This window comes from Luteimonas sp. 9C (genome assembly GCF_902506295.1).
Lineage (GTDB): Bacteria > Pseudomonadota > Gammaproteobacteria > Xanthomonadales > Xanthomonadaceae > Luteimonas.
This window is the reverse complement of record NZ_LR733313.1, coordinates 1-55,677: the sequence shown is the minus strand read 5'-3', so window position 1 is coordinate 55,677 and position 55,677 is coordinate 1. Positions and strand designations below refer to the sequence as shown.

Annotated in this window: 53 protein-coding genes, 1 tRNA gene and 1 pseudogene (1 of these 55 only partly in view); 30 read left to right on the top strand and 25 right to left on the bottom strand. The window is 69.3% G+C overall.

Annotated features, from left to right (window positions below):
* Both rnd and CURTO8I2_RS13290 read left to right on the top strand, forming a co-directional pair.
* Positions 1-1,088 carry the 3' portion of a ribonuclease D gene (rnd, locus tag CURTO8I2_RS13295; protein ID WP_159681744.1) on the top strand. The gene continues 40 nt to the left of window position 1, outside the view, so 1,088 of the gene's 1,128 nt are visible here — the last part of the coding sequence; its start codon lies beyond the left edge, outside the window; it ends in the stop codon at positions 1,086-1,088.
* Between the two features lie 16 nt (positions 1,089-1,104).
* Positions 1,105-1,180: transfer RNA gene (locus CURTO8I2_RS13290), tRNA-Ala, on the top strand.
* Positions 1,181-1,452: 272 nt separating this feature from the next.
* On the opposite strand, the gene CURTO8I2_RS13285 is transcribed toward CURTO8I2_RS13290, so the two are convergent.
* Positions 1,453-1,836, bottom strand: a complete 384-nt coding sequence (locus CURTO8I2_RS13285; protein WP_159681743.1) for a DUF6165 family protein — start codon at positions 1,834-1,836, stop codon at positions 1,453-1,455.
* A 160-nt stretch (positions 1,837-1,996) separates the two neighbouring features.
* Between CURTO8I2_RS13285 and CURTO8I2_RS13280 the strand changes: the two genes are divergently transcribed.
* On the top strand, positions 1,997-2,605 hold the full coding sequence (locus CURTO8I2_RS13280) for a mechanosensitive ion channel domain-containing protein (protein ID WP_159681742.1): 609 nt from the start codon (positions 1,997-1,999) through the stop codon (positions 2,603-2,605).
* A gap of 13 nt (positions 2,606-2,618) precedes the next feature.
* Here CURTO8I2_RS13280 and CURTO8I2_RS13275 read toward each other — a convergent pair whose 3' ends face one another.
* From CURTO8I2_RS13275 to CURTO8I2_RS13265, 3 genes are all read right to left on the bottom strand, one after another.
* Positions 2,619-2,966: a RidA family protein gene (locus CURTO8I2_RS13275; RefSeq protein ID WP_159681741.1), complete on the bottom strand. Its 348-nt coding sequence runs from the start codon at positions 2,964-2,966 to the stop codon at positions 2,619-2,621.
* Positions 2,967-3,040: 74 nt separating this feature from the next.
* A complete protein-coding gene (locus tag CURTO8I2_RS13270) occupies positions 3,041-4,081 on the bottom strand; it encodes an AI-2E family transporter (RefSeq protein WP_159681740.1) in 1,041 nt (346 codons plus the stop codon).
* Between the two features lie 79 nt (positions 4,082-4,160).
* The gene (locus tag CURTO8I2_RS13265; protein ID WP_159682117.1) at positions 4,161-4,424 is read right to left on the bottom strand and encodes a DksA/TraR family C4-type zinc finger protein; all 264 of its coding nucleotides are present in this window, start codon (positions 4,422-4,424) and stop codon (positions 4,161-4,163) included.
* A 115-nt stretch (positions 4,425-4,539) separates the two neighbouring features.
* Between CURTO8I2_RS13265 and CURTO8I2_RS13260 the strand changes: the two genes are divergently transcribed.
* Both CURTO8I2_RS13260 and CURTO8I2_RS13255 read left to right on the top strand, forming a co-directional pair.
* On the top strand, positions 4,540-4,878 hold the full coding sequence (locus tag CURTO8I2_RS13260) for a VOC family protein (RefSeq protein ID WP_159681739.1): 339 nt from the start codon (positions 4,540-4,542) through the stop codon (positions 4,876-4,878).
* Between the two features lies 1 nt (position 4,879).
* Complete coding sequence (locus CURTO8I2_RS13255) at positions 4,880-6,130, top strand: TIGR03862 family flavoprotein (RefSeq protein ID WP_159681738.1); 1,251 nt, start codon at positions 4,880-4,882, stop codon at positions 6,128-6,130.
* A gap of 178 nt (positions 6,131-6,308) precedes the next feature.
* On the opposite strand, the gene CURTO8I2_RS13250 is transcribed toward CURTO8I2_RS13255, so the two are convergent.
* The 4 genes from CURTO8I2_RS13250 to CURTO8I2_RS13235 form a co-directional block, all read right to left on the bottom strand.
* Positions 6,309-7,211: a pseudouridine synthase gene (locus CURTO8I2_RS13250; RefSeq protein WP_159681737.1), complete on the bottom strand. Its 903-nt coding sequence runs from the start codon at positions 7,209-7,211 to the stop codon at positions 6,309-6,311.
* Between the two features lie 15 nt (positions 7,212-7,226).
* Entirely contained in the window at positions 7,227-8,084 is an 858-nt protein-coding gene (locus tag CURTO8I2_RS13245; protein ID WP_159681736.1) for a PA4780 family RIO1-like protein kinase, read from the bottom strand.
* Positions 8,085-8,169: 85 nt separating this feature from the next.
* On the bottom strand, positions 8,170-10,323 hold the full coding sequence (locus CURTO8I2_RS13240) for a S46 family peptidase (RefSeq protein ID WP_159681735.1): 2,154 nt from the start codon (positions 10,321-10,323) through the stop codon (positions 8,170-8,172).
* A gap of 86 nt (positions 10,324-10,409) precedes the next feature.
* Positions 10,410-10,958: a YaeQ family protein gene (locus tag CURTO8I2_RS13235; protein ID WP_159681734.1), complete on the bottom strand. Its 549-nt coding sequence runs from the start codon at positions 10,956-10,958 to the stop codon at positions 10,410-10,412.
* A 170-nt stretch (positions 10,959-11,128) separates the two neighbouring features.
* On the opposite strand from CURTO8I2_RS13235, the gene CURTO8I2_RS13230 reads away from it, so the two are divergent.
* From CURTO8I2_RS13230 to CURTO8I2_RS13220, 3 genes are read left to right on the top strand one after another with little or no spacing between them, the layout of a single operon-like run.
* Positions 11,129-11,917, top strand: a complete 789-nt coding sequence (locus CURTO8I2_RS13230) for an N-formylglutamate amidohydrolase (protein ID WP_159681733.1) — start codon at positions 11,129-11,131, stop codon at positions 11,915-11,917.
* The gene (locus CURTO8I2_RS13225) at positions 11,914-13,128 is read left to right on the top strand and encodes a tyrosine/phenylalanine carboxypeptidase domain-containing protein (RefSeq protein WP_159681732.1); all 1,215 of its coding nucleotides are present in this window, start codon (positions 11,914-11,916) and stop codon (positions 13,126-13,128) included. Before CURTO8I2_RS13230 ends, CURTO8I2_RS13225 begins: the two co-directional genes overlap by 4 nt.
* Positions 13,125-14,189 (top strand): hypothetical protein, encoded by a 1,065-nt coding sequence (locus tag CURTO8I2_RS13220; protein ID WP_201295556.1) that lies wholly within the window; start codon positions 13,125-13,127, stop codon positions 14,187-14,189. Before CURTO8I2_RS13225 ends, CURTO8I2_RS13220 begins: the two co-directional genes overlap by 4 nt.
* 199 nt (positions 14,190-14,388) lie before the next feature.
* On the opposite strand, the gene CURTO8I2_RS13215 is transcribed toward CURTO8I2_RS13220, so the two are convergent.
* Positions 14,389-16,719, bottom strand: a complete 2,331-nt coding sequence (locus tag CURTO8I2_RS13215) for an FdhF/YdeP family oxidoreductase (RefSeq protein ID WP_159681731.1) — start codon at positions 16,717-16,719, stop codon at positions 14,389-14,391.
* A 114-nt stretch (positions 16,720-16,833) separates the two neighbouring features.
* Here CURTO8I2_RS13215 and CURTO8I2_RS13210 point away from each other — a divergent pair, with 114 nt between their 5' ends.
* Positions 16,834-17,013 carry a CPXCG motif-containing cysteine-rich protein gene (locus CURTO8I2_RS13210; RefSeq protein WP_159681730.1) on the top strand — a complete coding sequence of 60 codons (180 nt, stop codon included), beginning with the start codon at positions 16,834-16,836 and terminating at the stop codon, positions 17,011-17,013.
* Between the two features lie 4 nt (positions 17,014-17,017).
* On the opposite strand, the gene CURTO8I2_RS13205 is transcribed toward CURTO8I2_RS13210, so the two are convergent.
* Positions 17,018-17,224, bottom strand: a complete 207-nt coding sequence (locus tag CURTO8I2_RS13205; RefSeq protein WP_159681729.1) for a hypothetical protein — start codon at positions 17,222-17,224, stop codon at positions 17,018-17,020.
* Between the two features lie 179 nt (positions 17,225-17,403).
* Here CURTO8I2_RS13205 and CURTO8I2_RS13200 point away from each other — a divergent pair, with 179 nt between their 5' ends.
* Positions 17,404-18,144, top strand: coding sequence for a Crp/Fnr family transcriptional regulator (locus tag CURTO8I2_RS13200; protein ID WP_236551157.1), 741 nt, complete (start codon positions 17,404-17,406; stop codon positions 18,142-18,144).
* A gap of 99 nt (positions 18,145-18,243) precedes the next feature.
* Positions 18,244-18,522 (top strand): DUF3247 family protein, encoded by a 279-nt coding sequence (locus CURTO8I2_RS13195; protein ID WP_236551156.1) that lies wholly within the window; start codon positions 18,244-18,246, stop codon positions 18,520-18,522.
* A 15-nt stretch (positions 18,523-18,537) separates the two neighbouring features.
* Here CURTO8I2_RS13195 and CURTO8I2_RS13190 read toward each other — a convergent pair whose 3' ends face one another.
* Positions 18,538-19,344 (bottom strand): hypothetical protein, encoded by an 807-nt coding sequence (locus CURTO8I2_RS13190; protein WP_159681727.1) that lies wholly within the window; start codon positions 19,342-19,344, stop codon positions 18,538-18,540.
* A gap of 212 nt (positions 19,345-19,556) precedes the next feature.
* Here CURTO8I2_RS13190 and CURTO8I2_RS13185 point away from each other — a divergent pair, with 212 nt between their 5' ends.
* The 4 genes from CURTO8I2_RS13185 to CURTO8I2_RS13170 all read left to right on the top strand — a co-directional run bounded on the left by CURTO8I2_RS13185 (position 19,557) and on the right by CURTO8I2_RS13170 (position 25,310).
* Complete coding sequence (locus CURTO8I2_RS13185; protein ID WP_255475835.1) at positions 19,557-20,825, top strand: MFS transporter; 1,269 nt, start codon at positions 19,557-19,559, stop codon at positions 20,823-20,825.
* Complete coding sequence (gene ggpS, locus CURTO8I2_RS13180) at positions 20,822-23,164, top strand: glucosylglycerol-phosphate synthase (protein ID WP_236551155.1); 2,343 nt, start codon at positions 20,822-20,824, stop codon at positions 23,162-23,164. The genes CURTO8I2_RS13185 and ggpS overlap by 4 nt, the downstream gene beginning before the upstream one ends.
* A gap of 304 nt (positions 23,165-23,468) precedes the next feature.
* Positions 23,469-23,885: an MliC family protein gene (locus CURTO8I2_RS13175; protein ID WP_159681725.1), complete on the top strand. Its 417-nt coding sequence runs from the start codon at positions 23,469-23,471 to the stop codon at positions 23,883-23,885.
* 120 nt (positions 23,886-24,005) lie between these two features.
* Complete coding sequence (locus CURTO8I2_RS13170; RefSeq protein WP_159681724.1) at positions 24,006-25,310, top strand: TIGR00366 family protein; 1,305 nt, start codon at positions 24,006-24,008, stop codon at positions 25,308-25,310.
* 46 nt (positions 25,311-25,356) lie between these two features.
* Here the strand turns inward: CURTO8I2_RS13170 and CURTO8I2_RS13165 are convergent, their stop codons facing one another.
* The 4 genes from CURTO8I2_RS13165 to CURTO8I2_RS13150 form a co-directional block, all read right to left on the bottom strand.
* Positions 25,357-26,730, bottom strand: coding sequence for an amidohydrolase family protein (locus CURTO8I2_RS13165; protein ID WP_159681723.1), 1,374 nt, complete (start codon positions 26,728-26,730; stop codon positions 25,357-25,359).
* On the bottom strand, positions 26,727-26,972 hold the full coding sequence (locus CURTO8I2_RS13160; RefSeq protein ID WP_159681722.1) for a DUF2789 domain-containing protein: 246 nt from the start codon (positions 26,970-26,972) through the stop codon (positions 26,727-26,729). The genes CURTO8I2_RS13165 and CURTO8I2_RS13160 overlap by 4 nt, the downstream gene beginning before the upstream one ends.
* A 141-nt stretch (positions 26,973-27,113) precedes the next feature.
* The gene (locus CURTO8I2_RS13155) at positions 27,114-27,290 is read right to left on the bottom strand and encodes a DUF1328 domain-containing protein (protein WP_159681721.1); all 177 of its coding nucleotides are present in this window, start codon (positions 27,288-27,290) and stop codon (positions 27,114-27,116) included.
* 100 nt (positions 27,291-27,390) lie between these two features.
* Positions 27,391-28,017 carry a DUF998 domain-containing protein gene (locus CURTO8I2_RS13150; protein WP_159681720.1) on the bottom strand — a complete coding sequence of 209 codons (627 nt, stop codon included), beginning with the start codon at positions 28,015-28,017 and terminating at the stop codon, positions 27,391-27,393.
* Between the two features lie 340 nt (positions 28,018-28,357).
* Between CURTO8I2_RS13150 and CURTO8I2_RS13145 the strand changes: the two genes are divergently transcribed.
* The 5 genes from CURTO8I2_RS13145 (at position 28,358) to CURTO8I2_RS13125 (ending at position 30,950) form a co-directional block, all read left to right on the top strand.
* On the top strand, positions 28,358-29,026 hold the full coding sequence (locus CURTO8I2_RS13145; protein ID WP_159681719.1) for a methyltransferase domain-containing protein: 669 nt from the start codon (positions 28,358-28,360) through the stop codon (positions 29,024-29,026).
* Complete coding sequence (locus CURTO8I2_RS13140; RefSeq protein ID WP_159681718.1) at positions 29,023-29,325, top strand: YkgJ family cysteine cluster protein; 303 nt, start codon at positions 29,023-29,025, stop codon at positions 29,323-29,325. The genes CURTO8I2_RS13145 and CURTO8I2_RS13140 overlap by 4 nt, the downstream gene beginning before the upstream one ends.
* A gap of 13 nt (positions 29,326-29,338) precedes the next feature.
* The gene (locus CURTO8I2_RS13135; RefSeq protein ID WP_236551154.1) at positions 29,339-29,584 is read left to right on the top strand and encodes a hypothetical protein; all 246 of its coding nucleotides are present in this window, start codon (positions 29,339-29,341) and stop codon (positions 29,582-29,584) included.
* Between the two features lie 80 nt (positions 29,585-29,664).
* The gene (locus CURTO8I2_RS13130; RefSeq protein ID WP_159681717.1) at positions 29,665-30,465 is read left to right on the top strand and encodes an SDR family oxidoreductase; all 801 of its coding nucleotides are present in this window, start codon (positions 29,665-29,667) and stop codon (positions 30,463-30,465) included.
* Between the two features lie 119 nt (positions 30,466-30,584).
* Positions 30,585-30,950: a glycine zipper 2TM domain-containing protein gene (locus CURTO8I2_RS13125; RefSeq protein ID WP_159681716.1), complete on the top strand. Its 366-nt coding sequence runs from the start codon at positions 30,585-30,587 to the stop codon at positions 30,948-30,950.
* An 81-nt stretch (positions 30,951-31,031) separates the two neighbouring features.
* Here CURTO8I2_RS13125 and CURTO8I2_RS13120 read toward each other — a convergent pair whose 3' ends face one another.
* Positions 31,032-31,568, bottom strand: coding sequence for a DUF2058 family protein (locus CURTO8I2_RS13120; protein ID WP_159681715.1), 537 nt, complete (start codon positions 31,566-31,568; stop codon positions 31,032-31,034).
* 29 nt (positions 31,569-31,597) lie between these two features.
* Between CURTO8I2_RS13120 and CURTO8I2_RS13115 the strand changes: the two genes are divergently transcribed.
* The 5 genes from CURTO8I2_RS13115 to CURTO8I2_RS13095 all read left to right on the top strand — a co-directional run bounded on the left by CURTO8I2_RS13115 (position 31,598) and on the right by CURTO8I2_RS13095 (position 36,965).
* Entirely contained in the window at positions 31,598-32,173 is a 576-nt protein-coding gene (locus CURTO8I2_RS13115) for a M48 family metallopeptidase (protein WP_343161358.1), read from the top strand.
* A 114-nt stretch (positions 32,174-32,287) separates the two neighbouring features.
* Positions 32,288-32,887: a nitroreductase family protein gene (locus tag CURTO8I2_RS13110; protein WP_159681713.1), complete on the top strand. Its 600-nt coding sequence runs from the start codon at positions 32,288-32,290 to the stop codon at positions 32,885-32,887.
* A 72-nt stretch (positions 32,888-32,959) separates the two neighbouring features.
* Positions 32,960-34,780, top strand: a complete 1,821-nt coding sequence (locus tag CURTO8I2_RS13105) for a DUF885 domain-containing protein (RefSeq protein WP_159681712.1) — start codon at positions 32,960-32,962, stop codon at positions 34,778-34,780.
* A gap of 84 nt (positions 34,781-34,864) precedes the next feature.
* The gene (locus tag CURTO8I2_RS13100) at positions 34,865-36,466 is read left to right on the top strand and encodes an AbgT family transporter (protein WP_159681711.1); all 1,602 of its coding nucleotides are present in this window, start codon (positions 34,865-34,867) and stop codon (positions 36,464-36,466) included.
* Between the two features lie 88 nt (positions 36,467-36,554).
* The gene (locus CURTO8I2_RS13095) at positions 36,555-36,965 is read left to right on the top strand and encodes an OsmC family protein (RefSeq protein ID WP_159681710.1); all 411 of its coding nucleotides are present in this window, start codon (positions 36,555-36,557) and stop codon (positions 36,963-36,965) included.
* An 82-nt stretch (positions 36,966-37,047) separates the two neighbouring features.
* Here CURTO8I2_RS13095 and CURTO8I2_RS13090 read toward each other — a convergent pair whose 3' ends face one another.
* The 3 genes from CURTO8I2_RS13090 to CURTO8I2_RS13080 all read right to left on the bottom strand — a co-directional run bounded on the left by CURTO8I2_RS13090 (position 37,048) and on the right by CURTO8I2_RS13080 (position 41,455).
* Complete coding sequence (locus CURTO8I2_RS13090; protein WP_236551153.1) at positions 37,048-39,177, bottom strand: M13-type metalloendopeptidase; 2,130 nt, start codon at positions 39,175-39,177, stop codon at positions 37,048-37,050.
* Between the two features lie 182 nt (positions 39,178-39,359).
* Positions 39,360-40,427, bottom strand: a complete 1,068-nt coding sequence (locus CURTO8I2_RS13085) for a D-hexose-6-phosphate mutarotase (RefSeq protein WP_236551152.1) — start codon at positions 40,425-40,427, stop codon at positions 39,360-39,362.
* A gap of 113 nt (positions 40,428-40,540) precedes the next feature.
* Entirely contained in the window at positions 40,541-41,455 is a 915-nt protein-coding gene (locus CURTO8I2_RS13080) for a LysR family transcriptional regulator (protein WP_159681709.1), read from the bottom strand.
* A 100-nt stretch (positions 41,456-41,555) separates the two neighbouring features.
* Between CURTO8I2_RS13080 and CURTO8I2_RS13075 the strand changes: the two genes are divergently transcribed.
* Positions 41,556-42,257, top strand: coding sequence for a pirin family protein (locus CURTO8I2_RS13075; RefSeq protein ID WP_159681708.1), 702 nt, complete (start codon positions 41,556-41,558; stop codon positions 42,255-42,257).
* Positions 42,258-42,502: 245 nt separating this feature from the next.
* Positions 42,503-43,864 carry a glycoside hydrolase family 16 protein gene (locus CURTO8I2_RS13070; RefSeq protein WP_159681707.1) on the top strand — a complete coding sequence of 454 codons (1,362 nt, stop codon included), beginning with the start codon at positions 42,503-42,505 and terminating at the stop codon, positions 43,862-43,864.
* Positions 43,865-43,898: 34 nt separating this feature from the next.
* On the opposite strand, the gene CURTO8I2_RS13065 is transcribed toward CURTO8I2_RS13070, so the two are convergent.
* Together CURTO8I2_RS13065 and CURTO8I2_RS13060 are read right to left on the bottom strand one after the other, a co-directional pair.
* Entirely contained in the window at positions 43,899-44,858 is a 960-nt protein-coding gene (locus tag CURTO8I2_RS13065; RefSeq protein ID WP_159681706.1) for a glutaminase, read from the bottom strand.
* A gap of 74 nt (positions 44,859-44,932) precedes the next feature.
* Complete coding sequence (locus CURTO8I2_RS13060) at positions 44,933-48,052, bottom strand: discoidin domain-containing protein (protein WP_159681705.1); 3,120 nt, start codon at positions 48,050-48,052, stop codon at positions 44,933-44,935.
* Between the two features lie 234 nt (positions 48,053-48,286).
* On the opposite strand from CURTO8I2_RS13060, the gene CURTO8I2_RS13055 reads away from it, so the two are divergent.
* Positions 48,287-49,249, top strand: a complete 963-nt coding sequence (locus CURTO8I2_RS13055; protein ID WP_159681704.1) for a glutathione S-transferase family protein — start codon at positions 48,287-48,289, stop codon at positions 49,247-49,249.
* 19 nt (positions 49,250-49,268) lie between these two features.
* Here the strand turns inward: CURTO8I2_RS13055 and CURTO8I2_RS13050 are convergent, their stop codons facing one another.
* The 4 genes from CURTO8I2_RS13050 to CURTO8I2_RS13035 form a co-directional block, all read right to left on the bottom strand.
* Entirely contained in the window at positions 49,269-49,664 is a 396-nt protein-coding gene (locus CURTO8I2_RS13050; protein ID WP_159681703.1) for a VOC family protein, read from the bottom strand.
* A 2-nt stretch (positions 49,665-49,666) separates the two neighbouring features.
* Positions 49,667-50,569 (bottom strand): dienelactone hydrolase family protein, encoded by a 903-nt coding sequence (locus tag CURTO8I2_RS13045; RefSeq protein WP_159681702.1) that lies wholly within the window; start codon positions 50,567-50,569, stop codon positions 49,667-49,669.
* A 136-nt stretch (positions 50,570-50,705) separates the two neighbouring features.
* A complete protein-coding gene (locus CURTO8I2_RS13040; protein ID WP_159681701.1) occupies positions 50,706-51,626 on the bottom strand; it encodes a DUF2817 domain-containing protein in 921 nt (306 codons plus the stop codon).
* A gap of 62 nt (positions 51,627-51,688) precedes the next feature.
* A complete protein-coding gene (locus tag CURTO8I2_RS13035; RefSeq protein ID WP_236551151.1) occupies positions 51,689-54,544 on the bottom strand; it encodes an EAL domain-containing protein in 2,856 nt (951 codons plus the stop codon).
* 176 nt (positions 54,545-54,720) lie between these two features.
* Here CURTO8I2_RS13035 and CURTO8I2_RS13030 point away from each other — a divergent pair, with 176 nt between their 5' ends.
* Positions 54,721-55,287, top strand: coding sequence for an RNA polymerase sigma factor (locus CURTO8I2_RS13030; protein ID WP_159681700.1), 567 nt, complete (start codon positions 54,721-54,723; stop codon positions 55,285-55,287).
* Positions 55,284-55,677, top strand: a pseudogene (locus CURTO8I2_RS13025) (hypothetical protein); the annotation flags it as partial. The gene CURTO8I2_RS13030 and the pseudogene CURTO8I2_RS13025, both read left to right, overlap by 4 nt.

The following is a 55,677-nucleotide window of genomic DNA, read 5'->3' as shown; positions in this document are numbered from 1 at the left end:
CCCTGCGGGCCCGTCTGCCCGGCGCCCCCTGCCGTATCGGTCTGGACACCGAGTTCATTCGCGAACGCACCTTCTGGCCGCAGCTCGCGCTGGTGCAGATCGCGATCGAAGGCGCCGACGGCATCGAAGTGCTGCTGGTCGATCCGCTGGCCCCGGGCATCGCCGAGGCGCTGCGCCCGATGCTCGCCGACCCGGCGATCCTCAAGATCATGCACAGCGCCAGCGAGGATCTGGTGGCGTTCGGACACGCCTGTGGCGCGGTCCCGGCCCCGCTGTTCGACACCCAGATCGCGGCCGCGCTGTCGGGTACCGGCGCCGGGATGGGCTACCAGCGGCTGGTGCAGGACGCGCTGCGCATCGCGCTGGCCAAGGGCGAGACGCGATCCGACTGGCTGCGGCGCCCGCTGTCGGCGACCCAGCTCGAATACGCGGTCGACGATGTCGCGCATCTGTTCGCACTCCACGACGTGCTCTCCGGCAAGCTCGACGCGCTGGATCGTGCGGACTGGCTGGTCGAGGACTGCGCGCGCCTCGTCGCCACCGCCGGCAACATGGACGGCGATCGCTGGCCGCAGCTCGGCGGACGCGCGGGCCTGTTTCTCGATGCCGACGCCCAGCGTCGTCTGGCCCGCCTGCTGCGCTGGCGCGAAGCCTACGCGCGCACCACCGATCGCCCGCGCAGCTGGATCCTCGACAACGAGCTCGCCACCCTGCTCGCCCGCGATCCACCCGCCGACATGACGGCGCTGCAACAGCGGCTGGACACCCATCCCAAGGCGCCGCGCAAACTCGCGGGCGTCGTCTGGCAGGCGCTGACCACCGAGCTGCCGGACGAAGCCGAGATGCCGCTGTCGCGCGGCGAAGAACCCGACCGCAAGCAGCTCAAGCGACTGCAACAGGCGGTGGCCGCGCGCAGCGCCGAGATCGGTCTGCCCGACGGCGTGCTCGCGTCGCGCAAGTGGCTCGAAGCGCTGGTCGAAGGTGCGGACTGGCCCGGCGCGCTGTCGGGCTGGCGTCGCGGTCAGCTCGAGCCTTCGCTGGCGCCGTTGCTCGACAGGGCTGGCGAGCCCGCGACGGGAACCGTATAATCGCCACGCACCATATGGGGCCATAGCTCAGCTGGGAGAGCGCGTCGTTCGCATCGACGAGGTCAGGAGTTCGATCCTCCTTGGCTCCACCATATTTCGAAAGCCCGCCTCACAGCGGGCTTTCTGTTTTCCGGCATGTGTCGATCTGGCCCGTGGCGCACCGACGCGTCATCGCGTGCGCCGCGTCGGCGTCACTTCACCGCTCGCGCGATCCGCTGCACCGTCGCCGGGGCGACGCTCGACATCCAGATGAAGGCGAAACACGCGCGTCGTGCAGTCGATCACCGTCCCGCCCCACGCACCAGCCGGCCAGCTGCTCGATCCGGCCCAGCGCCAGACCCTGTCTCGGGTGGTGGGCGGCGTGTCAGCGGTACTGCTTCTCTTCGACGAAGCGGGAACCGGCCAGCCGGTTGATGCGGTTCTTGACCTCGACCCGGTCGCCGTTGTGCCGCGCGACCGCGCGCGCGAGCTCGATGAACTCGTCGCCGAAATCCTGCGCCGCTTCCTTCGCGCGCAGGGCGTCCTGCACGTCCCACATCCGCGTATTGGCCGCGCGCAGCGCGGTCTTCAGGTCCGACATTTCGGGCTGCGACTGCGCGAGTGGCGCCCACAGCGGCAGCAGGCCGTCGAGTTCGGTGCGGACGTTGGCCAGCTTCTGTGCATCGCCGATGCGCTCGGCCTTGATCTCGAGGATGGTGATCTTGTCGGCGAGTTCGCCGATCGACACTGGGGCCAGAATCGTGCTCACGGGATGTCCTCTTGTTCGCGTGGGTCGTGGGCCGGTGATGGTAACGCGGCGCTGAAGGCGCTTCGTTCGAAACGCGCCCGGACGCGCGCGCGGTGGGGCGTGTGCTGCATCGCCGCGTAAACTGTGCGGCGGCGCGAATGGCGCCGTGCGTGGAGCTGCCGTGCGTCTCAAGGATCGCCTGCCCGTGTGGCTGCACGACTGGCTCGACATCGTCGTGCCGGTCGGCCAGATCCTGCTAATCCTGCTCGTGGCCTGGCTGCTGCGGCTGCTGGTGCGCCGCGTGATCGAACGCATCGGACACCGCTACACGCTGCCACCCGAGGCCGTCGTCGGTGGCCGGCGCGTGACCTCGTTCCTGATCTATGCGGCGGCGCTGCTGCTGATCCTCGAACGCATGGGCGTGTCCGGCACGGTGCTGTGGACGGCCTTCACCGGTTTCGCCGCGGTGGCGGCGGTGGCGTTCTTCGCCGCATGGAGCGTGCTGTCGAACATCTTCTGCACGATGCTCATCCTCACCACGCGCCCGTTCCGGCTCTACGACCATGTCGAGCTGCTGGAGAACGGCGAGAAACCCGGCCTGCGCGGCCAGGTGGTCGACATCAACCTCGTCTACACCACCCTGCGCGAGACCGACGACGGCGATGGCGCGGGCACCTGCCTGCAGATTCCCAACAGCCTGTTCTTCCAGCGTGCGCTGCGCCGCTGGCGCGGTGGCGCCCTGCCCGCCGCGCGGCAGGGCAACGGCGCGTACGATCCGCTGGACGTCTGACCCGCGCGCCCCGTCAGATGCGCGCGGCGGTCACGATGATCTCGATGCGCCAGCCCGGATCGGCGAGCCTGCCTTCGATCGTCGCGCGTGCCGGCGCCTGGCCCGGCACCACCCAGCGGTCCCACTCGGCGTTCATGCCGGCGAAATCGCCGATGTCGGCGAGCACGACCTGCGCCTGCAAGATCCGGGTCTTGTCCGTGCCGGCCTGTGCGAGCAGCGCGTCGATGGCCGCGAGCACCTCGCGTGTCTGCGTGCCGATGTCCGCCCCCGGGGTTTCGGGCACCTGCCCGGCGCAGTAGACGGTGTCGGCGTGGATCGTGGCCTCCGACATGCGGGGGCCGGCATCGATGCGCTGGATCATGGAAGTGCCTGGACGTGCGGGGGCCCATGCTGGCCGGCGCGCGCCGCCACGGCAAGCCGCATGCGCGTCCGGTCTTAGCCGTGCTCGCCGGGCACCGCGGTCTCGCCGCCCAGCAGCTCGCGCACGTAGAGCCGCTTGACCAGCACGTAGACCACCACGGTCAGCGGCGCGGCGAGCAGCAGCCCGGCGGCGCCCTGCAGGCTGCCGAAGATCACCAGCGAGAACAGCAGCAGCGCGGGCGGCAGTTCGACGGCGCGCTGCTGGATCAGCGGCTGCAGCACGTTGCTCTCGAGCTGCTGCAGCACGACGTAGAGCGCGATCGTCGCGAAGCCCACCTGCGGGCTGACGGTGAACGCCAGCAGGATGCCGGGAATGGCCGCGGCGATCGGCCCGATGATCGGCACGAAGTCGAGCAGGAATGCGATCAGGGCGAGCGCGAATGCCGCCGGCACCCCAAGCATCCACAGGCCCAGGCCGGTCAGGATGCCCACCGCGACCATCGCGACGAGCTGCCCGCCCAGCCACAGGCGCAGCGCACGGCCGCTGGCGTCGAGTGCATCGGTGGCGGCGGCTTTCGCCGATGGCGGCACCAGATGCAGCAGCCCGTTGCGGTACATCTCCGGCTGCGCCGCGATGTAGATCGCGCCGACCAGTACGAGGAACAGGTCGATCGTGCCGCTGGAGACCGTCATCGCGATCGCGCCTGCGCTGCTGGCGATGCGCCCCATGTTGTCGCCGATGGTGGCGAGCTGCTCCTGCACCAGGCTGCCGACGCTGGTCTGGCCCAGCCACTGCTGGAACTGCGCGTAGGCGGCCGGCAGGGAGTCGGTGAGCGTCGCCAGTTCGCGCGTGGCCTGCGCGCCGAACATCCACAGCAGCAGGCACAGACCGCCGGTCGACACGACGAGCACGATCGCCAGCGCGATGCCGTGCGGCATCGGCACGGCATGACGCAGCAGACCCGACAGCGACAGCAGCAGCGCGGCGACGACGATCGCGCCGAACACCAGCATCAGGACCGGCGTGAGCGCCCAGAACAGCACCAGCACCGTCAGCAACGCGAGGACGATCAGAACTTGACGGGTGAAGTACGCGAGGTCCTGCTGCGCGGGCATGGAGGCTCCGGTGGAAGGGGGGCGCGTCGCAACGCGGCGCCCGTTGTCCCATACCGCCCGTGCAAGTCCGGTGGAGCGCTCAGCGCAACTGGCTGTCCTTGCTTCCGCGACGGTTGAAGCCGCCCTGGGTGTCTTCGGCATCGTGCGCAGCCTGACACGCGACGCACAGCCGCACGCCGGGGACCGCCTGGCGGCGGGCCTCCGGAATCGGTGCATCGCATTCTTCGCAATGCGTCAGTCCCGGTCCGCTGCGCAACTGCCGGCGGGCGCGTTCGATCGCATCTTTCACCGTGGCGTCGATCTGGTCCTGCACCGCGCCATCGCCTGCCCAACCCGTGGCCATGACGGCCTCCTGCATGTCGCGTCTGGACGAGAGGCCGACGCTATCAGGCACCACGTTGACTCGGGATGAGCAGTGCCCCCGGTCATAATGGCCTCGTACCCGATGGAGGACCGTCATGGCCCTGACCCTGCTGCTGCGCTGTACCGATCTCGAACGCACCCGCGCGTTCTACACCGCCCTGCCCGGCTTCGCCGCCGCGCCGTCGACCGGTGACACATTGACCATCACCGGACACGGCGCGCGTCTGGTGTTCACCGCCGCCGATCTCTGGCATCGCGCACCGACACTGACCGGTACGCTGTACTTCACCGTGGACGATGTCGACGCCAGCTTCGCCCAGGTGCAGGGCCGCGCGCAGCTCGCCTGGACGCTGCAGGACATGCCCTACGGTGCCCGGGAGTTCGGCATCGTCGACTGCAACGGTTACATCCTGGCCTTCCAGCAAGGCGCCTGAAATGTCTGATGTGCGCACGCCGCGGCTCGCCGTCATCGGTGGCGGTCCGGCCGGCCTGTTCGCGGCCGAGCGCGCGCGCGCGGCGGGTCTGGACGTCGATCTGTTCGAGGCCAAGGGCTCGGTCGGACGCAAGTTCCTGATCGCCGGCAAGGGCGGCCTGAATCTCACCCACTCCGAGCCGCGACCGGCGTTCGATGGGCGCTACGGCGCACGCGACGCGGCAGTGGGCGGCTGGCTCGACCGCTTCGATGCGCAGGCGCTGCGCGACTGGGCGGCGGCGCGCGGCGTGCCGACCTTCGTCGGCAGCTCCGGGCGCGTATTCCCCGAGGACCTGAAGGCCGCGCCGCTGCTGCGCGGCTGGGTCCGGCAGTTGCGCGAGGATGGCGTGCGTTTCCATGTCCAGCATCGCTGGACCGGCTGGGACGACAGCTGCGCGCTGGTGTTCGAGACGCCGGATGGCCACGTGCACCACGTCGCCGATGCCACGCTGCTGGCGATGGGTGGCGCCAGCTGGCCGGAACTGGGGTCCGACGGGCGCTGGCAGCCGGTGCTGTCGGCGCGCGGGATCGACGTGGCGCCACTGGTGCCGACGAACTGCGGATTCGACATCGGCTGGAGCGCGCATCTGGCCGAGCGCCATGCCGGCGCGCCGCTCAAGCCGGTGGTGCTGCACTGGACGGACCTCGACGGCACGCCGCATGCGCTGCAGGGCGAGTGCGTGCTGACGGCGACCGGTCTCGAAGGCAGCGCGATCTATGCGGTCTCCGGCACCTTGCGCGACACGATCGCGCGCGACGGCAGTGCGGTGCTCGAACTGGACCTGGCCCCGGGGCGCGATCTCGCGCGCCTGCAGGCCGACCTGTCGCGCGCGCGGGGCCGTCGCAGCATCGGCGAGCACCTGCGCCGCGCGACCGGACTCGATGCCGCGAAGACGGCGCTGCTGTTCGAACTGCTCGATCGCGCCGCGCTCGACGATCCCGCGCGCGTGGCGGCCGCGATCAAACGTCTGCCAGTGCGCCTGCGGGCGCCACGCCCGATCGCCGAAGCGATCAGCAGTGCCGGCGGCGTGCGTCTGGAGGCGACCGGCGACACGCTGATGCTCGATGCCCTGCCCGGCGTGTTCGTCGCCGGCGAAATGCTCGACTGGGAAGCGCCGACCGGCGGCTATCTGCTGACCGCGTGCTGGGCGAGCGCCGCGGTCGCGGTGGACGGGGTGCTGGCGTGGGTGGGGCGCAACGCCGGCACTGCATGAGTGGCGTCCGGCGTGCGGCCGGTGTCGGGGGCCGCGTGCGACGCCCGCTCGCGCACGAGCGCGCGCCTGCAAACGCAGGCACAGGCCTTTCTTGCAGGAGCGGCCCTGGCCGCGAAACCTCGGGCACACGCGAGCGATCTGCGGAACGACCCAATGCCGACGCAGCGGACGCAGCGCGCTACTCGTCCAGCGAGTCCGAAAGCTTGAACTCCGATTCGAAAACGCGTGGACGCCCATCGAGCGGATCGTCGAAGGCGACCGCGCGGGCCAGCAACTGCAGCGGGGGTCGCATCGCATCAGCGTCGTCCCGCAGCGCCGGATACCAGGGATCGTGCAGGATCGGCGCGCCGAGCGCGGCCATATGCACGCGGAGCTGATGTTTGCGTCCACTGACCGGTGACAGCGCGTAGCGCCAGAGCCTGGCGCCGCGTTCGTACACATCGATGCGAGTCTCGCTGTTCGGCGTGCCGTCGGTTTCGCACATGCGGAAGAACGGGTCGCCGCGTTCGATGCGGCTGCGGCGCGTCAGCGGAAACACGAGGTCGGGCAACGGGGACGCCAGCGCTTCGTAGGTCTTGCGGATGCGCGACTCGCGGAACAGCGCCTGGTAGCGCGCGCGGCTCGCGGGATCGGCCGAGAACAGCACGAGCCCGGCCGTGCCGCGATCGATCCGGTGCAGCGGGACGAGATCCGGATTGCCGAGCGTCGCCGCCAGCCGCGTGAGCAGGGTCTGGGTGACGAAGGCGCCGGTGGGCGTGACCGGCAGACCGTGCGGCTTGTCCGCGACCACGAGGTGATCATCGATGTGGAGGATGCGCTCGGCCGCATCGATCACCGGCTCATCGACGACTTCCCGGTAATAGCCGATCTCGGCGCCGACGCGATGCGGCGTCTCCAGCGTGATCGGTTCGCCCTGCGCATCGAGCACCCGGCCCCGTTCGATCCGGTCCCGCCACGTCGCGGCATCGACCTGCGGAAAGCGTGCGACCAGCGCATCGACCACGGTGGCCCAGTCACCCGCCGGCAGCTGCAACCGGCTTGCCGGCACGCCGCCCTGCGGCGGAAACCGCGGACGGCTCATGCCCGCGGCGCGCCGTCAGTCGGCCGCATCGGCCTCTTCGCGACCCTGCTGGCGGATCACCGCTTCCTGGCGCGCATCCTCGATCGACCACAGGATCGCGCCGGTGTCGGCCTTGCGCGTGTCGAACACGAACCGGCCGGTCAGCGGCGAATCGGCCTGCAGGTCGCCGGCCTCGTACAGCGCCCACATCTCTTCGCCGTAATGGGTGTCGGCGAGTTCGGGGGCGAAGCGCGCAAGCGTGTCGCGGACGTTGTGCACGTCGCGCAGCAGCATGTCGCGCGCGGCATTGTTGCCGGCCGCGCTGACGACCTGCGGGAAATCGATCAGCACCGGACCGTCGGGCGTGGCCAGCACGTTGTACTCGGACAGATCGCCGTGGACCATGCCCAGCACCAGCATCCGCACGATGTCGCGCACCAGCATCAGGTGCCACTCGCGGGCCTGGTCGGGTTCGAGATCCACTTCGGCCAGACGCGGCGCGCTGAAGCCGTCGGCATCGGTGACCAGGTCCATCAGCAGCACGCCGTGAAAGAACCCGTAGGGCTGCGGCACGCGCACGCCGGCATCGGCCAGGGCGTACAGCGCATCGACCTCGGTGGTCTTCCACGCGGCTTCCTGCTCGCGGCGGCCGAACTTGGTCGCCTTGCCCATCGCCCGCTGCTCGCGGCTGCCGCGGACCTTGCGCCCTTCCTGGTACTGCACGCGCGCTTGGAAACTGCGCTGCGCCATGTCCTTGTAGACCTTCGCGCACCGCACCTCGTCGCCGACCTGGACGACGTACACCGACGCCTCCTTGCCGCTCTTGAGCGGTCGCAGCACGGCATCGATGATGCCGTCCTCGATCAGTGGCTGCAGTCCCTGCGGGATCTTCATGGTGCGATGGGCGTTCGGGTTCGGCCTGCCATTGTGCGGCCTGCGCCGGCCGTGCGCCCGAACCGCACCCGACCGGCGACACGCATCAACGCGCCGGCAATCCCATTTCCTCGAGCAGCGCCGGCGCCGGATACACCTTGTCCATCAGCCAGCGCATGTAGCGCATGTCGACGTGGATCGCGCGCTTGGTGCGCGGGTCGAACCACCAGCTCGCGCTGACCGACTCCCAGTTGCTGTCGAAGTTCAGGCCGACCAGCTCGCCGCGTGCGTTGAGTACCGGCGAGCCGGAGTTGCCGCCGGTGGTGTCGAGGTTGGTCAGGAAGTTGACCGGCTGGGTGCCCAGCGAGGCTTCGGCCGTGCCTTCGAAATCGCCTTTGGCGATCGCATCGAGCAGCGGCTGCGGCGCGTCGAACGGCACCTGCCCGGTGTTCTTCTCGACGATGCCGGCGACCGTGGTCACCGGCGCGAACGCCACCGCGTCGCGCGGCGCCAGCGCTTCGACCCTGCCGTAGCTCACGCGCAGCGTGCCGTTGGCATCCGGATAGACCGCGCGGCCCTGCTGCGCGCGCCATGCGAACAGGGCGCGCATGTAGGCCGGGCGCAGCCGCAGCTGTTCGCCTTCGCGGGCCTTGCGCGCGTCCTCGGCGTCCAGCTGCGCGGCCACGATCTGCGAGGCCAGTGCCAGCAGCGGGTCCGCCGCCAGCGGCCGGCCGGCGCGCGCATCGGCGAAGCGCGACAGGCGCTCGCCCTCAGTGCCGAGTGCCGTCCCGGCGTACACCTTGTCCAGTGCGGTCTTCAGCGATGCCGGCGTACGGCCGAAGGCCGCGTCGAATGCCGGCAGGCGTTGCGCGTCCGACAGCTGCTGGTACCGGCCGACCAGCACGCCGAGCAGCGCTTTCTCGGCGGCCGGTGCATAGCGGCGCTGCACCTGTTTCAGCACCCCTTCGATCAGCGCATGGTCGCGTTGCTGGTAGCCGGTTTCGCGCGCGGCGTCGTCCGGCTTCGCCGATTCGATGCGCAGGCGCTCGAGCAGCAACGCCGCGCGCAGCAGCTGGGTCTGGCTGGCGACGAGGCCCATCAGCAGGTCGCGCGCGCCGGCGGCGTCGGCCTCGCCCAGGATGGTCTGCAGTGCGGCGATATCGGCCGCGTCCGGCCCCGTCGTCGCGGCCAGCATCGCCGCCTCGTCCTCGCCGCGCAGGCGCACCGCGTCGCTGCGCTGCAGGCCCTCGAGCTCGCCGGCGGCGCGTTTGCGGTTGTTCTTCAGCGACTGCAGCTGCGAGGCGTAACGCGTGCGGATGTCCGCGTCGTCGGCGCCCGCGGACTCGACCGCATCGATCAGGGCATCGAACACCCCCACGCGCTGCGGCAGGACGCGCGCGACCTGGGCGTCGAACTCGGCCGCGGTGCGGTGGCGGAAGGTGGTGCCCGGATAGCCGGCGAGCATCGCGTAATCACCGGCGTGCAGGCCGCCCCGCGCGATCTGCAGGTGCGCCGGCGGGACGTAGGGCACGTTGTCGGCATGATAGTCGGCCGGCTTGCCGTCGCGGCCGACATAGGCGCGCAGCAGGGTGAAATCGCCGGTGTGGCGCGGCCACATGAAGTTGTCGATCTCGTCGCCGTAGTTGCCGATCGCGCGCGGCGGCGCATAGACCAGGCGCACGTCGCGCAGCTCCAGCTGGCGGATGCGATAGAAATCGGTGCCGTAATACATGTTGGCGACGCTGCAGCGCACTTCGCCCGACTGCTCGCACTCGGCCACGATGCGCTTGCCGGCGGCGTCCACGGCGTCGAAATACGCACGGCCGCTCTTGCCGCGGGCATCGGCCAGCACCGCGTCGGTCACCTTGTCGAAGCCCACCGTCACCAGCACGCGGAAATCGGGATTCGAGGGGCGCTCGTCGGCGCGGCCGTCGGCGATGAAGCCGCCATCGATGATGTTGCGCTCGGCGCTGCTGTTGTACTGGATCACGCCGTAGGCGACGTGGTGGTTGGTCAGCAGCAGGCCTGCATCGGAGACGAAGGCGCCGGTGCCGCCGCCGACCTTGACCACCGCGCTGAGCGGCGGCGCGGTGACATCCGCCAACGCGTCGGCGCGACCGCGGAAACCGGCCTCGCGCATCGGCTTGGCGATGTCGGGCAGCTGCGTCGGCATCCACATGCCTTCATCGGCGTGTGCGGTCACGGCGGACAGCGCGAGGCCGGCGGCGAGCGCGGCGGTGACGGGACGGCGGAGCGACATGCGGGACTTCCGGTAAGAACGTGGCGAGCCGCGACCTTAATCAGCGCCCGCGTCCACGGCAACGGCTGGAGGTCACGCGTGGCCGTTCAGCTGGCCGGACGCACCCGCCAGACCGGAGTCATCGTGACGGTCTCCGACTCGCTCATCAGCTGCAGTTCGCCGTCCTGGATCATCGCGGTCAGGCGCATGCTCCGCTGCAGCAGGCCGACCGCCTCTTCGATCTTCGCCGGATCGAGATCGACCACGGTGAGGTTCTTCAGGCGCGTGAGCGAATTCGCGATCCGGTCCCACCAGATCTGCGCGGCGTTGCCGCTGTAGTTCACCACCACCACCTGGCGCGCGCGCCCGCTGGCCTTGCGGATGCGGCTTTCGTCCGGCTGGCCGAGGTCGATCCACTGCTCGATGTCGCCGGTGTAGTCGCGGCGCCACAGGTCCGGTTCTTCCTCGTTGCTGAGGCCGCGACCGAACTCCAGGCGTTCGTCGGCGAACAGCGCGAAGGTGATCAACCGCACCATCAGCCGCGCTTCGGTCTCCGATGGATGCTGCGCCAGCACGAGGTCGCGCGAGGCGTAGTAATGCCGGTCCATGTCGGTGACCTGGAGTTCGGCTTTGTAAACGGTGGCCTTGGGAGACATCGGAAGAGCGCCAGGCGCGGAGAAGGCGCGATTGTAGGTTAAACGGCCGTCAAGGCCGGGTACCGATGTGGTCACGACCGCATCATTCGTGGATTGCGAGCATGCGCGCCATGCCTGATCAACGCCGTATCGCCCCCGCCCCCCTTTTCTCCGATACCACCCCGCCCGCTTTGCTCGAGCGTGTCGACGCCTGGGATCTCGCCGTCGCCGACGGTCCGGTCATCGCGACCGCGATCCACGATGGCCATGCGCTGCGCCCGTCGCTGCGTGCATGCGTCGCGCTCGACGACGATGTGCGCTGGCGCGAGGAGGATCCGCTCACCAGTCTGCTGACCCAAGTCGGCGACACCCGCCTGCGCGTGCGCCAGTCGCGGTTCGAGGTCGATCTGAACCGCGCGCGCGCCGAAGCCGTCTACACCGGGCCCGACGCCGCGTGGGGTCTCGATGTGTGGAAAGCGCCGCTCGAGCAGCGCGAGCTCGACACTTCGCTCGCCTTGCACGACCGCTTCTACGACATGATCGGCGAGCTGATCGACCGCACCGTGGCCCGTTGGGGCAGCGCGTTGCTGATCGACATCCACAGCTACAACCACCGCCGCGACGGACCCGACGCCGCGCCTGCCGCGCAGGACGCCAATCCCGACATCGAGCTGGGCATCACCACGCTCGATCCCGTGCGCTGGGGCGAGACCGCGAAGCGCTTCGCCAACGTGCTGCGGCGCCACCCCGTCCGCGGGGCGCTGCCGGATGTGCGCTGCAACGTGCGTTTCCCGACCGGCGGCCATTTCCCCGAGTGGGTCTACGCGCACTGGGACGATCGCGTGTGCACGATCTCGCCCGAATACAAGAAGATCTTCATGGACGAATGGACCGGTCAGGCCGACATTCCGGCGCTGTACGCGTTGCGCGACGGTCTGTCGCACGCAGTCGATGCCGTGCGCCCGGAGTTCCTCAAGTGAGCGCCGGCGTCGCCCGGCGGCCGGTCGCACGACCGTTGCCGCCGGTGGCCGCGCATGTCGACGAGGCCCTGGCTGCGCTGGATGCACGCCTCGACTGGTTGCTGGCGCTGTCACCGCTGGACGGCGTGGGCCTGTGGAACGACTTCGAGACCTCCGGTCGCAGCGTCGAACCGCGGCTGCGCTACGTGGACCTCGACACCGATCTCGTCGAAACACGCCGGGCGCTCGAGGCCCTGCCCGTGGCCGGCATCGAATCACCGGCGCTGCAGGCGCTGCTGGCGGAGAAACAGGCCGAGCTCGGCCGCATGATCGATCTGGTCGAGCAGCGCGACCGGCCCGGTTTCGTCGACGCCAGCGTGGCCCTGTTCGGCGCGGTGGAACCCGAATTGCTGGCACTGGCCGAGCGCATCCTGGGACATGTCGGCAGCGGCGAGCCGCTGGCGGCCGATTGCGGCATCGACGAGGTGCGCAGCCAGGTGGACGCGGAAATCGCCTGGTACCGCGCACAGTCGCCGGATTTCCACATCGACGTCGTCGTGGACACCGACATCAGTTCGATGCTGATGGTCTCGCACGGCACGTTCTACATCGACGGCAACATCCGTCTGCCGCGGGCGCGCGTGCAGCCACTGATCCAGCATGAGATCGGCACGCATGTCGTAACCCGCCACAACGGCCGGCGGCAGGCGCTGCGCCAGCTGGAAGTGGGTCTGGCGCACTACGATCCGATGCAAGAAGGCCTCGGCGTGCTGGGTGAGTTCCTCGCGGGTTATCTGCCCGGCGAGCGCCTGCGCATCCTCGCCGCGCGCGTGGTGGCGACCTCGATGGCGGCACAAGGCGCGCAGCTGCCGGCGATCTTCGCCTGCCTCCATGAAACCCACGACATGCCCACCGACGATGCCTTCGACGTCGCCGTGCGGGCCCGGCGTGGCGGCGGTCTGACCAAGGACGCGGTATACCTGCGCGGGCTGCGCGATCTGCTCGCCTATCTGGATGCCGGCGGCGACTTCGAGGCGCTGTTCCTGGGCAAGTTCGCGCTGCCCCAGCTCGGGTTGCTGGACACGCTGCTCGACGACGGCTGGATCGTGCCGCCCGAGCTGCTGCCCCGCTACACCACGCACGACGATTTCCACGACCGCCTCGACACCTGCCGGCGCACGCCGGTCGAGCATCTCTTCCATACACACCGCACCCCGGAGCACGCTGCATGACAGACGGACACCCCCTGCGTTTCGGCTTTGTCGTCAACGATGTCGACACCGAGCAGGACAACTACACGACGATCCGTCTTGCCCGCCGCGCCCTGTCGCGCGGCCATGAGATCGCCCTCATCGGTCTCGCCGATTTCACCTACGACGCCGACGGCACCGTGCGTGCCTGCGCGCACATGCCCTGCGGTCAGGACTACGCCGACGATGCGGCGCTGCTCGCCGACCTGCAGTCGGATGCGTGCCCGACCGACCGTATCTCCGTCGACGATCTCGATGTGCTGATGCTGCGCAGCGATCCCGCGGACGAGATGGTCGAGCGTCCCTGGGCGCCGGGCAGCGGCCTGCTGTTCGCCCAGCTCAGCGCACTCAAGCACGCCCTCGTGGTCAACGACCCGATGCATCTGACCGACGCCTCGAACAAGACCTACTTCCAGCATTTCCCCGAGGAAGTGCGTCCGGTGACCTGCATCAGCTGCGACGTGGAAGAGATCAAGGCCTTCATCGAAGCGCGCGAAGGCTATGGCGTCATCAAGCCGTTGCAGGGCTCGGGTGGCCAGAGCGTCTTCGTCGTGACGCCCGAAAGCGGCGGCAACCTCAACCAGATGATCGATGCGGTCCTGCGCGACGGTTATGCGATCGCCCAGGAATACCTGCCCCGGGCGAAGGACGGCGACCTGCGCCTGCTGATGCTCAACGGCCGCCCGCTCGAAGTGGACGGCACCTACGCCTGCATCCGCCGCTACAACGACAGTGGCGATGCGCGCAGCAACATCAGCGCCGGCGGCAAGTACGAGATGGCCAAGCCCGACGCGGACGCCCTGCGCCTGGCCGAGCTGGTCGCGCCGAAGCTGATCCGCGACGGCATGTACTTCGTCGGCCTCGACATCGTCGGCGACAAGCTGATGGAGGTGAACGTCGACACGCCCGGCGGCATCAACATGCTCGAGGAGCTCACCGGACTCGACTTCTCCGGCCGCATTCTCGAAGACCTCGAGCGCAAGCTGCGTCTGCGCAAGCACTACGGCAAGACGCTCAGCAACGTCGAACTGGCGATGCTCTGAGCGACGCCCGCCGCGGCAGCACCGGATGGCGATCCGTCAGGATCCGCCTTCCGGTGCTGCCGTCCGGTGATACGGTCGGGAGCTTGGTGTCCCCGCGGTACCCGTTCGACACCAGGCGACGCGCGAGCCGGGACACCTCGGCCGTGTGACCGCGCGGGACCTGATCTCAGGCACGCGGCCGACCGGATCGCCGCCGCGCTCAGTCCGGCGCCGGCCCCGCGGGAATCGGCGCCGTGCCACCCCGCACCACCCGCACCGGCACCGACTTGCCCGCCGGCACGTGGCTGTCGATCGCATGGTGCGAGACCGGGATCAGCGGATTGCACTCGGGGTAGTACGCCGCGATACACCCGCGCGGAATAAGGTATGGAATGACGCGCAGGCCGCCCACCTCGCGGACCTCCGGGTCGTCGTCGAAATCGGTCGCGAGGGTGATCTGCTCGCCCTCGTCCAGACCCAGATCGGCGATATCATCGGCATGCATCAGCACCACGCGGCGCGTGCCGTCGATGCCGCGGAAGCGGTCGTGGTAGCCGTAGACCGTGGTGTTGAACTGGTCGTTGGTGCGCACCGTCATGAGGCGATAGCGCCCCGCCTTGTCGGCGAACCCGGTTGCGCAGAGCACGTCCGGCACGTGGAACTCCGCCTTGCCGCTTTCGGTGGACCAGCGGCGTTCGCGCGCCGCCACCGGACGCGGAAAGCCCCCCGGCGTATGCAGGCGCGCGTTGAAATCGCGGAACTGCTCGGGATAGGTCGCTTCGATCGCGTCGCGCACCCGCGCGTAATCGCGGGTCCAGTCCTGCCACGGCACGCACGCGGCGCGCTCGGGCGGCAGGATCGCCTGGGCGAGCGCCGCGACGATCGCCGGCTCCGAACGCAGCATCGGTCCTGCCGGCGGACTGTTGCCGAACGAGGCATGCACGCAGGTGGTGCTGTCCTCGATGCTCACGCGCTGCGCGACGCCGTCCTGCACATCCTCTTCGATGCGCCCCAGGCATGGCAGCAGCAATGTCTCGCGTCCGCACAGCAGATGGTTGCGGTTGAGATGCGTGGCGATCTGCAGACTCAGCGCAAGTCCGCGCCAGGCCGGCTCCAGCCGTCCGGTATCGGGCGCGGCACGCGAGAAGTTGCCGCCCAGCCCGATGAAGGCCTCGACGCTGCCGTCGAGAATGCCCGCCACCGTGCCGACCGTATCGAGTCCCTTCGTGCGCGGCGGCTCGAACCCGTACTGCGACGCGAGCCGGTCCAGCGGCACCAGTTCGGGCTTTTCGGAAATGCCGACGGTGCGCTGGCCCTGCACGTTCGAATGCCCGCGTACCGGACAGATACCGGCCCCTGGCCGCCCGACATTGCCCCGCATCAGCGCGAGGTTGCAGACCATGCGCACGTTGTCGACGCCGTGGCGGTGCTGGGTCAGCCCCATGCCGTAGATGAGGATCGTCGATTCCGCGCGTGCGTAGATGCCGGCGACGCCTTCGATGTCGGCGCGGGACAGGCCGCTCTCGCGTTCGATGTCGGCCCACTGCGCCGCGCGCAGCCAGGCTTCGAATGCGTCGAAACCATGGGTGTGGGTCTCGATGAACGCCACGTCGAGCACGCGGGGCCGACCCTCGGCTTGGGCGGCGTCGTCCAGGTCCAGCAGTGCGCGCGCCAGGCCCTGCATCAGCGCGATGTCACCCCCCGCGCGGACCGGAAAGTAGGCGTTGCTGATCCGGGTCGACGCACGCGTCGCCATCGCCAGCGGTTCCTGCGGATTGGTGAAGCGCTCCCAGCCGCGTTCGTAGAGTGGATTGAAGGTGACGATCTCGGCGCCGCGCCGCGCGGCTTCCTGCAATGGATGCAGCATGCGCGGGCTGTTGACGCCGACGTTCTGGCCGAACGACAGGATGCAGTCGCAATGATCGAAATCCTCGAGCAGCACCGTGCCGACCGGCACGCCGATGCTGCGCGGCAGGCCGACCGAGGTGCTCTCGTGGCACATGTTGGAGCTGTCGGGCAGGTTGTTGTTGCCGTACAGCCGCGCCATCAGGCCGTACATGTAGGACGTCTCCAGCGAGGCGCGACCCGAGGCGTAGAACACCGCGCGCTCGGGCGCCATGCCGCGCAGCACGCCGCCGGCGAGCTCGAAGGCCTGCTCCCAGGACACCGGCACGTAGCGGTCGCTGGCCGCGTCGTAGCGCACGGGCTCGACCAGCCGGCCGGCGGCTTCGAGATCGTGGTCGGCCCAGGTCAGCAGTTCGGTCACGGTGTGCTGCGCGAAGAACGCGGCATCGGCGCGGCGGGTGTCCAGTTCCCACATCGTGGCCTTGGCGCCGTTCTCGCAGAATTCGAACGCGTGCGGTTCGGCCGGTTTCGCCCAGGAACAGCTGACGCAGGCGAAGCCGTCGATCTTGTTCTGCCGCTGCAGCTGCCGCGTGCCTTCGACACCCTGCGCGCCGTCGCCGGTCACATACCGCATCAGCGATTTCACCGAGCCCCAACCGCCCGCCGGCGCGTCATAGGGTTCGAACGAAGGGGGCGACTCGCGCATGACAGACTCCTGCTTCGGGGCTCCAACTCCCGGTCACCGTCTCCCAGCGCGCCTGCCCCCGACGTGAAATCGCCGCTCACGATGCGCGAACGCGGGCGTCGGCATGCTTGACGCATGCAGGATGTCGCCAAATTGCGCTGCCCGTGGTGCGGCGAACGCTTCGAGACGCTGGTCGATGCCAGCGTCGGCGATGCGGACTACGTCGAGGACTGCCCCGTCTGCTGCAGGCCGATCGAAATGCACCTGGCCGTCGACGACGACGGCATCCGGCTCGATGCCGGGCGGGAAGACTGAAATCTCAGCCGGGCGCGTCGCCGGCTGGCGTGAGGTCCCAGAACGTCCGCACCAGCGGCGCCGCATCTTCCCAGCGCACGCCGGGATCGCGCCGCAGCCGGTGCCAGCCGTCGCGCAACTGCGCTTCGCACTCGCTCCAGGCGCGATCGCCCAGATATTCCCGGGACATCTGTCCGTAGACCCGGCACAACTCGACGTCGTCTGCGTTCAAGCCGGCCTCCCTGTTGAAAAACCCGTCGCGCCACCGCTGACAAGGCGCACCGCGTCGACAGCATGTGAACGGACCGCATACAGGTCTGTTCGGTAACGCACGTAATGCATTCAGCTGTATGCGCGTTGCCGTACATACGGGGCCGCATTCAGTCGAGAAAATCCATACTTGTTCATCCGATGGACCTTTCGCTGCGCATGAAGAAGAAAGCGCCCTGGGCACCGCTCAATGGATTGCTGCAGGACCTCCCCGACGACGTCTGCGACCGCGTCGGCGATGAGCTCCAGCTGGTCGACATGCCGGCCGGCAAGGTGCTGCACGAAGCCAACGTGGCCCAGTCGACGATCTACTTCCCGCGGGAGGGCATCGTCTCGCTGATGTACGCGCTCGAAAGCGGCGACACCAGCGAGTTCGCGATGGTGGGCAACGAGGGCATGGTCGGCGTGGGCCTGCTGACCGGCGCGCGCAGTGTGCCGACGCGCGCGGTGGTCAAGGTCGGCGGCGAAGCGCTGGCGATGCGTGGCGAATTCGCGATCCGCGAGTTCCAGCGTGGTGGCGCGCTGCAGGAGATCCTGCTGCGGTATTTCCAGGCCCTGATCACCCAGACCGCGATGACCGGCGTCTGCAACCGCCACCACACCGTCGACAAGCAGCTCTCGCGCTGGCTGCTGCTGGTCAACGACCGCGTCGGCTCGGTCGAGATCAAGATGACCCAGGAACAGATCGCGCATCTGCTGGGCGTACGCCGCGAAGGCATCACGGAAGCGGCGCGGCGGCTGCAGGAAGAAGGCTGCATCCGCTACAGCCGCGGCGTGATTCAGGTGCTGGATCGCGAATGCCTGGTGGCACGTACCTGCGAGTGCTACGGCGTCGTGCGCACCGAGTACGACCGCCTGCTGCGGCCCGCACTCGAGGCCTGAGCGGCCTGGGCGCCGGGGCGCCGCGACCGGTCGTCACGGTCCGTTGCGCGGGCGGCGCGAGCATGGTGCTTTCTCCCGCAGGAGTCGCCCATGCGCCACATGCCGCCCCAACTTCTCACCAGTCGTGAGGATCTCGACGCGCTCGAGGCGCGCATCACCCTGCTCGACGACGAGGCGCGGGTGCGCGTGACGCTGCACGACGGCAGCGTCGTCGAAGGCACCGTGTCCGCTCGTCCGACACTGGAAGTGTTCCGCAACGCCGATGGCGACGAAGGCCACAACGCGCGTCTGCGTCTCGACGATCTGGTTCAGCCGGAGACCGCGCACCATGTCTGGGTGGGCGACGTGCGTGACATCGAGCGGCTGGGGTCGGCCTGACGGACCGCCGCAGGCTCAGGTCTCGCAGCGCACGCGACGCGTCACGTTGCCCATGGCGTCCTCGACCAGCAGCACATCGTCTCCCTCCAGGGTCAGGGTGCGCGTGTCGGTCCAGGTATCGCCCTCGCCTGCGTAGCGCGCGTCGAGCTGCAGGCTGTGGTCCTCTGTCGCGCGTACACGCACCGGCGTGGCGGTGCTTTCGTAGAACTGCAGGGCATCGGGCCTGATCCACAGCGCCAGCTCGCCTCGGCCTGCGTTGCAGCGCTCGGCGGCAGCGTCCCAGCGGCCGACGAAACGCGCCGGCAGCCGGTCGGACACGGTCCCGTCTTCCGCCTTGCCCGCTCCGTCCGTTTCGCCCGCCTCGTCCGCTGGCATCGGCAGCGGCATCGCGGCCGGACGCGCGCAGCCCCGGTACGGCCCTTGGCCATCGATGGTCAGCAGGCCTGTCATCGGAAAGCGGGCGCCCGACATGTCGTCCTCGCAGCGCATCTTGCGGACGATCACGACCAGATCGCCCGCGGCGTCGGTGGCATCGATGCGCCGTCCGTCTGCGGTCATCGACGTGCGCACGTCGGTGAACCGGCGCTCGGCCGCCCCGACGCCCTGCAGGACGACGGTGCCGCCGGCAACCGTGGCCTGCCAGAACGGCTCGTTGGTCAGCACGATCACGTCGTCCTCGAGCGCATCCCCGGCCGCGGACGCGCCGGTCCCCGACCCGGGCGTCACCGCGGCGCCGTCAGTCTCGGTCGGCGCGGCGTCCGGGCCGCAGCCGGCCAGCAGCAGGGCGGCAGGCAACAGCAGATGGGGAATGCGGTATCGCATGACAGGTCGTCCTCGTAACGGCGGGCGCGCAGCATCGCGCGGTTGATGTTCATTCGGGGTCATGCACGCGTCGGCGACCGCAAGCGCATGATTGCATTGCGGTTTTCGTTGCGGTGCAGCATTTGTGGCGGGCGCAATTGCGCGTGAAAATATTCAATATTTTCAATGTGTTATAGTTACACACCTTCGCTGGATGCCGTGGAGGTATCGCCATTCCTGTCGTTCGCAATCTTGCCGCGCTGCTCGCCGGCGTCGCCCTGCTGCTGATGGGCAGCGGACTGCTGGGCACGCTGCTCGCCGTGCGCGGTGGGCTGGAAGGCTTCAGTGACCAGACGCTCGGCCTGATCATGTCCGGCTATTTCGTCGGCTTCTTCCTCGGCACCTACATGGCGCCGGGACTGATCCAGCGGATCGGCCACATCCGCGCCTTCGCGTTCTACGCCGCGCTGTGCGCGGCGGCGATCCTGCTGCATCCGATCTTCATCGACCCCTGGGCCTGGGCCGCGCTGCGCGTGGTCACCGGCATCGCGTTGGTGGGCCTGTACACGGTCATCGAAAGCTGGCTCAACGTCGAGGCGCCGCCGGAAAAGCGCAGCCAGGTCTTCGCGGTCTACATGGCGGTGAACCTGCTGGCGCTGGCGGCCGGCCAGTGGCTCATCGGCCTTCAGGATCCCGCGTCCTTCGCGCTCTTCAGCATCGTCGCCGTCCTGATCTGTCTGGCCGCGCTGCCGGTCGTCGCCAGCCGCATGACTCAGCCGACGCTGCCGGTCGTGCCGCGGCTGGCGCTGGCCGCGCTCTGGCGTACCGCCCCCGCCGCGGCCACCGGCGCGTTGCTGGCAGGGCTGGCGATGGGCGGCTTCTGGGGCATGGGCGCCGTCTACGCCGCCGGGCTGGGGCTCGACCTGCAGGGCATCGCCTCGCTGATGAGCGCCACCATCCTCGGCGGTGCACTGCTGCAGTGGCCGATCGGACGTCTCTCCGACGGCGGCGACCGGCGTACGACGCTCGCGCTGATCTGCGCCGCGGCCGCGATCATCGGCGTGGCGATGATGTTCGCCGCCGACCGGTCGCAGCTGGCGCTGTTTGGCCAGTTCTTCCTGTTCGGCGGGGTCGCGTTCGCAATCTATCCGATCTGCGTCGCCCATCTGCTCGATCACCTGCCGACCGAGGACACGTTGTCAGGATGCTCCAGCCTGTTGCTGCTCAACGGCGTGGGCTCGGCGATCGGTCCGGCGATCGTGGGCGTGGCGATGTCGCGATTCGGTCCGACCGCTCTGCCCGCCTCGTTCGCGGTGATCCTGGGCGCGCTCGCGCTCGTCGCCGCCGGCCGCCGCCTGCTGCGCCAGCGCGACAACGACCATCCCTCGGTCTTCCATCCGATGCTGCGCACCACGCCTTCGGCGCTGGAGCTGCTGCCTGAAACCGGCCCTGCACCCGAGGGCCCCGACCTTTCCGATCCACATCACAAGGACCCACATTGACCCAGGACACCACCACTGCCGACCTCACCCCCGCCAATACCGCGTTCGTGCCGCGACTGATGCTCGCGACCGACCTCGACGGCACCTTCCTCGCCGGATCCCCCGCGCACCGCCAGCAGCTCTACCGTCTGGTCGACCGCCATCCCGAGATCCGCCTGACCTTCGTCACCGGCCGCGGCCTCGAAGCCGTCATGCCGCTGCTGTCCGACCCCAGCCTGCCGCGTCCCGACTACGTGATCTGCGATGTCGGCGGCACCGTCGTCGACGGCCACACCTTGCAGCCGATCCAGCCCCTGCAGACGCGCATCGACCGTCGCTGGCCGGGTGAGCGCGCAGTGGCCGATGCGATGGCCGGCTTCAGCGGCCTGGTGCGCCAGGACGTCCCGCAGGAGCGCCGCTGTTCCTACTTCTGCGAGCCCGAGGCGCTGAACGAGGTCCGCGCCGACATCGAAGCGACCGCGCGCAAGCTCGGCTGCTCGGTGCTGTATTCGGCCGACCGCTACCTCGACATCCTGCCGCCCGACACCGACAAGGGCCGCACCCTCGCCGCGCTCGCCGACCACCTGGCGCTGCCGCGCGAGCGCGTGCTCGTCGCCGGCGACACGCTCAACGATCTGTCGATGTACACCTCCGGCTTCCAAGGCGTTTGCGTGGGCGAATCCGAGCCCGCGCTGGTGAAGGCGACCGATCAGCTCTCCAACGTCTTCCACGCCAAGGCGCCGGGCTGCGGCGGCATCCTCGAGGCGATCAGCCATTTCGATCTGCTCGAGACCGACGATCCCTACCTCGGCCAGACCGTCGAAACGGCCACCGGCCAGTCCGACCTAGTGATGGTCTACCACCGCCTGCCGTACGAGGAGTACGTGGAGGACGGCCAGCGCAAGCGCCGTCGCCCCACCTCGCCCAACGGCATCATTCCCAGCCTGCTCGGCTTCTTCGGCAGCGGGCAGAAGGGCTCGTGGGTTGCGTGGAGCGTGGACGATCCCAAGCTCGGCAAGTTCGAGACGCGCACGCCGGTCGACGCCGACGCTTATCCCAACCTCACCGTCGCGCGGGTGCCGCTGACGCATACCGAGGTGGATGCGTTCTACAAGCGGTTCTCCAAGGAAGCCTTCTGGCCGATGCTGCACACGTTCTGGGAGCGCGCGCGCTTCAGCGAGGACGACTGGAAGATCTACCTGCGGGTGAACCGCAAGTTCGCCGAGGCCACCGCGGCCGAGGCCGCGCCCGGCGCGACCGTGTGGCTGCACGACTACAACCTGTGGATGGTGCCGGCCTATCTGCGCGAACTGCGTCCGGACGTGCGCATCGCGTTCTTCCACCACACCTACTTCCCGTCGGCCGACGTGTTCAACGTGGTGCCGTGGCGCCGCGAGATCCTCGGCAGCCTGCTGCAGTGCGACTACATCGGCTTCCACATCCCGCGCCAGGTGGAGAACTTCGTCGACGTGGTCCGCGGCGCGATGCCGACCGAAGTGATCAAGCGCGAAGGCTGCGCGCCGCGCTTCCTCACCTACGGCTGCGCGGTGGGCATGGACGAGATGAGCACGCGCATCCGGGTCGGTGACCGCGAGGTGGGTCTGGGCGCGCATCCCGTCGGCACCGACCTCAAGCGGATCGAGACCGGTCTGGCGCAGCCCCGCGTGCGGGTGCGGCTCGAACAGATCCGCCGCGAATTCTCGGGCCGCAAGCTGGTGCTGTCGGTCGAACGTCTCGATTACACCAAGGGCACGCTGGAGAAGCTGCTCGCGTTCGAGCGCCTGCTCGGTGAACAGCCCGATCTGCGTGGCAAGGTCACGCTGCTGATGGTGTGCGTGCCGGCAGCCAAGGAAATGACCGTCTACCAGGAACTGCAGACCCAGATCGAGCAGGCCGTCGGCCGGATCAACGGGCGTCACGCGATGCTGGACTGGTCCCCCGTGCGGTTCTTCGCGCGCGGGCTGCCGTTCGAGGAAGTGCTGGCGCATTACGCCGCCGCCGACGTCATGTGGATCACGCCGCTGCGCGATGGCCTGAATCTCGTGGCCAAGGAATTCGTCGCGGCGCATGGCATCGAAGGGTCGTCGGGCACGCTGGTGCTGTCGGAATTCGCCGGTGCGGCCGCAGAGCTCAAGGGCGCCGTACTGACCAATCCGCACGACCTCACCGATCTGGTCGCCGGGCTGCGCCAGGCGCTGTCGATGCCGGAACACGAAGCCGTCGGCCGCCAGCGCCAGCTGTTCGACATCGTGCGCTACTACGACGTGGAACGCTGGGGCCGCGATTTCCTCGACGCCGTGGACACCGCGGGCAGCGGCGCGGACCAGCACCGCTACGCCGCGCGGGGGCTCGCCGCCTGAGGTCGCGGGCGCGCTTCGGGCGAACGCCCGACGCGTGCCCGCATGCCCCGGCATCGCAGGATGCGGGCCGACGATGTGCCGGGCGTCGGCCTCGCGTCGCGGGCTGCACCTGTTTGCCGCATCGCGTCCCGTGACGACCTCGCAGCATCGCGGCGTCCGGCACGTCGCAGGACGTCGGACGCCTTGCCCGCGGGTGGCCCAGGCGTCGCGTCCCGACGACGCCACCCTGCGTTCACCGTTTCCTGCCTAGCCTGCCGTTTCCTGCCGGTCTTGACGCCGGCACCCGCCTTCAAGAGGACGCCCCATGCGCGCAGCATCCGCCACCGCTCTCATGCTCACGTTCGCACTCGCCGCCTGTGGCGGTGAGTCGACGCCCGCCGATCCGGTTGCGCAGACGCCGCCGCCTCCGCCACCTGCTGCCGCGGAAGAAGCGCCGCCCACCGGCTCGCTCGCCGCCCGCGAAGCGGAGACCGCGCCGTCGAACACCGTCAACTACGATTGCGAAGGCACACGCATCACCCTCGCGCAGGACGGCGAAGGCGAGGATGCGCGCGTGCAGTTCGTGGTCGACGGCGTGACGCTCGACCTGCCCCGTGTGGAGACCGCCCAGGGCGACCGCTTCGCCGACAGCGACGGCAACATCTTCTGGAGTCATGGGGCCGACGAAGCCCGTCTGACCCTGCAGGGCGAGCACGAACGCAACTGCGCACGCGTCTACTGAGACGTCGGCGCACGCAGGTCGCCTCCGCCGGCCGGAGGCGACCGCCTAGACCATCGTCCAGCAGGCATGCCGCGTCTGCGCCGCTAAGCTGCCCGGTCGTGCCCCACGACGGTATCCGCTATGTTCCAGCGCGCCACGCGCCTGTCCGTCCGACTCGTCGAACGGTTCCTGCCCGACGCCTATGTCTTCGTCCTGATCTTCACCGCGCTGGCCGCACTGGCGGCGTTCGCGATCGAGCAGACACCGCCGCTCGAACTGGTCCGCTACTGGGGCACCGGGTTCTGGGAACTGCTGGGCTTCTCGATGCAGATGCTGCTGGTGCTCGTCACCGGCTTCATCCTGGCGAAGACGCCACCGGTCAAGCGCGGGCTCGCGTCGATGGCCTCGCGCGCCCGCACGCCGAAGAACGCCGTCGTGATGGTCACGCTGGTCGCAATGGCGGCGAACTGGATCAACTGGGGTTTCGGTCTGGTGATCGGCGCCCTGTTCGCGCGCGAAGTGGCCCGGCATGTCCGGGTCGATTACCGCCTGCTCGTCGCGAGCGCCTATTCCGGCTTCATCGTCTGGCACGGCGGGCTGTCGGGCTCGATTCCGCTCACCATCGCGACCGAGGGCCACTTCATGCAGGCGGCGATCGGCCTGGTCCCCACTGCCGACACCCTGTTCGCGCCGTTCAATCTGCTGATCATCGCGTTGCTGGTGATCGCGGTGCCGCTGATCAACCGCTCGATGACGCCGTCGGCGCAGGACACGGTGCTGTTCACGCCGCCCGAGGATGCCGAACCGCCCGCGCTCGAGGGTGACGCCTCGCCGGCCGATCGACTGGAGCACGGCTGGCTGCTCTCGCTCGCCGTGGGCGTCGCCGGACTGGTCTTCCTGGCCGACCACTTCATCGCCGGCGGCGGCCTCAACCTCAACATCGTCAACTACGCCTTCCTGATGCTCGGCATCGTGCTGCACCGCACGCCCGCGCGGCTGCTCGCGGCATTGCAGGAGGCGATCAAGGGTGGCGCGGGCATCGTGATCCAGTTCCCGTTCTACGCCGGCATCATGGCCATTCTCGTCGGCTCGGGCCTGGCGACGACGCTCTCGGGCTGGTTCGCGTCCATCGCCAGCGCCGACACGCTGCCGTTCCTGACCTTCCTCTCGGCCGGCCTGATCAACATGTTCGTGCCGTCGGGCGGCGGCCAGTGGGCGGTGCAGGCGCCGGTGATGATTCCGGCCGCGCAGGCGCTGGGCGCCGATCTGCCGCGTGTCGCTATGGCGGTGGCCTGGGGCGATGCCTGGACCAGCATGCTGCAGCCGTTCTTCGCCCTGCCGCTGCTCGCGATCGCGGGCCTCAGGATCAAGGACATCATGGGCTACTGCCTGATGCTGCTGTTCGCCTCCGGCGCGATCATCGGGCTGGTGTTCCTGCTGTTCTGAGTGTCGGACCCGCCCGGCGCACGCAACACGCGCGGCGGATCTCCACTCACTCCGCGTGACGCGCGGCGATCTCCGCCAGTCGCGCATCGAGCGCCTCGCGCGACCACCAGCGCCCGCGTGCCATGACACCCAGCGGCGCCCGGGCATGCGACAGATCCGCGCGCGGATCGCCGGCCAGCAGCACCAGATCCGCGCGGCGGCCGACTTCCACGGTGCCGAATGCATCCGGCGTCCCGAGCGCGCGTGCGGCGTTGCGCGTTCCGGTGACCAGCACCTCGTACGGGGTCAGGCCCGCGGCCTGCATCATCGCCATCTCGCGATGGATCGAGAAGCCCGGCACGTTGAAGAACTGCGGTGCGTCGGAGCCGAGCACGATCGGGGCGTCGCCGTCGTGCAGCGCCTTGAGCAGCTCACGACGCAATGTCACGAGTGCCTGCGCCGCCTCCGGCTGGAAGGTATCGCGCGCCGCATACGCGTGCTTCGCCACGCGCCAGCGTTCGCGTTCTGCGGCTGGCATGTAGCGCATTTCCGGCCATTGCAGCATCGCTTCCGGGGATTCGGACGAGGCCATGTGCTCGACCAGGCTCAGGGTCGGCACGTTCCAGACGCCGGCGTCGCGGGGCCGGACGACGGCTGCTTCGATGCGACCGCGATCGGCCCACTGCACCCAGCCGCTGCCGAACCAGCCCGCGTCGCGATCGCCGGTCCTGGTGCCCGGCGGCACGAGGAATTCGACGTAGCGGTCGAGATGGTCGATCGAGGCCTGCTGCGCGTCGAGCGCCATCTCCAGCGTCACCCCGTCGGTAATGTGACCGGCGAACGGCATTCCGATCGCCTGCGCCGCGGCGGCCATGGGGGCGTAGGCATCGGCCGGCACGCTGCCGAGCTTGACCAGGTCGAAACCGGCCGCGTGATGCGCGCGGACATCGCGCACCGCGGCGTCTGCATTCGCGCTGGCCAGCCACGGACTGGCGACGACGAGGGTCGGACCGTCGATCTCGCCCTCCCTGATCTGCGCCCGCAGCTGGGGATGCGACGCATCGCCCGACATGTTGCGTACCAGCGTCACCCCGTTCGCGAGATACAGGTGCAGGGTGTCCTGCACGGACGCCGGATCGTCTGCACCGGGAATATGGCCGTGGAATTCCGCCAGGCCCGGCATCAGCACGTGGCCCGTGCCGGCGATACGCGTCGCATCCGCGGGCACGTCGACTTCGGCACGCGCGCCGATCGCGACGATGCGTCCATCGCGCACGACCACGGTCTGCGACGGCAGGCGCACGTCGCGATCCATCGGCAGCACGTCGACATCGACGAACGCGTACGTGCCCGCCGCCGGCGCCACGCCCTGCGCAGGCTGTGCCCAGGCGACGGGCGTCGCCAGCAGCGCAACCGCGAGGGCGTGGCGCCATGCGCTCATGTGGCGGGGTGCGCGTGCAGTGCGACGTTGAGCTGGTCGATCACGACGATCCAGTCGGCGTCCTCGATGCGCTCCTCGCGCAGCAGCTGCGCCTGCGAGTCCGTCCAGAACGGCGCTTCTTCCAGCCGCATGTCATCGGGCAGCGGCCCATGCTCGGCAATGAACGCCCGGATCGCGGCTTCGTCGTTGGGCAGGCCCAGCTGGGCGAAGAGTTCGGAAAACGGATGGACGGTGGATTCCACGATGCACTCCAGGGGGGGCGTGCGCCGAGCGTAGCGCGGCCTGCGTCAACGCCACTGCAGGCGCGGCGCGATTTCCGGGGCCGGACACGCGAACCGCCCGGCAAGCGGGCGGTTCGGACACAACATGTGCGGGGCTGCGTGCTAACTGGCGACTTTCTTGGCGACCGTCAGACCCAGCACGAACAACACGACGGCGATGATGACCGCTGCCCAGAACAGGAATTTCGCGATGCCCATCGCGCCGCCGGCGATACCACTGAAGCCGAGCGCGCCGGCCACGAGGCCGATGACTGCGAAGATGATGGCCCACTTGATCATGCAACATTCTCCTTGCGGGGCGACGCGAGCGCGCGTCACGAGTGGCCGAAATCTTCAGCCGCGCGCAGTGCGGGCCGCGTGAACGGATGACATCGCAGCATCAACGCACGCGCAGGGCGAGCGCGCGCAGCATGCAGAGCATCCAGCCGAGGATCAGCACGATCACGGTCTTCTGCGCGAGTCCGCGTGGCGCGTCGTGCCATACCGCCAGTCCCCACACCGACGCGAAACACAGCAGTGCCAAGGGCAAGGCCCAGCGGGCCGTGCGCCGCCACGCCGGATCACGCAGGCAGCCGAGCGCCTGGACCACCATGCCGGTCGTCGCGAACAGGAACGCGCCCTGCGCGGACACGCCGTGGATCAGGCCTTCCAGTGATCGATCCACGCCCGGCATGTCCATCCACGCATACGCGGTGACCGACAGCGACGTGCCCGCGAGCACGAACAGCAGCAGCGCCGCTGCACTGCGCGCCGGCGGCGCATGCGCTTCGCGCAGCGCCCAGGCCAGCGTCACCATGCCGATGCCGAGTGCGACGTAGGCGACCTGCAACAGCGGGCCCCACGGGCCGATCAGATACAGACTCATCTGGCTGGCGACCGGATCGAGGTCCGGCCGCAGCCCATGCAGCGCGACAGCGGCGGCGATGAAGAAGGCCAGACCCGCGGCCGCGACATGGCGCGCGCGGCGAATTGGCGGGCGGTAGGGAGAGCAAGCGGGTACGGACATCGGCGACTGACTTTCGAAATTCGCGACGGATGCTACCGGAGCCCCGTGCCGCGAACGGCAGACGATGCCCCGTCGCGCCGGGACGCAGCAGGCGGACGCGCGAGGCCTGTGTCGCGCTCTGGGCGCGCTGGCCCCGGGCAGGGCCCGGGCCACGTGCACCGCAGCGACCACCGCGCCTGAACCGCGCCGAGGCCGCCGGGCCGGGGCATGGCCCCCGGGTGCTATGCTCGATCCTCGGGCCGCGCCCGATCCGTGCGCTCCGCGCGACCTGAGCCGTCGCCCGCCTCGCTTTCCCTCCCGCGTGACCGCCCCTTCCGGGGCTCCGCTCACAGGAAGCTTCGTGCCCGGCTACTCCACCCGAATCGTGACCGTCCAGGTCGGTGACCACGCCTACCGCCTGCGCGTGCTCGGTGATCTGCAGCAGTTCGCCGATCCCGATGGCCACGGCGCGAGTCTGGGTATTTCATCGGCGCAGTGGTCGTTGTTCGGCCAGCTCTGGCCTTCGGGCCGTCTGCTCGCGCAGACCATGGCGCGCGCGGATGTGGCCGGCAAGCGGATACTGGAAACGGGCTGCGGCATCGGCCTGTCGAGCCTGGTCCTGCAGCGGCGCGGCGCGATCGTGGTGGCGTCGGACATCCATCCCCTGACCGAAGGATTTCTCGCCTACAACGCCGCACTCAATGCGCTTGACGCGGTGCCCTACCGTCAGATGCGCTGGGACGTGGCGCTGACGACCCTGGGCCGGTTCGACATGATCATCGCGTCGGACGTGCTCTACGAACGCGCACACGCGGCGCTGCTCGCCGATGTGGTCGAGCGCTACGCGCAGCCGGACGCCGAAGTCGTGATCAGCGACCCGGGGCGCGGCAACAGCGCGGCGTTGAGCCGGTTGCTGGAAGCGCAGGGATTCACGCTGCACGAGTCCCGCGCCGGCATCGACGACGAGGCCGGGGTGTTGCCACGTGGTCGTGTGCTGCACTACACCCGCACCATCGGCCGCCTGCAGTGAGCGAGCGCGCCGACTGCGACCGGTGCGATGCCGTGTGCTGCCGCCTCACGGTGGTCCTGCAGTCCGGTGATGACGTGCCCGAGCGCTTCACCGACGTCAACGACGCCGGCCTGCGGGTCATGGCGCGTGACGAGGAAGGCTGGTGCGTCGCGATCGACGGCGCCCGCATGTGTTGTTCGATCTATGAAAGCCGTCCTGACGTCTGCCGACGTTTCGTCATGGACGGTCCCTACTGCCGCGACATCCGCGCCGATTACACCGAGCGCGGCAGTCGCGGCATCCCGCTGGCGATGTATTGACGGAGTCCACCGGATGTCCCGCACCAAGAACCCGAGTCCCCCACAGTCCGACACGCGCCACCTGTTCGCAGGTGCGCGCAAGCCCAACGAGCGTGGCGCATCGCTGACCAGCGATCGCATCGCCGATGATCTGGCCTCGTTCCGCAAGTCGGGCGGCAAGATCGAAGTGCTCGGCAACACGCGCACCCTGACGCGCATCGACGGCCCTGCCGCGCCGCCACCGGTCGAAGCCGCGCCGCGCAAGCGCCGCGCGAGCTGAATCCCGCGCTGTCGTCCTGACGACGGCGCGTCGATCCACCCCGCCGTATCGTGTGGGCCTGTGCTCCAGGAGCTGCCCGCATGTCGCTGACACCACCGATCCGGCCGTTCGACGCCAGTCCCCTGCTCGATCGCGTGGTGCTGGTCACCGGCGGTGCGCAAGGCATCGGGCGTGGCATCGCCCAGGCCGTGCTGGGCGCCGGCGGGCGTGTGGTGATCGGCGATCTCGACCGCGCCGCGGGCCGGGCCTGCCTCGTCGAATGGGACGTTGGCGACCGTGCACGCTTCCTCACCCTGGACGTTTCCCGAGAGGCATCGGTGCGCGCGTTCGTCGGGAAGGCGCAGGCCGCGTTCGGCCGCATCGACGGCCTCGTCAACAACGCGGGTCCCGCGGATCCGGCGATCGACGACGTGTCGGCACTTGCACTGGCCGACTGGCGGCGCTTCATCGACGCGCATCTGACCGGCACGTTCCTGTGCAGCAAGCATGCGCTGCCCGCGTTGCGGGACGCGCACGGGGCGATCGTCAACATCGCGTCCAGCCGGGCGCTGCAATCCGAGCCGCACACCGAAGCCTATGCATCGGCCAAGGGCGGCGTCGTGGGCTTCACGCATGCGCTGGCGATCAGCGAAGGTCCACGGGTGCGCGTCAACGCGATCAGTCCAGGCTGGATCGTCACCGACGACTGGCGCAAGCCGACTGCGCGTCGTGCGCCCGCACTCTCGAAGCGCGACCACGTGCAGCATCCCGCCGGACGCGCCGGGGTCCCCGACGATATCGGCGCATTGGCGGTCCATCTGCTTTCCGACGCGTCCGCGTTCATGACCGGCCAGAACATCGTGGTCGATGGCGGCATGAGCCGCGTGATGCACTACGTCTGACGCCGGCGTCACGCTGCACCCCGGGAGATGAACTGCGGATTCCAGATGCGCACGATTTCACCTCGGCCGCCGGTTCCCACTGCAAGCATGCGGACCTGTCATCCGTCTGGAGCACTGCCATGAAGCCCATCCGCACCCTTGTCGCCTTCGGCCTGCTGTCGCTGGCCGGCACGACCCTGGTCCACGCCCAGAGCTATGGCCCGGAAGACGAAGGACGCCGCTTCGACGACGGCAGTCGTGTGGTCTGCGACGAGGTCGAGGTGCAGCGCAATACGAGCGATCCCAACCGTATCGGCGGTACCGCCGCAGGCGCCGTCATCGGCGGACTCGTCGGCAACCAGATCGGCAGCGGCAACGGCCGCAAGCTGGCCACCGTGGGCGGCGCCGTCGCCGGTGGCGCAATCGGCCGCAACGTGCAGGGCAACCGTCAGGAAGCCAACGGCAACCGCGTCGTCGAAACCCGTTGCGAGCGCGTACGCCGCTGACCGCTTGGCGGCACGCGTCAGGACATTCCGATTACCCGGACGGGTCGGCCACTGGCCGGCCCGTTCGTGTATAGGCGTGCGTCACCAGAGCAGATCGTCCGGCACTGCGTATCTGGGGTCGGCGTAATCGTCATCGACACTCTGCGCCGAGGCGTCGCCCGCATGGTCGAGCACGATGGCCTGCGGATCCCGTTCGCGCACGCGTGAAACGACGGCGCGCGGCAACAGCACGAAGCTGCCGTCGAGCAGTGCGATCACCAGCACGCCACTGGCCAGCTGGCGCGCCTGCGCGTCGTCGACCACGACGCTGCGGATGCCGCCATCCACATCGAACCGGTATGCACGCTCGCCCGTCGATTTGACCTGGTGGTCGACGACCAGCTGCCGCGCCTGCGCGCGACGCTCGCGCTCGCGGGCCTCCTCGTTTCGGGCCTGCGCCAGCGCGCGATCGCGTTCGACCTTGTCCTGGCGCACGCGCTCGACCTCGCGCTGCGATTCGGTCTTCGCCGCGGGCTGTTTGCCGTGTCGCGCCTTCGTCTGCTCGCGCGCGATTTCGGCAACCTTGCCCTTCTTGACCAGGCCGGCCTTCAACAGCTGTTCCTGCAGCGGATTGCGCATGCCACATCGTCCACGGTGTCCGGCGGTCGATGATACCGGCTGCGCGATGTCCGCTCCGTCGGTATCGTGCCGCGATGGATCCCCTGCCCTATCTCGCCGGCTATCCCGCCGATGTCCAAACGCGCGTGCGTGCGTTGCGCGACGCCGGACGCCTGGGCGATTACCTCGCCCGCCGCTATCCCGAACCGCATGCCGTCCGCAACGATCGCCAGCTCTACGACTACGTGCAGGCGCTCAAGGACCGGTATCTGCGCCAGTCCACGCCGCTGCACAAGGCGGTCTACGACGGCAAGCTGCAGGTGCTCAAGCACGCGCTGGGCACGCATACGACCATCTCGCGCGTGCAGGGCGGACGGCTGAAAGCGAATCGCGAGATCCGCGTCGCCAGCGTGTTCCGCGACGCACCCGCCGCGTTTCTCGAGATGATCGTGGTGCACGAGCTGGCGCATCTGAAGGAAAGCGACCACAACCGCGCGTTCTACAACCTCTGCACGCACATGTTGCCGGATTACCACCAGCTGGAGTTCGATCTGCGCCTTTATCTGATGCACCGGGAAGCCCAGAGCGCCGCTCCGAGCGGCGCAGAGGACGACGTCGATCGTTGACCCAGATGCAACGATCCTTCCCGATTGACCGGGTCGTTCTACTGATGAGACATCGCCAGACTTGTGGGGAGGCCGCAGCACGCGGCATCGACCCGCCTCCCTCGAGTCCCGAGCATGTCCAACACCTTCATTGCCGCCGCCACCCGTCGCCGTAGCCAGTACGCCCTGGGCAAGTCCCTGCCGGTGTCGCAGACCGACGCCACCGCGCTGATCCAGGAAGCCGTGCGCCAGGCGCCCTCTTCGTTCAACTCGCAGAGTTCGCGCGCCGTGATCCTGTTCGGCGACGAGAGTCTGAAGTTCTGGAGCTTCGTGAAAGATGCGCTGCGCGAGATCGTGCCGGCGGATGCGTTCGCCGACACCGAAAAGAAGGTCGACAGTTTCGCTGCGGGCGCCGGCACCGTGCTGTTCTACGAAGACATGGCGACCGTGCAGGCTTTGCAGGAGAAATACCCGCTCTACGCCGACAATTTCCCGGTCTGGTCCGAGCACTCCACCGGCATCGCGCAGTACGCGGTGTGGACCGCACTGGCCGAAGCCGACATCGGCGCGAGCCTGCAGCACTACAACCCGCTGCCCGATGCGGCCGTCGCGGCCGAGTGGGACATCCCGTCTACGTGGCGCCTGCGCGCGCAGATGCCGTTCGGTTCGCACGAGGCCGGTTTCGGCGAGAAGACCTTCATCGACGACGCGATCCGGTTCCGCGTGCACGGCTGATCGCCGCCGCGCGTTCCGGCCATCGGCAGGCCCTGCGTAGAATCGCAGGGCCTGCCTTCGTCTGGAGTTCCGATGCGTTTGCCGATCCGTCCCGCGTCTCTCGCGCTCGCGCTTGCCGGCGCCTGCCTGCTCACCGCATGCGCGCCCATGCAACGTGGCGAACCGGTCGACACGCACGCCAGCGTCGAATCGCCGACACAGGCGTCGATCTTCTTCGAACGCTTCACCGACGAGTGGATGCGACGCCAGCCGTCGGCATCGACCGCGAGCCGCTACTTCGGCGATGCCGAACAGGCGCGCATGGACCGCGAACTCACGCCGCAGACGCAGGCGTTCCGCGCCGGGACCATCGCGCTCGCGCAGCGCGGGCTGACCGAACTCTCGGCGCTCGACCGCGGGTCGATGAACGATACCGACCGCGTGTCCGCCGAGCTGATGGCGTGGCAGCTGCGCAGCCTCGTCGAAGGCGATCGCTTCGACGACTACGGCTTTCCGCTGCAGCAGTTCAGTGGTGCCAACGTCAATCTGCCGAATCTGATGACGGTGGTGCATCCGCTGCGCAGCGCCGCCGATGCCGAGAGCTATCTCGCGCGCCTGTCGCAGTTCGAGGCCCGCATGGATGAGGCCACCGCGCGCGCCGCCGAACTCGCCGCGCGCGACGTGTTGCCGCCGCGCTTCATCGTCGAGGCGACGATCGCGCAGATGCGTCGCTTCATTGCCGACGCGCCCGCGCGCAATCCGCTGGTCGCGACCTTCGACACGCGCCTGCAGACGGTCGACGCCATCGATGCAACCGCGCGTGCCGCGCACGTGGCCAAGGCGACGCAACTGGTCGAAACCGGCGTGTATCCCGCCTGGTCGCGTGCGATCGCGGAACTCGAACGCCAGCTGCCGCGCACGACGGCCGATGCCGGCCTGTGGCGCTTCCCCGATGGCGCGGACGCGTACGCCTTCCAGCTGCGACGCTTCACCTCGACGGCGCTAGGCGCGGAGGAGATCCACGCGATCGGCCTGCGCGAAGTCGCGCGCATCGAAGCGGAGATGGACACCATCCTGCGTTCGATCGGCCGCGGCGACGGCAGTGTGGAAGCGCGTCTCAAGCAGCTGCGCAGCGATCTCGCCTATCCCGATGACGACGCCGGCCGCGCGGCGATCATGGCCGACATCGCCACGATGATGCGCGATGCCGAGCGCCGCAGCGATGCGCTGTTCGACATCCGTCCGCGCTCGGCCGTGATCGCGCAGCCCTATCCCGAATACCGCTGGGACAGCGCCGCTGCCAGTTACACCGCGCCGCCGCTCGACGGTTCGCGCCCGGGCGTCTACCAGATGCCGCTGCGCAAGGACCGCCTGACCCGCTTCGGCCTGCGCACGCTGGTCTACCACGAGACCGTGCCGGGCCATCATTTCCAGGTCGCGCTGTCGGTCGAGAACGCCGCACTGCCCAAGTTCCGGCAGACGCGCGCGCTCGGCGGCATCTCGGCCTTCAGCGAGGGCTGGGCGCTGTACGCCGAGCGTCTCGCCGCCGAGGAAGGCTGGTACGAGGGCGACCCGGAGGGCCGCCTGGGCCAGCTGGATGCCGAGCTGTTCCGCGCGCGCCGCCTCGTCGTCGACACCGGTCTGCACGCGATGCGCTGGACGCGCCAGCAGGCGATCGACTACGGCATTCCCGCATCCGAGGTCGACCGTTACGTGGTGATGCCCGGACAGGCGACGTCGTACATGATCGGCCAGCTCGAAATCGTGCGTCTGCGCGACAAGGCCCGCGATGCACTCGGCGAGCGCTTCGATCCGCGCGCCTTCCACAACCGGGTGCTGCTGACCGGCGTGGTGCCGCTGGACCTCCTGGAGCGCGAGGTGGACGACTTCATCGCGCAGGCGGCGCGCGGCTGAGGCCTGCGGGGCGCGCCTCCGGCCTGCCTGAGACGCGTCCGCAGCGCTTGCTAGACTGGCTGGCCACCCGACACGGCAGGCACGATGACTTCACGCAAGGCGGCTGGCCCCGCGTCTCCTCCTCCGCGCAGCGCCATCACGCGGCTGCTCAACGGCGTCGAGTTCCTCGGCAACCTGCTGCCGCATCCGGTGACGCTGTTCGCCCTGCTCGCACTGTCGATCGTGCTGCTGTCGGGCATTCTCGGCGCCTACGGCGTGTCGGTGCCCGATCCGCGTCCCGTGGGTTCGAGCGGACGCGCCGACGACGGGATCATCCGGGTCATCAGCCTGCTCGACGCCGAGGGGCTGCGCCGCATCGTCACCGGGCTGGTGACCAACTTCACATCCTTCGTGCCCCTGGGCACCGTGCTCGTCGCGATGCTCGGCGTCGGCATCGCCGAGCGGTCCGGCCTGCTGACCGCGGCGATCAAGCAGCTGGTGCTCGGCGCGCCCAAGAGTCTGGTGACGGTGGTCGTGGTGTTCGCCGCGATCCTGTCCAACACCGCGTCGGAAATGGGCTACGTGGTGGTGATTCCGCTGGCCGCAGCGATCTTCCACGCGCTGGGGCGCCACCCGCTGGCAGGTCTGGCCGCTGCGTTCTCCGGCGTCTCGGGCGGCTACAGCGCCAACCTGCTGATCGGCACCGTCGATCCGCTTCTGGCCGGCATCACCCAGGAAGCGGCACGGCTGATCGACCCCGCCTACGAGGTGCATGCGGCGGTCAACTGGTACTTCATGATCGCCAGCACCTTCGTGGTGACCGCGATGGGCTGGTTCGTGACCACCTACATCGTGGAACCGAAACTGGGCGCCTTCGATCCGAAGGATCTCGACCCCGATGCCGAGCCGGTGAACATGGATCCGCTGGCCGCCCGCGAACGCCGGGCGCTGCTGTGGGCCGGCCTGGCTGCGCTGCTCGTCGCGGCCGGTATCGCCGCGCTGGTGGTTCCGTCGAACGGCGCACTGCGCCTGCCGGGCGTTGAGGACACGCTCGGCAGCCTGCGGCCGTTCCTGACCGGCATCGTGGTGCTGGTGGCGGTGTTCTTCGCGGTGGCGGGCATCGTCTACGGCGCGCTCACAGGATCGATCCGCAACGATCGCGACGTCATCGACGCGATGGCGAAATCGATGGGCACGCTGAGCCTGTATATCGTGCTGGTGTTCTTCGCCGCGCAGTTCGTCGCGTTCTTCAACTGGACCCAGCTGGGCCAGGTGATGGCGGTACTCGGCTCCAGCCTTCTGGAGTCGATCGGCCTGACCGGACCGCTGGTGTTCCTGGCCTTCATCGCCCTGTGCGGCCTGATCAACCTGTCGCTGGGCTCGGCCTCGGCGCAGTGGGCGGTGACCGCGCCGATCTTCGTGCCGATGCTGATGCTGGTGGGGTACAGCCCCGAAGTGATCCAGGCGGCCTACCGCATCGGCGATTCGGTGACCAATCTGATCACGCCGATGATGAGCTACTTCGGTCTGATCATGGCCTTCGCCGCGCGCTACAAACGCGATCTCGGCGTGGGCACGCTGATCGCGATGATGCTGCCCTACTCGATCGTGTTCTTCGTCGGCTGGACGCTGCTGTTCTTCGTCTGGGTGTTCGTGCTCGGCCTGCCGGTCGGACCGGGCGCCCCCACGTACTACGCGCCGGGATGAACACGCGCGTCGGCTGACGGCGCGGCGATGTCCGTGGCAGTGTGAATCGAGGACGGCCATCACGGCCGTCGGTTCCGGAGCCCCCGACATGACCGCTCGCGCCCGACTCGACGCACGCACCGACGGTGTGGATTTCCGTGTCGCGCTGGAAGACGGCGCGGGTCACCGATGGGCCGCCGACGAGCCCGCCTCGCTCGGTGGTGGCGACAGCGCACCGACGCCCGACCACCTGCTGCTGTCGGCGCTGGGGGCATGCACCGCGATCACGCTGCGGATGTACGCCGCGCGCAAGCAGTGGCCGCTGGAAGGCGTCGACGTCGAACTCCTGCTCGATCCGGATGGCAAGCCGGCCGCCGGCACCGACATCACGCGGCACATCACCCTGCGCGGACCGCTCGATGCGGACCAGCGCGCACGACTGTTGCAGATCGCGAATACGTGCCCGGTGCACAGACTGCTGACCGGCGAGGTCCGGATCGCGAGCACGCTGCACGACTGAATCCACCGCCGCATGTTGAGTCGATATACAGAAAAGGGCCGGGAGATCCCGGCCCTTTTGGTCACTCAGCGATCGTCGCGGATCACCAGATGCGCACACGATCTTCCGGTGCGATCCACAGCGCATCCTGCGCGGTGATGTCGAACGCGTCATACCACGCGTCGACATTGCGCAGCGGCGCGAACGCGCGGATGTGTCCCGGCGAATGCGTGCCGTTGACCAGCTGCTGACGCAGCGCATCGTCGCGCCACAGGGTGCGCCACACCTGCGCCCAGCCCATGAACAGACGCTGTTCGCCGCTGAAGCCGTCGAGCTCCGGCGCCGGCTTGCCGTCGAGCGAACGGCGGTAGGCCTCGAGCGCGATCGTGATGCCGCCCAGGTCACCGATGTTCTCGCCCATCGCAACCTTGCCGTTGATGTGCATGCCGGGCAGCTGCGGGAACTCGTAGGCCTCGTACTGGGCGCCGAGCTTGGCGGCCTGGGCCTCGAACTTCGCCGCGTCCTCGGCCGTCCACCAGTCGCGCAGCACGCCTTCGCCGTCGGACTTGCGGCCCTGGTCGTCGAAGCCGTGGATGATCTCGTGGCCGATCACGCCGCCGATGGCGCCGTAGTTGACAGCCGGATCGGCATCAGGATCGAAGAACGGCGGCTGCAGGATCGCGGCCGGGAACACGATCTCGTTCTTGACCGAGTTGTAGTACGCGTTGACGGTCTGCGGGGTCATGCCCCACTCGCCCTTGTCGACTTCCTTGCCCAGGCGGTTGCGACGGTAGTCCCACTCGAACGCCATCGAGCGCTCGGCGTTGCCGAATACGTCGCCACGTGCGACCTGCAGGCCGCTGTAGTCGCGCCAGGTATCCGGGTGGCCGATCTTCAGACCGAAGCCTTCGAGCTTCTTGTGCGCCTCGGCCTTGGTTTCGGCGCCCATCCAGTCGAGCTGGTCGAGACGCGCGCCCATCGCCACCTTCACGTTGGCGACCAGCGCGTCCATCTTGGCCTTGGAATCGGCCGGGAAATACAGCTTCACGTAGTCGCGACCGATCGCCTCGCCCATCGTGTTCTCGGCGAACGACACGCCGCGCTTCCAGCGTTCCTGCTCTTCGGGCTGGCCCGACAGGAACTTGTTGCGGAATTCGAAGCGGGCGTCGGAGAACGCCTTCGACAGCAGTGGCGACGCGCTGTCGATGGTGCCGAATGCCTGCCAGGCCTGCAGCGTGGCGATGTCGGCCTCGGCGAAGATCGCCGCGAGCTTCGGAATCGCGGTGCTCTGGCGCACGACGGCGCGCGGCGCCTGCGGCACGCCGGCGGCCGCGAAATACGTGGCCCACGGGAAGCCCGGCGCCGTGGTCTCGAATGCGGACAGCTCGACCGGGTTGTAGGTCTTGTCGCGGTCACGGCTCTCGGCACGCGTCCAGTGCGCCTCGGCGATCCTGGTCTCCAGCGCGAGGATGGCTTCGGCGTTCTGCTGCGGGTTGTCCCAGCCGCCGAGCTCGAGCATCTGCGCGATATAGGCCTGGTAGCGCTCGCGCTGCGGTGCGAAGTTCTCGCGCAGGTACATTTCGCGATCGCCCAGGCCGAGGCCCGACTGGCTCATGTACAACGTGTAGCGATCAGGGTCGCGCTGGTCGTCGGACACGCCCAGGCCGAAGAAGCTGCGGCCGAAATCACCCTGGCTTTCGCCCATCAGCGTGGCGAGCGCCTCGCGATCGGTCGCGGCGCGGATCGCGGCCAGCTTCGGCTCGAGGGGCTTGGCGCCGAGCGCTTCGATCGCGGCCTCGTCCATGAAACCGGCGTACAGCGCGGCGACCTTGGCCTGGTCACCGTCGGTCGCGGGATCGCCGGTCGGATAGCCCTCGACCAGCTGGCGCACGCGCGCCTCCGACAGATCACGCAGCACCAGGAACGCGCCGTAGCTCGACTTGTCGGACGGAATCTCGGTCTTTTCGGCCCAGTTGCCGCTGACGTAGCGGAAGAAGTCCTCGCCCGGCCGCACGCTGGTATCCATGCCGGCGGTGTCGATGCCCCAGGTGCCCATGCGCTTGGCGGCGACCATCGCGTCGGCGCTGCCGGCGGCGGACGTGTCGGCCTGGAACAGCGACTGCAGCTGGCACAGGTCGTCGAGGCAGGTGTGCGCGTGGTCGTGGGCGATAGCGGACGAGGCCGCCATCGTCAGCGCGACGGCGGTGGCCGCGGACAGCAGGGTCTTCTTCAAGGTCGATCTCCGGGAATTCGTTTCGGGTCCGGGCTCGCGGTTGCACACGAAACCGGTCACCCAGCATACCGGCCCGGGCGTGCACGCCGCCCTGACCCGGGACCCAACGAATGGCACTCGCGGTGGCGGCTTTTGCTAGCGAAAGCCAGCGAGCGCAGGTGCCAGGACGCGCTTGCGAAGACTCAGTCGCGCGGGAGAACCCGCACGCGCTGTGTCAGGCGGTGCGTCTTTCCGGGCGCCAGACGCACGATATCCGGCCCGGCATTCGCCGCCTCCAGGCACAGGAAGTCGCGCCAGGCGCCATCATTCATGTCGCTGCCGCGCTCCGCGGAGGCCTCGCCCGGATTCCAGACGACCAGCGTGTGGCTGCCCGACGTCGTCAGCTCAATGCGCCGGTCGAGTCCCGGGTCGTCGAGCCGGTAGCGCCCGCCTGCGTCGGTATAGATGTAGTCGCTGCGGCCGGGATCGCGGTCGTCGTCCAGGACCCAGTCACCGGTCTGCGCGTGCGCGGCGTACGCGTCGTTCTTGTCGAGGAAACGCAGCCCGTCGAGGCCTTCGACCTGGACATCGGCGACATCCGACACGCGGAAATAGCTGTGCAGCGCCTGGGTGAACGCGACGGGTACATCCCCGGTGTTGGTGGTCTCGAGCGTCTGTTCGAGCGTCCTGCCGATGCGCAGGTGCATGAGGAGCGCCAGCCCGAGGTCGGCATGGCGGGGCGGTGCGAGGGTCAACGCCACGCTGCCGTCGGCATCGCGCGCGGCATCGACCAGATGCCAGCGCAAGGTCCGCACGAAACCGTGCGATGGCACGTCGTCGTTCTGGCCCTGGCGCCCGAAGAACGGCCACACCACCGGCACGCCCCCGCGGATCGCGGCCGGCGCATCGGCAAGCCGCGGCGACAGCCAGAACACGTCCTCGCCGCCCGTCGGCACATAGGACAGCAGATGACCGCCATGCAGCGCGATCGCGGCGCGCGCGTCCCCGGTGTCGACCAGCACCGCCGGGTAGCCGGCGAACCGCCCGATCCGCACGCCCTCCACATCGGGCGCCGCCTGCGGCGGCATGGAGGATGCGGCGGCGGCGACGTCGTCCAGGTAGCGCAACGGCGTCGGGAAACGGGTTTCGATCGGGTGCGGGGCGTCGGTCATGGCATCGGGATGGAGGTGCGGGGTCGCGGGGCCGCCTGCAATGCAGCCGGTGAGTGCGGCCAGCAGACAGCACACGGACAGGCGTCGGACACGGTGCATGCGGGAACTCTCGGGGAACGGCCGCAGGGTAACGCAGGTGCTGCGCGCCGGATCCGGACGCCGCGCAGCGCCAGCCGTGGACGGTGGACTGCAGGTCCGCGCGTCGACCTGCGTCACTCGGCCGATGCCCATGGCGCCTGCGCAAGCTTGCGCGCCAGATGATCGACCAGCGCCTGGACGCGCGCGGGTCGTCCGCGACCCGGTGGCATGACCACGTGCACCGCGATTTCCGGCGGCTGCCAGCCGGGCAATGCCACCTCGAGCGCGCCGCGGCGCAACTCGCGCCAGACCAGGAATTCCGGCTGCAGCGCGAGACCGGCACCGGCCAGCAATGCCGGGGTCAGGGCTTCGGCATTGTTCGCGCGCAACACCGACGGCACGCCCACCGAATAATCGCCGTGCCGCGCGTGGTGGAAGCGCCAGGCGGCGCCCGACCGGGCATACGCATAGGTCAGGCCGCGATGCGCGGCGAGATCGCGCGGATGCTTCGGCCGCCCGGCACGTTCGAAGTACGCCGGCGCGCCGACCAGCAGGATGCGCACGCCGCACAGCCGCCGTGCGACGAGACTGGAATCGTCGAGCGTGCCGATGCGCAATGCGAGATCGAAACCACCGCCGACGATGTCGACGGTCTCGTCACTGAGCGCCAGCTCCAGCGTCACGTCCGGAAACTTCGCCATGAAGGCCGGCAGCAGCGGCGCCACATGGGCCACGCCGAACGACATCGGCGCGGCCATGCGCACGTGGCCACGTGGACTGATCGCCTGCGCGGTGACCGCGGCCTCGACCGCTTCGCCCTCGGCGAGCAGACGGCTGGCGCGCTCGACCGCCGCTTCGCCGGCCGCGGTCAGCGTCATCCGGCGCGACGTACGATGCAGCAGCGGCGTGCCGATGCGCTTCTCGAGCCGTGCGATGGCTTTCGACACCGTCGGCTGGGTGATGCCCAGCACCTCGGCGGCCGCGGCGAACGAGCCGAGTTCCGCGACACGCGCGAAGATCGCCCAGGCTTCGAGATCGGGGAGCTGCATGACACCCTAAATGGAATGGATGATGTTCCATTCTTTCCGTTCCCCGCATGCGGCGCAAGGCGTAACGTGGCGCCATTCCCGACACGCACTGGAGATCAACATGATCGAACGCCGCCCCTTCGACACCCTCGGCGCCGCCAACCACGGCTGGCTCGATGCGCACCACCACTTCTCGTTCGCCAGCTACCACGAGCCGGCGCGCATGGGCTGGGGCGCGCTGCGGGTCTGGAACGACGACCTGATCGCGCCGCGCACCGGCTTTCCGCCGCACCCGCATTCCGACATGGAGATCATCACCTACGTGCGCGAAGGGGCGATCAGCCACAAGGACAACCTCGGCAATGCCGGTCGCACCGGCGCCGGCGATGTGCAGGTCATGAGCGCGGGCACCGGTATCCAGCACGCCGAATACAACATGGAAGGCGAGCAGACCCGCATCTTCCAGATCTGGATCATTCCCGATGCACGCGGCGGCGCGCCGGCCTGGGGCACCAAGCCGTTTCCGAAGGACGCGCGCAGTGGTGATTTCATCGCGCTGGCCAGCGGCTTCGACGGCGACGACGATGCCCTGCCGATCCGCGCCGCCGCGCGCGTGCTCGGTGCGACGCTCAAGGCCGGTGATACGGCCGAGTACGCGTTCGCCGATGGACGTCTGGGGTATCTGGTGCCGGCGTCGGGCGCGGTCGAGATCAACGGCACGCGCATCGAAGCGCGCGATGGCGCGGCCATCCGCGACGAGGCGGTGATCCGCGTCACGGCGCTCGAAGACGCGGAGCTGGTGCTGGTCGATACCGCGCCATAACCGCGTTCATCCAGACGCGTCTCGCCACACGCGTTGCGCGTCGTCATCGCACGCCGGTGCTGCATGCGCAGCATCGGCGTTGTTGTATGCGCGCGATTTCACAGGGTGTGAATGCAATTCCGTGACTTCGTGCCCCGAACGGCACATCGGTGCGGCGAGGTTTTGACAGCGTTGTCAATCAACGGCAGCGTCGGGGCCGGTCCAGCGCAGGGGGTGGGCCACAACCCATCACGCAAGGAGCCCACATGGATCGCACGTCCCGCATCGCCCTTCCGATTGCCGCCTGCGCCGGCCTCGCCGCACTCGCCCTGTCCGCTGCCGTGCAGGCGCAGACGCCGGTCTGGGAGGAGAACTTCAACGGCGCCTCGATCGACGGCAACACCTGGACCTACGACGTCGGCACCGGCTGCCAGATCGGCATCTGCGGCTGGGGTAATAGCGAGCTGCAGTACTACACCAGCCGTCCCGAGAACGCGCGCGTCGAGAACGGCAATCTCGTCATCGAAGCGCGCCGCGAGAATTTCGAGGGCAGTCCCTTCACCTCGGCCCGTCTGAAGACCGAAGGCCGTGTGCACTTCAAGTACGGCACGCTGGAAGCGCGCATTAGGACGCCGCAAGCGGGCAACGGCCTCTGGCCGGCGTACTGGATGCTCGGCGCGATCGGCGTGTGGCCCGACCGGGGCGAGATCGACATCATGGAGATCGGCCACGTCGACGGCATCGCGGCCGGCATGGCGAACCGCCGGGTCGGCGGCGCGGTGCACTGGAACTACGGCGGTGGCCATGCCAGTCACGGCGATTTCGCGGATTTCCCGACGAATCTGCATGACGATTACCGCACCTACCGCATGACCTGGGATCCGCAATTCATCCGCGTCACCGTCGATGGCCTGCAGTACTTCGAGATGGCGATCTCCGACATCGAGGGTGCCTCGCTGCACGAGTTCCACCAGCCGCATTTTCTGTTGCTCAATCTCGCGGTGGGCGGCACCTACACGGGTATCACGGATCCGAACGCCATCACCGCACCCCTGCCCGGCCGGATGCTGGTCGACTGGATCCGCCTGTACCAGGACCATCCCGACAGCGAGCTGCAAATCGGCGGCGACAGTGCCGTGCCGGCGGGACGCTTCGGCGTCTACTCCGAACAAGGCGGCCTGGCGGGTGCACTGGATTTCGGCAGCGATGCGGATCTGTTCGTCTGGAACAATCTCGCGCCGATCAATGCCGCACCGTTCGAGGGCAACGAGGCGATGGCCTTCCGCGCAGGCGCGGGGCAATGGTTCGGCCTGGGCATCCTGACCGACTACCGCAACATGAGTGCCTACGCCGGCGGCGCGCTGAAGTTCCACATGCGCACGACGACGTCGTCGACGTTCAAGATCGGCATCAACACCTCCTTCGGTGACAGCTGGGTCGACTTCGCCGCCGGTGGACCGGACTACGGACTGGTCCGCGACGGGCAATGGCACCAGGTGACGGTGCCCTTCAGCGCGTTCTACGAGCTCGATCTGCATGCGGTGAAGCAGATGTTCATGGTGGTCGCGGATCCGCCGGCGCAGGACGTCGAACTGGTCGTCGACAACGTCTACTACGAGAGTCCGTGAACCCGGGACCGGGCGCGGTGCGCCGCGTCCGGTCTCAGAACACCGACAGTCCCGTCAGACGGGTGAACCGGTGCAGCGCGTAACCGCCGAGCAGGGAGTTGCCCTTGTCGTCGAGCGCAGGCGACCAGACGCACAGGTTCAACACATGCGGCACCACCGCGACGATGCCACCGCCCACGCCGCTCTTGGCCGGCAGGCCCACGTGGAACGCGAACTCCCCGGCGGCGTCGTAGGTGCCGCAGGTCATCATCACCGCATTGGTGCGCCGGGCACGCTCGATGCTCGTCACCTGCTCGCCCGACGAGGGGCACCTGCCGCGGTCGGCCAGGAACTGCAGACTGCGCGCCAGGTCGATGCAGTTCATCTTCAGCGCGCACTGGAAGTAATAGAAATCCAGCACCGCCTGCACGTCGTTCTGGATGTTGCCGAAGCTGCGGATGAAGTTGGCCAGCGCCACGTTGCGGTAGCCGCTCTTGCGTTCCGATTCCCAGATCTCGTCGTCGCGTCCGAGGTCCGGGTTGCCCGAGCGTTCGCGCATGAACGTCAGCAGCGCGGCTTCCGGGTCGTCGTAGTGCGACAGGATCACGTCGGCGACGACGATCGCGCCGGCGTTGATGAAAGGGTTGCGCGGAATGCCGCTCTCGTGTTCGAGCTGGATCAGCGAGTTGAACGGATCGCCCGACGGCTCGCGACCGACGCGCTTCCACAGGTCGTCACCGGCCTTGTCCAGCGCCAGCGTCAGCGTGTGCACCTTGGAGATGCTCTGGATCGAGAACGGCGCGTGCGCCTCGCCGACGGTATGGACCTCGCCGTCGAGCGTGACGACCGCCATGCCGAAGGTATCGGGGGACACCGACGCCAGCGCGGGAATGTAGTCGGCGACCTTGCCCTTCTGGTGCCCGAAGCGCTCGCGGACCTCGGTGTGGATCGTCCGCAGGATGTCGGGGATGTCGTGGCGTCCGAGGTCGTACGGATTCTGCGGCGGGCTGCGCATGGCGACTCGGCTGGGAAGGAGGCCATGCAGCATGGCGATGGGGGCGTGACCATGCGGTCACAGCACCGCCCGCGTCAGTCCGGCGACCAGGTCGCCTCGAGCCGACGGAACGATGCGGGCAGGCGGATGCCCTGCGCATCGAACGTGCGCACATCCACGCCATCGACGGTGACCCGTTGCGGTCGCGTGCGTTGCGGCCACGCGACCCGCACCGCACTGCCCGCGCGCAGCCCGTCGCCGAGTGCGATCTCAAGTCGCTCCGCATCGCCTTGCGCCCGGAGGGTCAGAGGCCCGTAGGCAGTGGGCAACGCGTCGAGGCGCAGTCCCTCGCCGGCCAGCCAGTCCAGCGGCGTGCCGGGCAGCAGTTGCAGCACCGCGTCGTCCTCGCGCATCAGCATGCCGAACATCGCGCGCGCGTATTCCGCGCCAATCCAGGTGTGCGGCATGTCGCCCAGATAGCGCGGGAACCGCAGCCGCGAATGCACGACCTCGCCCCAGACGTGCCAGGGGCGCGGGCGCCGGTCCTCGAACATGCGCGAGAGCATCTCCCAGGCCGCCTCCGGCTGGTCCAGATGCACGAAGGTCAGCACGTTGCGCAGTTCGTAGGGCGAGTACGCGTACAGCGCATCCGGGCCGGCATTGCGCCGGAAGTCGGCGAGGTAGCGATCGAACGTCGTGCGCAGCGCATCGGCCGGCAGCAGGTCCTGCTGACCGGTGGGATCGAGGGCGATCGACACGCTGGTGGGGTCGTTGCCGCCAATGTCGGCGGCCGCCGGCACGGTGTCCTGGCCGCTCCAGGCCATGGTCGCGCGGATCGAGGCGGCGACATCGGTGCGCAGCGCGTCGTACTGGCTGCGGGCCCAGGCCGCGGTCTCCGCATCGCCGAGTTGGTCGGCCAGCCAGGCGCCGTCATGCCAGCCCTTGAGCGCCCAGTAGTCGTCCCAGTAGCTGTGCGTGGGGCTGGAATAGCCTTCGTGGCTGATCGACGGCGCGATGATGCCGCGGAAGCGCGCCGGCGCCGGCGCGTCGGCCATGTAGCCCGGCACCAGCGTGCGCTCGCGCAGGGTCTGCAGGAAGCGCATCGCCGACGTCACCTGGGGCAGGTAGTGGCGCACGGTCTCCGGGCCACCGTCGAGCCGCGCGACATCGGCCACCAGCGCGATGTACTGGCCTTGGGCGTCGAACTCGATGTCGGAGCCGAAGCCGGTGAACAGCGTGCCGTCGTCGTTGATGATCGGCGAGACCAGACCCGAGTCGCGCACGGCGTGGTCGGTGTACCAGCGCAGGAAATCGCGGGCCACGTCGGCCTGCCCCATGCGCAGCAGCACGGCGGCCGTGGCGGCACCGTCGCGGATGAAGGAGCGGTCGTAGTTGCGCGGCCCCGGCTGCATCGCCTGACCGGTGCGGTTGATCAGCATGTACGCCGCCTGCGTGCGCAGCGCATCGAGCAGGTCGGCGTCGGGCAACGCGATGTGCACGTTGCCGAAACGCGCGCGCCAGTCGTCGGCCACGCGCGCGGCCAGCGCGTCGAAGCTCGCATCGGGCGTCGCCGCGACCTGCAGGGATGCCGGCACCAGCGCCGGCGCTTCGGGCAGCGGGCCGTCGTTGCGGTCCGTGCGCGCGACGCCGAGCGGAAACGCGACGACGACCGACTCGCTCGCACCTGGCGCGAGTCGCATGCGATAGCCGAGCAGCGACGCGGCCAGCCCGGCATCGTCGTGAGCGGACACGGCATCGGGCGCCGTGCCGGCCGCGGCATGCGGCGTGAGTTCGGTGGCGCCGTCTTCGCCGAGCGGTGCCGCGCCCTGGTGCGTCGGCGGGGTCAGCGACGTCAGCAGCGTGCGGTCGTTGACGCGGACCGCGGTGCCCAGTGGATCGCGCGCGATCGCGACATCGGAGATCGGCGACAGCCCGCCGTTCTGCCACGGGGGATTCATCTGCATCGGTCGCACCAGCAGCGACAGCGTGCCGTCGATCGCGGTCGCGCCGCGATTGGTCACGCGATGACGCAGCAACGTGACCGGCTGGCCGTCGAGCGTGGTGGTGAAGGTCTCGCTGCGCACCGCGATATCGGGCGTCGCGGTCCACTCGACGGCCGGCATCGGCATCCAGCGTTCGCGCAGCGTATGCACCGGCGTTCCGCCGGCAGCGCTGGCCGCGCCGCGCGCATCGCGCCAGATCGCCTGGACCAGCGGCGCGCCCTTCCAGGCCTCCAGATTGCCCCACTCGTCGAAGATCGATTTCTGCAGGCCACCGTGCACGCCGACGACCGTCCAGTAGGTCTGCTGCATGCGCAGCGACGGCGGGAACAGGGCGGCCGTTCCGCGCGCAGCGGCGGCCTGGTAGGCGCGCATCGGCGTCATCACTTCGCCCGGCCCGAGCAGGCGCAGCCGCGCGACGGCCGGCGGCGCACCGTCGCCGGCAGAGACGCGAACGCGCAAGTCGCGCGCATCCAGCGCCACCGGGCTGGCGAGCGTGGACATGCCGCCGTCACCCGGGAACGGATCGCGCGCCACGACCTGCCACGCACCGGCGGCGTCGCGTGCCTCCAGCATCGCGCCACTGCGCGTGCCGGCCCATTCGACGCGCACGCCGGCCGTGGGCTGTGGCGCGGCGAACGACAGCGTGACGCTGCCGGCATCGCCGTCCATCGCGACCGGCACCGGCGCGCCGTCCTTGCGCCAGACACTCGCAGTGTCGGGATCGTCCAGCCCCGTGATCCGCGCGGCCTCGGCGACCGGCAGCGGTTCGAACTCGAAGATCGAGACGCCCCAGTCGGAGGTTTTCGGTAGCGCCGCCAGCCGCAGCCAGCGTGCACGCACCGGCGCGAAGAACAGGGTTTCGACCCCGCCCAGCGAATCCGGCTGCAGGTGCACGTCGCGCCACTCGCCCTCACGCTCGGCGGCCTGCACCACGAATCCTTCGGGGTTGGCGAGATCCCAGCGGATCCGCACGCCACCGATCTCGCTCGCACGGCCCAGATCCACCTGGAACCAGTGCCCGGCGCTGAACGCGCCGCCGGTCTTGGTCGCGAAATCACCGTCGACCAGATGTTCAATGGCCTCGGCCTGGACCTGCGTCGACGAACTCGTCGCCGTCCACGCCGCGCGCGGCGGCAGGCCGTCCTGCGCATGCGCCGACGCGCCGCCCAATGCACACACAACCCCGCACAGCCACCGCACCCGGTTTCGCATCGTCTCTCCGCGCTGTCTTCGCACGCCCTCCCCAGGGTCGCGACGCCGGCAGGTGAACCGTCGCGTGGCGCAGCGTAACCGTTTTCATCGGCGCGGCGGTGGGCCTCTTGCTGCCGGTCCGGCGGCAAGCCGCGCGCCGGGATGCGGAGAGGGGGACGTCGTCTTGATGCCCGATCGGCGAGGCTCGTCTTTCATCGCGCGTCGCGCTGCAACCGCACACAGGACAACCACCGCATGGGCATGCTGATCGAAGGCCGCTGGGAACCCGATGACGACAAGCTCGTCGGCGAAGACGGCGCGTTGCAACGTCCCGAGTCTGCATTCCGCAACTGGATCACCCCGGACGGCGCGCCCGGCCCCACCGGGGAAGGCGGATTTGAGGCCGAACCCGGCCGCTATCACCTCTACGTGGCGCGCGCCTGCCCCTGGGCCCATCGCGCGACGCTGTTCCGCGAACTCAAGGGCCTGCAGGCGATGATCGGCCTGTCGGTCACCCACTGGCTGATGGCGGACGCGGGCTGGACGTTCGCACCCGGCCCCGGCGTCGTGCCCGATCCGCTGCACGGCGCCGAGACGGTCTGGCAGCTCTACGTGCGCGCCGATCCGCACTACACCGGGCGGGTGACGGTGCCGGTGCTGTGGGACAAACAGCGCGAAACCATCGTCAGCAACGAATCGGCCGACATCATCCGCATGTTCAACAGCGCGTTCGACGGCGTCGGCGCGATACCCGGCGACTACGCGCCCGATGCGCTGCTCGGCGAGATCGACGCACTCAACGCGCGCATCTACGACGGGCTCAACAATGGCGTGTACAAGGCCGGGTTCGCGACGAGCCAGTCCGCCTACGACGCGGCGGTGCGCGGTGCGTTCGAGACCCTCGACTGGCTGGAATCACACCTGTCCGGACGGACCTGGCTGTGCGGCGACGTGCAGACTGAAGCCGACTGGCGGCTGTTCACCACCCTGCTCCGCTTCGACGCGGTCTACCACGGGCATTTCAAGTGCAACCTGCGGCAGCTCCGGGACTATCCCGTGCTGCTGGCCTATACCCGGCGGCTGTACGCCGAGCCCGCGGTCGCGCCGACGGTGGACTTCGATCACATCCGCCGCCACTACTACCAGAGTCATCGGCAGATCAATCCGACCGGCATCGTGCCCGCCGGCCCGGAACCGGTGTTTCCGGCAGCCTCCTGAGCCGCGCGCGCCTGCGAGCTCAGGCGACCGTGGGCGCTTCGTAGAGTTCCAGCGGCAAGCCGTCGGGATCGGCGAAGAACACGAAGCGTCGTCCGGTGTAAGGGTCGACGCGCGCGGGTTCCAGCGCGACGCCCTGCGCGGTCAATCGCGCGCAGGCCGCGTCGATGTCGTCGACGGCGAATGCCAGGTGGCGCAGGCCTTGCGCCTCCGGCCAGGACGGGCGCGGCGGCGCGCCTGGGAAGGAGAACAGTTCGATCTGGCTGCCGTCCGGCAGGGCGAGATCGAGTTTCCACGAATGCCGGTCCGCGCGGAAATGCTCGGACAGCACCTGCAGGCCGAGCGTCTCGACGTAGAACGCCTTCGACACCGCGTAGTCGCCGCAGATCACGGCGACGTGGTGGATGCCGCGCAGCATCGTCAGGCCGGAACTTTCAGCGTGCGTGCGAACAGCGCCAGCATCTTCGACCAGGCTTCCCTGGCGGCCGCCTCGTCATAGCGCGGCGTGGTGTCGTTGTTGAAGCCGTGCTCGGTGTCGGCGGGCTGGTACAGCGTGAACGTCTTGCCGGCCGCCTGCAGCGCAGCTTCGTAGTCGGGCCACTGCGCGTTGACGCGCGCATCGTTGGATGCCAGCACCACCAGCAGTTCGGCGGCGATCTCCGGTACGTCCTCCAGCGGCGCGGCCGGCCCATAGAACGGCACCGCTGCGCGCAACGTCGGCAGCCGGGTCGCCAGCCAGTTGGCCATGCCGCCGCCGTAGCAGAAGCCGACGACGCCGAGATGCCCGTTGCCGCCTTCGACGGCCTGCAGCCAGTCCGCTGCCGCCACGAAATCCTGCCGCGCCTTGTCCTGGTCGAGCGTCGCGAACAGGGCGCGCGCCGCGTCCTCCTCGCCCGGGTAGCCGCCCTTCGGGAACAGCGCATCCGGCGCGAACGCGATGTAGCCCTCGAGCGCGATGCGGCGCGTGACATCCTCGATGTGCGGATTGAGTCCGCGGTTCTCGTGGACCACCAGCACCACGGGCAGCGGACCGTCCGCTTTGGCCGGTTGCGCGAGATAGCCGCGGCCGCGGCCATTGCCCCTAGGCGCGTCGAATTCGAGGTGGCGCGTCTGCAGGCGCGCGTCGTCCGGTGCGATCTGCTGCGCCCGCGCGAACTGCGGGCTCAGTGCGGCGAGCAGGCCTGCCGCGCCTGCGGCGCCGGCGATGCGGCCCGCGCGGCTGAGGAATCCGCGGCGGTCGATCGCCCCGTGCACGTAGTCGTCGAACAGGGCGAGCACATCGGGATCGAAGTCGCGTGCGGTCTGTCTGGGCGGTGTGGCCATGGCGTGCTCCAGCGGCGGGTCGGACCCCGATGGTAAGCGCGACACCGGGCGGGCGGTACGTCGCGCGCCGATGGCGCCTGTCCGCGAGACCGGCACGATGGCGCGTCGGCACAATTCCGCATGCCGGGTGCGGCCTTCAGCGATGCGCCAGCGCGTACTCGAGTGCCGACACGATCGAGGCGACCTGCGCTGCATTGCATTCGGCCGGCGTCGTGCGCGGACTGTCGGGATAGACCTCCGTCGTGGTCACGTACCGCGCGCCGGTGATGCCCGCGCACAGGCCCAGCTCGACGACCGGATACTCGATGACGCCGTGGGCGACGACGGGGGAGCCGATCATCTCGCCGTCGGCATCGGCCGGCGCGATATGCGTCACCCGCTCCACCGCGGCGATCACGGTCTGCTGGAATCCGGGCTGCGGGCGTTCGCTGTCGTCGACCAGGTAGAACCCGTCGGGAATGCCACCCGGCTCGAACGCCACGCCGTCGCGCGCGGCCAGCGCGGGCCGGAACTCGGATTCGTCGGTGTCGGTGGTCTCGTGCAGGTCCACGTGGACCAGCACCTCGCCCCGCAGCGGCGCGAGCAACGCGACCAGCGCCGCGGATTCCCGGGCCGGGCTGCCCGCGCGGAACGACCGGTTCGGATCGATCGCATCGATGTTCCAGCGCTGGACATGCTCGTAGCCCCAGGGACTGACGCAGGGCACGACCAGCAGATTGATCCGCCCGGCGAAGTCCGCAGCGGATTGCTCCAGGAATTCCAGCGCCCCGACCACGCCGCTGGTTTCGTAGCCGTGCACGCCACCGGTGACCACGCCGACCGGCAGGTCCGGTCGCCAGTCGCGGCTGCGGATCGCGAGCAGCGGATAGCAGCGGCCGCCTGCGTCGAGCTGGTCGTAGACGGCGACATCGAAGCGTGTGCGCAACGCGTCCACGCGGGCGACCACGTCATCCGCATGGCTGCGCTGGCGCGTCTGCGCCGTCCGCCACGCCGCCCGTTCGGCGTCGCCCCACGGCTGGCCTGGTGTGCCGATCGGGTAGAAGCGGGTCTGCTGCATGGCGTGCTCCGGTGCTGTGAAAAATCGCGGGCACTCTAGCATCGCGTCACTGCACCGCCCGCTCAGAACGGTGCGGGTCGCCCATAGAGATAGCCCTGCGCGTACTGGCAGCCGAGCTCGTCGAGCATCTCGCGCTGCGCCCGCGTCTCCACGCCTTCGGCGATCGTGTCGATGCCCAGCGTGCCGGCGAGCGCAAGGATCGCGCGGACCAGCGCCAGACTCTCGGCGTGCAGGTCGCTGCCCAGTCCCTGCACGAAGCTCTGGTCGATCTTCAGCGCCTGGATCGGAAAGCGATGCAGGTAGGACAGCGCCGAAAATCCGGTGCCGAAATCGTCCAGCAACGCCATGACGCCGCGCTCGCGCAGCAGACTGAGCATGCGCAGCGCACGGGGCGCGTCGTCGAGCAAGGCGACCTCGGTGATCTCGATGCGCAGGCGCGATGGATCGGCGCCGGCGCCGTCCACCAGGGTCATCAGCCGTTCGACGAAATCGTCGGAGCGGAAGTGGCGCGGCGAGACGTTGATCGACACATAGCCCGGCGCCTCGAGCGTCGCCATCATGCCGATGACCTTGCGGTACATCAGCCAGTCGACCTGTTCGATCAGGCCGCTGTCCTCGCCCACGCCGATGAAATCGGCCGGCGGCAGGATGCCGTGGAGCTCGTGGCGCCAGCGCAGCAGCGCCTCGTGGCCGATGACCGCACCGTCGGACAGGCGCACGATGGGCTGGAAGAACGGCTCGAATGCATCCTGCAGGATCGCCCGGCGCAGATCGGCTTCCAGGTCCAGCAGGCGCGTCGCCTCGGCGCGCATCGCTTCGTCGAAGCGTTCGCTGCGATCGCGGCCGCAGGCCTTGGCGCGATACATCGCCGCGTCCGCGTCGCGCAGCAGGCCGTCGCCATCGGCGCCGGGATGCGACATCGCGATTCCGATGCTGGCCGAGGGATACAGCTCGCGCCCGGCCACCCACATCGGCCGTGCCAGCGTGGCCAGCAGCGCGGCCGCCATCGTGTCGGCGACGCCCGCGTCGTCGACGCCGCCCAGCACCAGCGCGAACTCGTCGCCGCCCAGACGCGCGGCCATGTCCTGCGGCCCGAGCAGCGCGGAGATGCGCTGCGCGATCTCGACCAGCATCGCGTCGCCCGCCGCGTGGCCGACGCTGTCGTTGACCAGCTTGAAGCGGTCGAGATCGAGGAACAGCACGGCGAAGGGTTCCTGCCGGCTTTCCGAGGACGCGAGTGCGGCATTGAGTCGCTCGAGCAGCTGTACGCGATTGGGCAGTCCGGTCAGCGGATCGTGTCGCGCCTGGTGCACCAGGCGTTGCTGTGCACGTACGCGCTCGCCGATCTGCGCACGCAACTCCCGGTTCGCCTCCTCCAGTTCGCGGGTGCGCGCGTCGACCCGGAACTCGAGTTCGGTGTGGGCCGCCTTGAGCGCTTCCTGCGCGCGTTTGCGTTCCAGCGCGCTGTCGATGTGATGCGCGACAAAGGTCAGCAGCGCCTGGTCGCTGTGCGTGAACGCGATCTCCGGATCGTAGCTCTGCACCGCGATCGCACCCACCGGGCGCCCGTCGCGGCTCAGCGGCACGCCCAGCCAGCACTGCGCGTGGGTGCCGCGGCTCTGCAGCTCACCACTGGCCTCGAGCAGCGCAATGCCCTCGCGCCGTGCGAGCAAGGGCTCGCCGCTGTCGATCACGTACTCGGTCAGGCCGTTGGCGCGGTCGCGCGGACGACGCGCGGCGTCGCGCTCGTCGACCGAATACGGAAACTCCAGCCGCTCGCCGTCCTGGCTCAGCATCGCGATGTAGAAGTTCCGCGCGTAGAGCAGCTCGCCCACGATCGCGTGCAGATCGCCGTAGAAGCGCTCCACGCTGCCGGCGGCGACCGACAGTTCGCTGATCCGGTACAGCGCCCGCTGCAGCCGTTCGGCGCGTCCGCGCTCGGCGATCTGCGCCTGCAGGCCGAAGTTCGCCTCCTGCAGTTCCAGCGTGCGCGAATCCACGCGGCGTTCGAGCTCCGCGTGCGCCTGCTTGCGGTCGAGCGCGGTGAGGATGTGCTGGGCGACGAACTCCAGCAGCGCCCGGTCGTCCTGGCTGTAGCGGTCGGGCCGGTCGTAGCTCTGGACGACGATCGCGCCGCAGACCCGGCCGTCGCGGCGCAGCGGGACGCCCAGCCAGTCCGCGCTGTCGGGGCCGTGCAGCAGGTTGCCGTCGTCGACGCCGTGGACCTGTCGCAATTGCGCCGACGGGCCGAGCATCGGCTGGCCCGCGCGCAGCAGCGCGATGGTCAGGCTGTTGGGCATGTCGTTGACGTGCAGTTCCCGCGTGGGATCGGCGGTCCAGGGATCCAGCGCATCGACGAAATACAGGAACCGCAAGGTCTCGCTGAGATCGTCGTAGAGCACGATGTAGAAGTTCTCGGCCGTCATCAGCGTGCCCACGACGGCGTGGATCCGGGCCAGCATGTCGCCCATCTCGAGCGCGGAGCCGGCGAGATCGGCGATCTCGTACAAGGCCTGCTGCAGCCGTTCGGAGCGCTGCAGCGTGGTCACGATGTGCTCGGTGACCAGCGTGTCCAGCCCGTTGAGCATGGCGTGCGCGGCGAGCTGCGCCCAGGCATCGCGCGAGGCCTCGTCGGCGCCGGCGTCGACCGCGACGACGACGCGCGTGTCCCCGCGCGCGGCGCGCTGCATGCGGATATCCGCCGAGGCCGTGTCCGCGGCATCGAGTGCTGCCGTGGCCGACCCGCGCATCGCAGCGCCGGCGTGCGCGGCGTGCGCGGCGGCGCGACCGGTCAGCGGGCAATGCCAGGCGATCGCCGCCGCCAGTCCGTCCGGCGCGGTCCGCAGGATCTCCCGCGCACGCGTGGCCGCGTCGACGGGCGGTGGGCGTTGGAGTTCGGCGGGCAGGCGATCGGGCACGGCGGCGTTGGCGGAGGCTGGCTGACGCGAGCATAACCAAATCGTCACAGCGCTCCCGGTTTCGACCCCGCTGCGTCCCGCGGCACGTTCGTCCGTCCATGCACGCGACCCCCGCACCTACGCTTCCCTGTCGACCGGTCTTCCCGGTCCCGTCGGCAGCACGTAACCTGCGGGCCATGCCCGACATCGACAGCCAGCCGGCGCCGCCCGGTGACGATGCCCTGATGCAGGCATGGGTCGCGGGAGACGTTGCCGCGTTCGAGACGCTCTACCGGCGTCACCGCGACAAGCTCTACCGGTTCCTGGTGCGCCAGCTGCGCAACGGCGCGCTGGCCGACGAGATGTTCCAGGACATCTGGCAGCGCGTGATCGCCGCGCGCGCCGACTGGACACCGGACGCGATGTTCACCACGTGGCTGTACCGCATCGCCCACAATCGCCTGGCCGACCACTGGCGCGCCGCGCAGCACCGGCCGCCGCCGCCCGAGGATGCGGCGCAGCGCACCGCGCGTATTGTCGATCCCGATTCACCCGAGCGGCAGCTGTCGCAGTTCGAACAACGGCGCCAACTGCAGCTCGCACTGGCCGCGTTACCGGACGAGCAGCGCGAGGTGGTGCTGCTGCGGCTGGAACAGGAACTGACGCTGGAGGAGATCGGCGCGATCACCGGCGTCGGCCGCGAAACCGTGAAATCGCGACTGCGCTACGCGATGGACAAACTGCGCACCTTGCTCAACCCATGAACCGAACCGACCGCGAACCGCTGACGCCCCAAGAACGCCTGCTGGCCGACCGCCTGGCAGGTGACGGCACGGCCAGGTCGCCGTCGGCCGCGCTGGACGCGGCGGTCCTCGGCGCGGCCCGCAAGGCCGCAGGCGCGTCCCGATCGACCACCGACGCGGGCATGCGTCGCCGTGCGCCACGCGCGCGCCGGCGCTGGCCCATGGCGGCCGGCATCGCGGCATCGCTGGCCCTGGCGGTCGGCATTGCGTGGCAGCTGCGCCCGGTGCCCGAGACCGGGATGCGTCCCGCATCCGAGATGCCTGCCGACGCGCCGGCGGCGGCCGCGGAAGCCGCGCCCGCGCGCCCGGCGCCGTCGGATGCCCGCCGCGGTCGCGCGATGGCGCCCGCCC

Bases quoted from the DNA above. Each gene is read 5' to 3' on its own strand.
- CURTO8I2_RS13080 (WP_159681709.1), bottom strand. From the start codon at position 41,455: ATGCAGCTCCCCGATCTCGAAGCCTGGGCGATCTTCGCGCGTGTCGCG.
- CURTO8I2_RS13040 (WP_159681701.1), bottom strand. From the start codon at position 51,626: ATGCAGCAGACCCGCTTCTACCCGATCGGCACACCAGGCCAGCCGTGG.
- CURTO8I2_RS13190 (WP_159681727.1), bottom strand. From the start codon at position 19,344: ATGCGATACCGCATTCCCCATCTGCTGTTGCCTGCCGCCCTGCTGCTG.
- CURTO8I2_RS13115 (WP_343161358.1), top strand. From the start codon at position 31,598: ATGATACCGGCTGCGCGATGTCCGCTCCGTCGGTATCGTGCCGCGATG.
- CURTO8I2_RS13155 (WP_159681721.1), bottom strand. From the start codon at position 27,290: ATGATCAAGTGGGCCATCATCTTCGCAGTCATCGGCCTCGTGGCCGGC.
- CURTO8I2_RS13275 (WP_159681741.1), bottom strand. From the start codon at position 2,966: ATGATCCAGCGCATCGATGCCGGCCCCCGCATGTCGGAGGCCACGATC.
- CURTO8I2_RS13135 (WP_236551154.1), top strand. From the start codon at position 29,339: ATGTCCCGCACCAAGAACCCGAGTCCCCCACAGTCCGACACGCGCCAC.
- CURTO8I2_RS13050 (WP_159681703.1), bottom strand. From the start codon at position 49,664: ATGCTGCGCGGCATCCACCACGTCGCCGTGATCTGCGGCGACTACGCG.
- CURTO8I2_RS13125 (WP_159681716.1), top strand. From the start codon at position 30,585: ATGAAGCCCATCCGCACCCTTGTCGCCTTCGGCCTGCTGTCGCTGGCC.
- CURTO8I2_RS13030 (WP_159681700.1), top strand. From the start codon at position 54,721: ATGCCCGACATCGACAGCCAGCCGGCGCCGCCCGGTGACGATGCCCTG.
- CURTO8I2_RS13215 (WP_159681731.1), bottom strand. From the start codon at position 16,719: ATGCGCGAGTCGCCCCCTTCGTTCGAACCCTATGACGCGCCGGCGGGC.
- CURTO8I2_RS13210 (WP_159681730.1), top strand. From the start codon at position 16,834: ATGCAGGATGTCGCCAAATTGCGCTGCCCGTGGTGCGGCGAACGCTTC.
- CURTO8I2_RS13065 (WP_159681706.1), bottom strand. From the start codon at position 44,858: ATGCGCAGCCCGCCGCAGAATCCGTACGACCTCGGACGCCACGACATC.
- CURTO8I2_RS13200 (WP_236551157.1), top strand. From the start codon at position 17,404: ATGGACCTTTCGCTGCGCATGAAGAAGAAAGCGCCCTGGGCACCGCTC.
- CURTO8I2_RS13265 (WP_159682117.1), bottom strand. From the start codon at position 4,424: ATGGCCACGGGTTGGGCAGGCGATGGCGCGGTGCAGGACCAGATCGAC.
- CURTO8I2_RS13130 (WP_159681717.1), top strand. From the start codon at position 29,665: ATGTCGCTGACACCACCGATCCGGCCGTTCGACGCCAGTCCCCTGCTC.
- CURTO8I2_RS13105 (WP_159681712.1), top strand. From the start codon at position 32,960: ATGCGTTTGCCGATCCGTCCCGCGTCTCTCGCGCTCGCGCTTGCCGGC.
- CURTO8I2_RS13075 (WP_159681708.1), top strand. From the start codon at position 41,556: ATGATCGAACGCCGCCCCTTCGACACCCTCGGCGCCGCCAACCACGGC.
- CURTO8I2_RS13060 (WP_159681705.1), bottom strand. From the start codon at position 48,052: ATGCGAAACCGGGTGCGGTGGCTGTGCGGGGTTGTGTGTGCATTGGGC.
- CURTO8I2_RS13245 (WP_159681736.1), bottom strand. From the start codon at position 8,084: ATGAAGATCCCGCAGGGACTGCAGCCACTGATCGAGGACGGCATCATC.
- CURTO8I2_RS13240 (WP_159681735.1), bottom strand. From the start codon at position 10,323: ATGTCGCTCCGCCGTCCCGTCACCGCCGCGCTCGCCGCCGGCCTCGCG.
- CURTO8I2_RS13175 (WP_159681725.1), top strand. From the start codon at position 23,469: ATGCGCGCAGCATCCGCCACCGCTCTCATGCTCACGTTCGCACTCGCC.
- CURTO8I2_RS13110 (WP_159681713.1), top strand. From the start codon at position 32,288: ATGTCCAACACCTTCATTGCCGCCGCCACCCGTCGCCGTAGCCAGTAC.
- CURTO8I2_RS13045 (WP_159681702.1), bottom strand. From the start codon at position 50,569: ATGGCCACACCGCCCAGACAGACCGCACGCGACTTCGATCCCGATGTG.
- CURTO8I2_RS13255 (WP_159681738.1), top strand. From the start codon at position 4,880: ATGTCTGATGTGCGCACGCCGCGGCTCGCCGTCATCGGTGGCGGTCCG.
- CURTO8I2_RS13235 (WP_159681734.1), bottom strand. From the start codon at position 10,958: ATGTCTCCCAAGGCCACCGTTTACAAAGCCGAACTCCAGGTCACCGAC.
- CURTO8I2_RS13270 (WP_159681740.1), bottom strand. From the start codon at position 4,081: ATGCCCGCGCAGCAGGACCTCGCGTACTTCACCCGTCAAGTTCTGATC.
- CURTO8I2_RS13150 (WP_159681720.1), bottom strand. From the start codon at position 28,017: ATGTCCGTACCCGCTTGCTCTCCCTACCGCCCGCCAATTCGCCGCGCG.
- CURTO8I2_RS13100 (WP_159681711.1), top strand. From the start codon at position 34,865: ATGACTTCACGCAAGGCGGCTGGCCCCGCGTCTCCTCCTCCGCGCAGC.
- CURTO8I2_RS13085 (WP_236551152.1), bottom strand. From the start codon at position 40,427: ATGCACCGTGTCCGACGCCTGTCCGTGTGCTGTCTGCTGGCCGCACTC.
- CURTO8I2_RS13070 (WP_159681707.1), top strand. From the start codon at position 42,503: ATGGATCGCACGTCCCGCATCGCCCTTCCGATTGCCGCCTGCGCCGGC.
- CURTO8I2_RS13260 (WP_159681739.1), top strand. From the start codon at position 4,540: ATGGCCCTGACCCTGCTGCTGCGCTGTACCGATCTCGAACGCACCCGC.
- CURTO8I2_RS13095 (WP_159681710.1), top strand. From the start codon at position 36,555: ATGACCGCTCGCGCCCGACTCGACGCACGCACCGACGGTGTGGATTTC.
- CURTO8I2_RS13170 (WP_159681724.1), top strand. From the start codon at position 24,006: ATGTTCCAGCGCGCCACGCGCCTGTCCGTCCGACTCGTCGAACGGTTC.
- CURTO8I2_RS13165 (WP_159681723.1), bottom strand. From the start codon at position 26,730: ATGAGCGCATGGCGCCACGCCCTCGCGGTTGCGCTGCTGGCGACGCCC.
- CURTO8I2_RS13195 (WP_236551156.1), top strand. From the start codon at position 18,244: ATGCCGCCCCAACTTCTCACCAGTCGTGAGGATCTCGACGCGCTCGAG.
- CURTO8I2_RS13055 (WP_159681704.1), top strand. From the start codon at position 48,287: ATGGGCATGCTGATCGAAGGCCGCTGGGAACCCGATGACGACAAGCTC.
- CURTO8I2_RS13120 (WP_159681715.1), bottom strand. From the start codon at position 31,568: ATGCGCAATCCGCTGCAGGAACAGCTGTTGAAGGCCGGCCTGGTCAAG.
- CURTO8I2_RS13220 (WP_201295556.1), top strand. From the start codon at position 13,125: ATGACAGACGGACACCCCCTGCGTTTCGGCTTTGTCGTCAACGATGTC.
- CURTO8I2_RS13250 (WP_159681737.1), bottom strand. From the start codon at position 7,211: ATGAGCCGTCCGCGGTTTCCGCCGCAGGGCGGCGTGCCGGCAAGCCGG.